This is a genomic window from Halopenitus sp. POP-27, from assembly GCF_029889855.1.
GTDB lineage: Archaea > Halobacteriota > Halobacteria > Halobacteriales > Haloferacaceae > Halopenitus > Halopenitus malekzadehii.
Map to the genome: position 1 here is coordinate 1 of NZ_JARANU010000022.1, position 46,491 is coordinate 46,491.

Here is a 46,491-nt window from a genome sequence, read left to right on the forward strand (position 1 = left end):
CCCGCCCCCTCTCTCATCCTCCCTCCCGCCCTCTTCCTCCATCCCTCCCCCTGCCGCGTCCCCCGTCGACAGCGCCAACACGTCCGAAAGCGTGAGCTCCCGCTCACGGAGCGTCGGAGCTGCCGCCTCGCCGCGGCGAACGTCCAGATCGTCCATCTTGGCGGGCGGATCGCGGACGGCAACGTCGACGTGCTCGAAGGCACGGTAGAACGACACCGCGTCCTCGACGGTCGTGTCGGCGACGACGCGGTCGAGCCCGTCAGGGGTGAGGTCTCCTCGGGCGGCGGCGGAGACGAGAGGAACGAGCAGCAGCAGGCAGCCGAACTGGGTGTTCCCGCCGGCCTGTCGGCTCATCCCGGCGACCGCACGTTCGAACGCGATGCCGATCCGAGCGCCGCGCTCGGCGCGACGAAGCCCCTCGCCGGCCCCGACCGTGCCCGCGAGGAAGTGTTCGAACCGAAGGTCCTCGAGATCTCGACGCCGATCGACGTTCCCGGGTTTGGGGGTCCCGGCGACTTCGAGCATCAGCGCCAACTGCGCGTTCTCGGCGGGCGTTCGCCGCGCGGCTCCGGAGTTCCGTCCAGTCACAGGGGCGCATCCTCCGGTATCGATCCGGTTTCAGAGTCCGATTCCCCTCCCGATCCAGGGGCAGATCTGGAGTCCGAACCCGGACCCAGATCGAGCGCAGCCGCCGCACTCGCGACGCGATCGAGGACGGTCGGGTCGTCGCTCGGTCGGCCGACGCTGACCGCGTCAGCCCCGTATTCGGCGTACTCGCGAACACTCTCGCGGTCCCGTACCTCGTTGTTCGCGATCACGAACAGGTCGGTCGCGGCAGTCACGTCGGCGACTGCGCGCTCGGTGTCCATCGCGTCCAGATGGAGGATGTGGCCACCCGCATCCTCGATCGTACGGGCAACCGCGGGGAGGTCGACACCGGATACACCGGCCCGAGCCTTCACGCTCACCGTCACGCCCGCAGTGGCCGCCGCCGCGACGTACTCCGAGAGCCGGTCCCGGTCGGCAAGGAGCGACTCGCCGCAGCCGACCGCACACAGTTCCGGCTGCCGGCAGTGTGCGTTCACCTCGAGGATCGCGTCGTGGGACGCACAGACCGCCGCAGCGCGCTCGATCGGCGGACGCGTCGTACTCCGAACGTTGACGGCCGGTCGCAGTGGCACGTCCTCGAGAGCCGCCACCTGGGAGTCGATGAACGCGAACGGATCGGCCGGAAGGAACTCCTCGCGACCGCGTTCAACGAGGTCGCGCGCGGCGGCCCGGCTCGCGGGATCGAGCGCGATCCCACCGAGGACGGCACAGCCGACGTATGGAGCCGCGGCACGGGCCCAGGCGGCGTCGGAACGACCGCTGAGGCTCGCGATCGCCACCGGCGGGACGAAGGGGACGACGGCGTCACTGCCGCCCGGATCCACCTCGCTGCGTTCGGGAACCATCTCGTCGTGTTCCTCGTGAGCCATCCATTTTACGCCATCGCTCACCGAACGGCGGCAAGCGCCGATCGGCAGGCACGTGCGACGCGTTCGGCGTCGGCGGCGTTCTCGATCCGGGTGTCGGTCCGGACGACCTCGCGATCGAGATCGGTCCCGTCGTCGGCGTCGAGAACGAACGCGTCGGCGAAAGGGTAGGCGGCCGCCACGCCCGCGGTGCTCGGATCGATCCCGACCCCCGCCATCAGTTCCGCTGCCGGCCCCGAGAAGACCGTGTCCTCAACGAACGGCGAGACGGCGACCACGGGCGTCTCCCGTAACGCGGCCTCGACGCCGGGGAGCGCGAGCATCGGACCGATGCTCGTGACCGGGTTCGAGGGACCGATCACGACCGGATCCGTGAGAGCCTCCTCAACCGCTCGCGTCGGCGTCGCCTGCGTCGTCGTGGTTTGCGTCGGCGGCGTCTGCGTCGGCGTCGTCTGCATCGTCGAGATCTGCGTCGATGGGTCCGGGTCGGTGCCGCGGAATTCGACGGCCTCGACGGCAGGATCCGCCCGGCGATCGACCCAGTACTCCTGGAAGTGAAGCGGACCGTCGTCGGTGTGAACGATCGTTGCGACCGGGTCATCCGACATCGGCACGACATCGACGGCGAGACCGAAGGCGTCCGCGAGCGTGCGCGTGACCTCGGTGAGTGACCGTCCCTCATCGAGTAGCCCCGTCCGCGTGATGTGAACTGCGCGGTCGCGGTCGCCGATCTCGAGGAACTCCGCGACGCCGGAGAATCGCCGCCAGTTCGCGATCCGCCGGCCCGCAGTCTGTGCGTCATCGGGGAGATAGCGTGGACCGGCCTCGAGGTCTGCCGCCGACGCGATCCGCGAGAGTTCCTCGTGGGTCGCCGTCGTGTCGTTGTCGATCCCCCACCACGTCTCGCGGTCGAGAACGTCACCGCCCCAAAAGAGGACCGTATCGATGTCCGGACAGACGAGGTGGCCCCCGATCTCGACGTCGTCCCCGGTGTTTCCGACGACCGTGATCGACGCCGCGTCCCAGACGGTCGTCGCTCCCTGCAACAGCTTCGGCGTCCCGGTGCCGCCGGCGAGAAACGTGACCATACGGTGGGGTTGAGCGGCGTCGGCTTGTAAGCTCCGCCCTCGGGCCGGACGGCGACCGACGGGGAACCGCTCGTCGGGAACGGCATCGACGGCGGAACGCCTATCTCGACGCGTCGATCAGGACTGTGTATGGACACGCGTCGCGCGCTGTTGGACGCGCTCGAATCGGGGCCCGTCTCCGGGCCCGAACTCGCCGATCGGCTCGGCGTCTCCCGTGCGGCGGTCTGGAAACACGTCGAGGCGCTCAGGGATCAGGGATTCGAGATCGAAAGCGGGAACGAGGGGTACCACATCACTGAAACGCCGAATTACGGTGCGGCCGCGATACAGTACGGATCGACTGCGCCCTACGGGATCGAGTTCCACGACACGATCGGCTCGACGAACGATCGGGCTCGCGAGCTCGCCGACGCGGGCGACACCGGTATCGCCGTGGTCGCGGACGAACAGACCGGCGGACGCGGGCGACTGGACCGCGACTGGGCGGCCCCCGCCGGCGGGATCTACGTCTCGGTGGCGATCAGCCCGGATCTCCCGCCGGCACAGGCGCCGATCGTCACGCTTGCGGCGGCCGTCGCGGTAACCGACGCCTGTCGGGACGTCGGCGCTGACGCACACATCAAGTGGCCAAACGACGTCCTCGTTCCCGATCCAACCGCCGAGCGGGGCGGCACCAAACTGGCCGGAATCCTCACCGAAATGCAGGGAGAGGCCGACCGCGTCTCGTGGATCGTCGTCGGAATCGGCATCAACGCGAACGTCGACCCCGACGCACTTCCGCCCGGAGCTACGAGCCTTCGCGCGGCGACGGACGACCGTATCGACCGCAGCCGAGTGACGCGAACGCTGCTCAAACGGTTCCACGAGTTGACGGCTGCCCCCGAATCGGTGCTCCCCGCGTGGCGTGACCGTGCTGTCACGATCGGACGGGACGTTCGGGTCGAAACCACGACCGGAGCCGTCGAGGGAACCGCCGTCGACGTCGAGTTTCCCGGTGCCCTCGTGCTTGAGACCGATGATGGGACCGAAACCGTCCTCTCCGGGGATTGTGAACATCTCCGACCGATCGACTGAGCGTCGAGTTCCCTAACCCGTCGTCCCGATAGTGGTCGTGTCCGCAGCTACCCACTTCCGGAGGCCTCCGATTCAGGTGTCCCGTCGGCGGAGTTCGCGTCGGCGTCCGCGGTCTCGGGCGTTTCCGTCGATCCGGCCACGCCGGCCGTCTCGGCCGCGTTGGACGCCGCCGTGTCACCCGCCTCGCCGAGACGAACGGTCAAAACCGGGATCGAGGATCCACGGACGACCTTTTCGGCGACACTACCGAGGAGGAGTCGGTCGATGCCGCCGCGGCCGTGTGTCCCCATTACGATGACGTCGCACCCTTGTCCTTCGGCGTAGTCGATGATCTCCCGGCTCGGTGACCCCTCGACGACTGCCGTCTCCACGGGAACGTCGACCCCGACGCCGTCGGCGATCGACTGCACCTCCTCGACGGCCGCGTCGGCATCCGACTTCAGGAGATCGTCGATGCCGTCCCAGGAGGACTCCATCGGCAGCCCGGCGTAACTCGAGACGTTGATCACGTAGAGTGCGTGCACCTCGGCGTCGTGGATCGCCGCCAACCGTAACGCGTGCTCGACGGCGCGTTCGCCCTCCGGTGACCCGTCAGTCGGAACCAAGATTCGGGCGTAGAGTGACATATGTTATCACAAAACTGTATCGGATGCGAGTGTATAACTGTTTGCACGTTTTGCCGGTTCTTGCACGTCGGTCTCCGGACCACTCGGCCCGTGGTTCCGGGCCCGGTTGAATCCAGCCGTCTACCGAACCGGTCACACCGGCTCGGAGCGGGCCCGGTCACGCACCCTTGTTCTGGTCGCTTTCGAACGTCGATGGCTCCGGCTCGATCGACCGATAGGCGACGACACGGTCGCCGAGGGTCTCGACGCGGTCGCGGAGATCGACGTCGGTGAACTGCCCGCTCTCGATCGCGGCGTCGGCGCGTGGGATGGCGGCCTGATACGGGAGTACCCAGGCGTTGAGTGCGCGACAGACCGACCGCAGATGCTCGAGGGCCGTGATCGGGAACGAGCCGCCGGCGACGGCGAGTAGCCCGACGGTGACGCCCTCGAACTCCTCGAACCCACAATGGTCGAGCGCGTTCTTCAGCACGCCCGAACAGGAGCCGTGATACACCGGCGTCCCGAGGACGATCGCGTCCGCCGTGCGGATCGTTGACCGGAAATCGGCGCCGTCCCCCTGGTCGTCGACGTCCGGATTCAACGGCGGCAGATCGTACGCACGGAGATCGACCAGTTGCGTCGACGCGCCGGCGGCTTCGGCACCCGCCAGGGCTGCTCGGACGGCGACGCGTGTGTGACTCCGGGATCGCAGGCTCCCCACGACGCCGGCCACGTGTGTGTCGCTCATACCACCTCCCTCGGCGGACGGTCTAAAAAATCGGATGGGTCCACCCCGTTCAGTGCTCCCCGACAGCAGTCCGCCGACTCGAGGGCGACGCGACCCGACTGGACGTTTATCCCGAATACCGACGCAGCGCCCCGTGTGACCTGAGGCTCGCTCGCGACGGTCGAGGCGGGTGTTCGGCGCCCCGTCGCGAGACCGGATCCGTCCCACGTTCCCGGATCCACGCTTCCGCGCCGACTGTTCGCCAGATCGCGTCGATGTGGTCGTCATCGTCACCGCTCCGCCGAGCGTTGGCTTCGTCAACCACCCCCTCCGCCCGCAGCTACCCGTCCACGACGTCGCTGTCCGCGCGGATGACCCGATACCGGCCACCACACTCCCCACAGCGGTATCGGTCGGGATCCGTGACGAGTTTCGATCGTCGATAGCGGGCGATCTCGGCGCCGCAGTCGCGACAGCGTACCCACCACGTCGGGGCGACGAACCGGTCACAGTGAACGTGCGTTTCGAGCGTCGCCGCCAGTCGTCGAAAGGTCGGCCCGTGGCTCGGGTCGTCACGTTCGTTCAGCAGGTGCACGTGGAGGAGCTCGTGCCGGATCGTCGCCGCCGTCGCCCGCCAGCCGCGATTGCGGAACTGCAGCCAGGCGAGAACGATCGCCGTCGGCTCGCCGTCACGGTATCGCACCGCTCCTGCACGCCGTTTTGCGCGGCGGCTGACCTCCCACTCGAGGCGGCTCACCGAGACGGAGAGATCGTGGACATCGACGACCGCCCGCGCATAGACCCGCGCGGTTGCGAGAAGCTCCGTCGGAGTCGCGTCCGGTCCGATGTGGTACCGATCGACCGGAACGGATGGCGCCGCCGCATCGTCGCCGTTTCGCTCGCGATCGGACACCCCGCCATCGCCGGACCCCGGCGATCGATCCGCCATCGATCACTCCCGGAGCCGAACCCGGACGCCGTCCTCCCCGTCGCGAACCGCCACGAGCCCGTCAGCGGACAGATCCGCAAGGAGCCCACGGAGCCACTCCCGTCCGTGGTCGCCGTCGGGCGTGTAGTCGACGCGGATCCGGTGGCCGAGGTCGTCGATCGGGAGTTCGTCGTACTCCCGGAGCGTCGCGACGATCCGGCCGCGGAACTGTCTGCGGCTCCCCTCAAAACTCGGCTGTGTGGGGACGTCGGGCGCGGTGAAGTCGCCGGTCTCGTAAGCGTGACACCACCGACGCCACGGACAGCCCGCTTCATCACACCGTGGGGTCGTGCCACAGGCGACCCCGCCGAGTTCCATAATCGCGTTGTTCCACACTCGGGATTGACCCTCGGGCAGCAGCGTCGAGGCGGCCTGCTCGAAGGCGTCATCCGAATCGGGGACGCCGAACGCGCGGTACAGCACGCGTTTGACGTTCGTGTCGACGACGGCGTCGCCGGCGTTGAACGCGAAGGAGGCGACCGCGTTGGCGGTGTAGGGACCGACGCCCATCAACTCCTCGAGGTCGACGGGCGTCCGCGGGAACTCCCCGTCGAACTCCTCGTGCACCTGCCGTGCGGCCTCGTGAAGGTACTTCGCACGGTTGTTGTACCCGAGCGAGTGGCTCGACCAGAACCCGACGACGTCGCTTCTGTCGGCCGCAGCCAACGCGGCGGCGGTCGGCCACTCCTCGAGAAACGCCTCGTAGGCCGGCCGAACTCGGTCGAGTTGGGTCTGCTGGCTCATCACCTCGCAGACGAGAATCGCGTAGGGGTCCTCAGTCTCCCGCCACGGGAACTCCCGATGGTTGGCCTCGTACCAGTCGATGAGCGACGATCGAACGTCCTCGAGGGCGGCAGGAAGCTCGACGGCCTCCGTCCCGTCCGCCGCTCCCGACGTTTCGTGCTCGTCCCCGGAAGGCGTCATACATCGTCGTTGTGCCGGCGAGCGTTTATAATCTGGCCGATTCGACAATCGTCCGTCGCCTGGCGTATTGCGACCGCGAGGACGCGACGCCGACGAGACGATCCGAAACCTGTTTCGGCGGCAGGACGCTGCGGGAAGCTATGACGCTCGAGGATCTGACGACCGCGGTTGAGGGAACGTACGGCGAACTCGGTGACTCGATCGACGTCGAGCTCGATCGGGAAACTCGGACCGAACTGGCGATGCTGATCGCTGCGACCGGTGCCGACGCGGATGAGCTCGTCCGGCGGGGGATCCACGCGCTGTTCCGGACGACGGTGGATACCGGCGATCTCGACTTCCAACTGCGAAACGAGTACGACGTGTCCTACGACGAGTACCTGATGGGGATGTCCGTCGACGAGATGACGGGGAACGCGCAGTATCCCCAGCGGGATGACGATCGCCGGTACCGGATGTAGGCGTTTCCGGCGAATAGCCGGGAGAGATCGGTGCGTCGATCGTCCCGTTTGGTGCCGCGGTCAGATATCGACGTACTGCGACTCCCACTCCTGGCGGGCGTCGATCTCACGCTGACCACGTCGTGTGAGGGTGTAGTAGTTCGTTCGGCGATCGCGTTGGCCCTTCTCGACGAGCCCCTTCTCGACGAGCGTATCGAGATTCGGGTAGAGGCGACCGTGGTGGATCTCCTTCTCGTAATAATCCTCGAGCTCATCCTTGATCGCGAGTCCGTGCGGCTCGTCGAGTCCAGCGATCACGTACAACAGATCCCGCTGGAATCCTGTCAGATCGTACATTTATGAATTCTATTCAATCATATACATCGATATCTGATAAATATACCGGATCCACGATCGATACTGGGTGGAGATACGGATGAAGCGGTGTTTGGATAATATTCAAACGAGACAACTCACTGAGTGTTTTTGACAGCAAATATGACATATAATTCTGTGAAGACACGTCACGGCCGAAGAATCGGCGTTTCGAAACGGCCCGCATCGCCGGCGTCGATTTTTATACTTCAACGACGTAGGTGAGGTATGCCTGAAGAGACGATTTTTGCCAGTGAATCCGTCGAATCTCGGGAATCGATCGCGACCTCCCTCCGGACCGTCGCCGACAAGCTTGAAGCCGGTGAGCCGGTTACCTTGGCCGCCGGCGAGGAATCGGTCACGCTGTCGGTGCCACCGCGGGCGACCTTCGAGGTCACGGCCGAACGTGAAACCGAAGGCGGTCACGAGGAGCTGAGCGTCGAACTCGAGATCGAATGGGACGTCGGGACCGATGCGGACGGAACGAACGCGACGCTATCGATCGAGTGAGGCCGCGCGAGCGACGTCGTTCATCTGGATCGATGGGTCGTGCTCAGATATGTTCCTCCTCGAGGACCCACCCGAGCGCCCGCTTGTAGTAGGTGAACATTTCCTTGACGCCCTCGTGACGCATCTCCTCGTCCTCAAGCTGTGCTTTCAGGAACTCGTACTGCTCGCGGATCTCGTCTTCCTCGCGCATACGGGATCGATCACGGCGGGACCGACATAGGTCCGACGACCGAACGGGGACTGACGACGGGAACCGACGATCGAACGAGGAGTCCCGAACGGAACGACTTTACGCCGACCGGTGTTACCGACCGAGAGCGATGGACGATCGGACGCGCGAGTACCTCCGGGGGCGCTTTGGCGACTACTACCGAGCGACGTCGCTGTCCCCGCCGTCCGAAGCGAACGAGCGCGAGTGGGGCCACATTCCGTGGACGCCGGGCAGCGGGACGACGATGGTCCGCCACCAGTCGCTTCTGGACCTCGGAAACCTCGATGCGTTCTTCCGGGAAACCGCACCGAGACACGCCTATTTTTCGGCGGCACAGTACGATGATCCGGGCGCGTCGACGATGGGGAAGAAGGGGTGGCGCCGGGCCGACCTCGTCTTCGATCTCGACGCCGACCACCTCCCGTCGATCGACCCGGAGTCGGCGACGTACGCCGAGATGCTGTCGGCCTGTAAGGACGCACTCGAACGGCTCCTCGCGTTTCTCGAGAACGATTTCGGGTTCGAGAACCTCCAGATAGTCTTCTCGGGCGGCCGCGGCTACCACGTCCACGTCCGTGACGAGGCCGTCCTCGAGTTGGATAGCGAGGCCCGACGGGAGATCGTTGACTACGTCCGGGCGATCGACCTCGACGTCGAGGGGCTGATCCGCACCGAACAGGAGCAGGGAACCACGAAACGCGTGCTCCGGACCGAGGGTGGCTGGGGAAAACGCGTTCACGAAGCGCTCGTCGAGTACGCCGACGATCTCCGGGAGATGGACGAGGAGGCGGCCGTGGCACGGCTCCAGGAGCTCGACGGAATCGGCGAGGGACGCGCAACGACGATCCTCGGCGCGTTCCGACGAAACCCGGACGCGGTTCGGGCCGGAAACGTCGAAGCGGGTGGTCCCGGAGTTCGCCGGCTCGTCGAGGCGCTCTGTGCACAGGTGACCGCATCACGAACGGCCCCCGTCGACGAGCCGGTGACGACCGATACCCACCGGCTCATCCGTGTTCCCGGAACCCTCCACGGCGGAAGCGGGCTCGAGGTGTGCCGGATTCCGCGGACGGAACTCGACGCGTTCGATCCGTTGGTCGATGCCGTCCCGAACCGGTTCACCGACCGCACGATCGAGATCGACTGTTCGGAGCCGGCGACGGTAGAGTTAAACGGCGAGACCGTGATGGTGGAGCCAGGAACGAACACGGTCCCCGAGTACGTCGGCGTGTTCCTGATGGCACGTGATAGTGCCAGTAAGGCCCCGGAACGATGATCTCGGGCGGGACCGTGACGGTGTTGCCGGACGAGTACCCCCTTCCCCCTAACGACACGCATACACGATGAATCTGGACGAACTCAGATCGGTGCAGGCCAAGGAACGTCGAAAGGACAGCCTGCAGCATCTTCGAGACACGTTCTACGAGGACGTCGCGTCCTACATCGCCGACCTCCGTGCCGCACGCGATCGGCGAGCCGAACGCGTCGACAACCCCTTCTCGGACGACGACGTGCGCCGAATGTCCGATGAGGTCGAAACGGCCGAGGAGGTCGCCGAGGCGCTGTATGAACGTCGCATCGGGAAGGTCGTCAAGCTCGCCTCCTTCGCGGCCGCAGATATGCCGGTCGAGCAGGAAGGGATGACGACCCAGGAACGCGAGCTGTTCGAGGACCTGGTGGCCCGCATCGAGACCAACAAGTCCGCCGTCCTCGACGTCCTCACGGGGACGGGATCGATCACGGACGCGGGAGCGACCACGGATCCGACGGCGAGCGCTGATGGGACCGACGGCGGTCCGACGGTCGAGTCCGAGACGACGAAAGCCGACACGGCGGCGATCGACACGGCAGGATCGGAACCGGACGCGGGGTCGGCGACCCGGTCACCCCCCGACGCTGATATGGAACCGGCGGGAGCGGATCGGTCGATTCCGCCGGAGGGGTCACCGACGGAACCGACACACGAAGGGTCGGCCGAGCCGTCGAACGACGCTCCAGAAACCGCGCCCGATTCCGGAACCGCGCCCGAGGACGCGGCTGACGGCGGAGCACTCGCGGAGGCGATGGGGGCGGATACGGCGGATCCGGTGAATACCGGTACCGCTCACGCAACCGACGCCTCCGCAACCGGGACGTCCACGACCACCGGTGCCACCCAGCCGGGTGACGCCGACTCCGACGGGGCTGACGACGCCCCGGAACTCGATCGAACCGTCGTCCGGATCACGCGTGACGTCGGGGAGATACTGGGTGTCGACGAGCGAGCGTACGACCTCGAACGCGAGGACGTCGTGACGCTGCCGGTCGCGAACGCCGACCCGCTTCTCGAGCGCGATGCCGCAGAACGGGTCGAATAGCGGACTTTTTACGGTCGGTCGGTGAGGGATCGAATATGCTTGATCCCGGAACCGACGCGCCCGCGTTCTCGCTGTCGAACCAGCACGGTGAGACGGTCTCTCTGGAATCGACCGACGCCGATTACACCGTCGTCTACTTCTACCCGCGGGCGGATACCCCAGGCTGTACGACCGAAGCCTGCGGATTCCGTGACGCGTGGGATCAGTACGCCGAGGCGGACGTCGCCGTCGTCGGGATCAGTGATGATCCGGTCGAGGACCTCGAAGCGTTTGCCGAGAAGTACGACCTGCCGTTCCACCTCCTGTCGGATGCGGACGGGTCCGTGGCCAGCGCCTACGACTCCTACGGCGAGAAGAACGTGTTCGGCAACGTCGTCGACGGCGTCTTCCGGAACACCTACGTCGTCGACGCGGCCGGCGAGATCGTCCTCGCCTACGAGGGGGTCGACCCCGAGGACCACGCTGAGACGATCCTCGCGGACGTCGAGAACGAACGGACGTGACCGACGTCGGGTATGGAGGCCGGTCAGGAGAGTACCGACGTCAGTAGCCGCGTGTGATCAGGTAGTCGGCAAGCTCGGCGAGCGTCCGGCGTGCCTCGTTGTCGGGAAGCACCTCGAGGTGCCGTTTCGACCGCTCGGTGAGCTCCTCGGCCTTCTCCCGGGCATAGGTGATGGAGCCGACGTCTCGGAGCTTCGACACCGCGGACTCGATCTCGGCGTCAGTCACGTCGGCCGGGGTCTCCGCGTCGACGAGTTCGTCGACGTCGACGCCCTGCTGGCGCGCGTGCAGCGTGATGAGCGTCTCCTTGTCCTCGACGAGGTCCGAGCCACGCTGTTTGCCCAACTCCTCGGAGGGAACCGTCAGATCGAGGACGTCGTCCTGGATCTGGAAAGCGCTGCCCGAGTCGATCCCGTACCGATAGAGAGCGTCGACGACCTCGTCGTCGGCGCCGAGCAGGATCGCCGGGGTCGCAGCGGCCGCGCCGTAGAGGACGGCGGTCTTCAACTCGATCATCTCGAGGTACTCGTCCGGGAGGATCTCTCCACGTGACTCGAAGGCCACGTCGAGCGCCTGCCCCTCACAGATCTTCGTACACGTCGAGGCGAGCATCCGCATCGCCTCGAGTCCGTTCGCCGGATCAGCGTCGGTGTCGGCCATCATCTCGAAGGCCGTCGAGTAGAGCGTGTCGCCGGCGAGGATCGCCGTCGACGTGTCGTAGGCCTCGTGGACCGCGGGAACGCCCCGGCGGAGGTCGTCCTCGTCCATGATGTCGTCGTGGATCAGCGTGAACGACTGAATGACCTCGATCGACACCGCCGCCCGCAGCAGGTCGACGGTCGATCCGGACACCGTCGGGAACGACCGATAGTCGACGGCGCCGGGATCGACGTCGGCGATCGACTCCCCCGCCAGGAGGACGACCGTCGGCCGGAGCCGTTTCCCGCCGGCCTCGAGGATGTACCGGGACGCTTCATAGAGGCGCTCGGGCTCCGCCAGCGGGAGCTCCTCGTCGATCGCGGCGTTGACGAGCTCGCGCCGCTGTCGAACCGCGTCCAGAACCCGTGCCTCCGTCGCGTCGTTCGTCATTCGACCAGCTGGATGACGTTCCCGTTTTCGGTGACGTGGAGGTCACGATCGAGTTTGTAGCCCTGCGAGCGGCACAGGTCGACGTACGGCGAGAACCCTTGCAGGTTCTGGTGGGCCGGGATGACGTTCTGGGGTTCGAGCGCGTCGAGCATAGTGTAGTGGCCCTCCTCACGCAGGTGACCCGAGACGTGGATGTCGTCGTAGATGCGTGCACCCTGCATCCGGAGAAGCTGTTCGGACTGGTAGCGCTGGCCCTCGTTGGTCGGCTCCGGGATGACCCGGGCGCTGAAGATGACCTTGTCGCCGTCGTCCAGCTCGTAGGGCGTCTCGCCGCGACCCATTCGGGTGAGCATCGCGCGCGGCTCACCCTGGTGGCCGGTGACGATGGGGAGGTAGTTCTCCTTGCCCTCCTTCATGATCCGCTTGAACGTTCGGTCGACCGACTTCCGGTGGCCGTACATCCCCAGGTCGCCGGGGAAGTCGACGAAGTCGAGCCGTTCGGCCGTGCCGGAGTACTTCTCCATCGAGCGACCGAGCAGAACCGGCTGTCGCCCGATCTCCTCGGCGAACTCCACGAGGCTCTTGACGCGGGCGATGTGGGAGGAGAACGTGGTGGCGACGATGCCGCCGTCGTAGTCCTCGACCGAGCGCATCACGTCGTGAAGGTGCTTGCGCGCGACCGATTCGGAGGGCGTTCGACCCTTCCGGCCGGCGTTGGTACAGTCCTCGATGTAACAGAGGACGCCGTTGTCCTCGCGACCGATCTCGCGGAACCGGTCCATATCGATCGGGTCGCCGATGACGGGCGAGTGGTCCATCCGCTTGTCGAGCCCGTAGACGACCGCCCCCTCGGGCGTGTGCAGCACGGGGTTGATGGCGTCGATCACCGAGTGGGTGACGTTGACGAACTCGAGTTCGACCTGCTCGGAGTCGCCGATCGCCATCGTGGCGCCCGCGTTCATCTTCACCAGGTCGTTGTCGACCTGGAACTTGCCCTCGTCCTGGATCTGCTGGCGGACGAGCTCGATCGTGAAGGGGGTGGCGACGATCGGTGCGTCGTACCGGTGGGCGAGCTTGGGGATCGCCGCGATGTGGTCGAGGTGGCCGTGCGTCGGGATGATGGCCTGCACGTCGCCCTCGAGTTCGGACATCACGCGGTCGTCCGGAATGGCACCCATATCGATCAGGTCGAGGCTATGCATCTTCTCGGTCTCCACGTTGTCGTGGATCAGGACCTTACTCAGGTTCAGGCCCATGTCGAAGATGACGATGTCCTCGCCCGCTCGGACCGCCGTCATCTGTCGACCGACCTCTTCGTATCCGCCGATTGTTGCGATTTCGATTTCCATAGTTGTGTTCCCAGAGCATCCAAAGCCGCGTTCGAACGGCGATACTGCTCACTGAAACCCGCATCTGGGGCCAATGCCCCGGCGTCTTACAGCACGTCGGCGAGGGCCCCGCTTCGGTCGAGCCGACGTCGGCTCACCGTGTCCCGCGGGATGATGGTATCTACGCGTACACGGGCCCCTCTTAAAAACTGTGTGGGTTACTCCTCGCCACGAGGGCGTGACCGAACAATCGACGGCCGAGCCACGGCGGCGCACCCGGCTAGAGGATCGCCATCGCGACCGCGAGCGTCCCCGAGCTGACGACGACGAGTGCCAACAGGACGACGACGACCGGCGCGATCCCCGCCTCTCGAAACTCCCGGACGTTCATCCGCATCCCCAACCCAGCGAAGGCGACCAGGAACAGCCAGCTCGAGGTGTTGCCGATCGCGGTCCGCTGTGCGGGGGTGAACACCCCGATCGTCGACAGGGCGATCAGGAGGAGGAACCCGAGCAGGAAGACGGGGACGCCCTCACGGAGCTGTCGGAGCCGGGCTCGAACCGCCGACCGGGCATCGTGTGCTCCATCATCGTGTGTTCCGTCGTCGTGCGGCTCCCGGTGTGGTCCACGGGTCGCCCCGCTCGCGTTCGCCCCGCCCGCGTAGTACATCGCGTAGCCGACGGCGACGACGCCGATCAGCGCGTTTCGCGCGAGCTTGACGAGGACCGCCCACTCGCCGGCGGCGGGCGAATACGCGAGACCCGCGGCGGTGACGGGGCCGGTGCTGAACATCGTTGACCCGGCCCAGACGCCGAAAACGACGTCGGACAGACCGAGCAGCCGACCCACGGCCGGATACGCGACGAGGGTGACCGCATCGAACAGGAGGACCGTCGCCGTGGCGTACGCGACCTGCCGACGATCGGGATCGATGGCGCCGGCAACGGCAGCGACGGCGGAGACGCCACAGATCCCCGAGCCCGCAGCCAACAGCGATCCGGCCTTCTCGTCGATCCCGATCACCCATCGCGAAAGGGCCTCCACGAGGAGAACCGTGGCGATCACGGCGCCGAGCACGATGGCGAGCACGCGACCGCCGGCCCCGATGACTCGCCCGACCGCGACGGTCGCACCCAACAGGACGATCCCCGCCTCGAGCCAGAGACCGTGCGTGTCGACGCCGGGAGTCGCCCAGTCCGGGACGCCGAAGACGTTCGCGACGAACGCCCCGATCCCGATCGCGACGAGCAGGTGGCTCCCGATGGGAACGACGGCCGTAACCACACGAGCCAGGAGTCCGACGAGGACCAGGACCGCGATACCCGGGAGCACGCGCCGGCCACCGGCCCACAACGTCGACGCCATCCTCACCACGGGATCGGGAGATCGATCCCGACGATCGCGGCAACGAGGACGAACGACACGCACATCGCCTGCCAGCCTCGGTCGAGCCCCGTCCACCACCGGATGGCGCGTTCGGTCGCCGACCCACGATCAGTCATTGGTTCCGGGTATCGGCGTGGGCGAGTAAAACTTGCTGATCCGTTCCGGTTCGTCACCGATATCGGCAATCCCGTCCGGTCCCGCGGACGCAGCCGAACCCGATCAGGCAGATCGGACCGGTCGGACCAAGCCGATCGGACCGATCGGGGAGATCGAGCGGCGGTATCCCGGTATGTTTATTATGACGACGGGAGGCGATCCGAACCATGAGTGGTCGACCCCTCGACGTGCTGGAGTCGTCGCTGAACGAGGCCGTCACCGTCCACCTCAAGGACGGAACGACGTATTACGGCCTGCTCGCCGGCTATGACCAGCATATGAACCTGGTCATCGACCCCGAGGAGGCCGCCGACGATCGCGTCGAGGGCGACGGGGAGTTCGCCGTCGCGGTCGAAGACACAACGATTATACGCGGCGATAACGTCGTCACCATCAAAGCATGACCGGAGCCGGAACGCCCTCCCAGGGGAAAAAGAACAAGACGGTTCACGTGAAGTGCCGCCGCTGTGGCGAGAACTCCTACCACCTCAAGAAGGAACGCTGCTCGGCGTGCGGGTTCGGAAAGTCCGCCAAGCGCCGCGAGTACGCCTGGCAGTCGAAGTCCGGCGACAACTGAGTCGACGGCACCGCGGATCGAATTGCCCCCGATCAACCGGGGCGACCGATCGATGCGACCCGAGACGACGACTCTTCCTCGGTTCCGCACCCCCACCACACTCAGCGACGGGTTCTCAACCACTTGACCGCCGTCTTGACCGTCCGGGTGCCGGTCTCACACGGTCGCGATCCGGCCGAGAAATTGACGAAGCAGGGCGTTGAACGCCGCCGGCTGTTCGATCATCGCCAGGTGTGCGGCGTCCTCGATGACGACCCGTTCGCAGTTCGGGATCTCCGCCGCGAGGAACTCGTGGTATCGCGGCGGCGTCAGCCGGTCGTGTTCGCCGGCAACCGCAAGGGCGGGGACGTCGATCGTCGAGATGCGGTCGCGGACGTCGAACCGGTGACACGTCAGGAAATCGCGTTCGACGATCGCGCGGCCGCTTTGCCGCATCGCGTCGATCGATAACGCGGTGTATTCGGAGGGCGCGTCGTGAAAGAGCCGGTTTTGCCCGTGGAGAAACTCGATCGCGTGTTCGAAGTCGTCGGCGAGCCAGTCCCGGAGGTCCCGAAGGACCGCGAGTTTCGCCCCGGTTCCCTGCAACACGAGCCCCTCCAACCGGTCCGCATATTCGCGTTCGAGCGCGACCCACTGTGCGACCGCGCCACCGAGTGAATTCCCGCAGATCACCGTTGCGCCCGTCTCCTCTGCGACCGCGACGACGTCGTCCGCGTAGGCGGCAAGCGTTTCGAGGCCGGGATCGGCGTCGACGTCCTCGCTGTCGCCGTGACCGGACAGATCGATCGAGACGACGGGAGCCGTGTCCGTGAGCCGTGCCTGGGCCTTCCAGACCGCGTGGGTGCCGCCGCTGCCGTGAACGAACAGGATCGTCGGCCCCTCGCCGTCCCCCTCGAAGACGCGATAGGCGGTTCGCCGACCGTGGTGTGTAACGTGTTCCATGGATCGAGCTATGATATGTGTTTCGCGCGTGGGAACAAAAACCGTCGTGTCCGGATCGATCCAATCGCGACCGAATCCATCGTGACCGAATCCATCACGACCAAGCCCGTCACGACCAAGCCCGTCACGGTCGAGTCCATCGCGTTCGACGAACCCAGCTCCGAACCGCAATCACACTCTCGATCGTGTCCCCGACGCCCTCTTGCGATCATTTGGCGACAGGTTTATATATTTACCCACCTAACTTGGAGTTAGGATACAATGAATCTCACCCAAATCACCGACGGCGAGCCCGTTCTTCGCCGCTATGAGTACCCGGACCGGTGGGTCGTCGCCGCCGACCTCGGCGTCGACGACGAACACGTCTCCGTCGACACCGTCGGGGAGACGGCGATCGTCGTCGTCCACCGCGACGACGGCGACGCGGAAACCGAACTCGACCTGCCCGGTCCGGCCGCCGACGCGGCCGTGAACAACGGCGTGTTGACCATCGAGGTGGCGAAATGAAGCTCACCGTCAAGCCGCTTAAACAGAAGGACGCTGGCCGACGTCTCGCCGCGATCGACCGCGTCGCCGCCGAGGAGCTCGACCTCTCCGGCGGCGACTTCGTCCGCATCGGCGGACAGTCGGGCAACGCCATCGCACGCGTCTGGCCCGGCTACCCCGAGGACGACGGCACCGGCGTGGTCCGCATCGACGGTCGTCTCCGACAGGAGGCCGACGTCGGGATCGACGACCACGTGACCGTCGAGAAGGTCGAAATCAAGCCGGCCGAACGGGTCACCGTCGCGCTACCCCAGCGGCTCGGTATCCGGGGCAACATCGATACGCTGATCCGCCGCGAACTCGGCGGTCAGCCCGTCACGCCCGGCCAGAACGTCCAGCTGCCGCTCGGATTCGGCTTCATGGGCGGCCAGTCACAGGCGGTTCCGCTGAAGATCGCCTCCACGACGCCCTCCGGAACGGTTGTCGTGACCGATAGCACCGAGATCGAGATCTCCGAAAAACCCGCCGAGGAGATCGTCGAGAGCGCCGGCGACGTCGGCGCGGGCGGCGACGCCACGCCGGACGTCGCCTACGAGGACATCGGCGGGCTCGACGAGGAGCTCGAGCAGGTCCGCGAGATGATCGAGCTGCCGATGCGTCACCCCGAGCTGTTCAAGCGGCTCGGCATCGACCCGCCCAAGGGCGTCCTGCTGCACGGTCCGCCCGGGACCGGCAAGACGCTGATCGCGAAGGCCGTCGCTAACGAGATCGACGCCAGCTTCCACACGGTCTCCGGCCCGGAGATCATGTCGAAGTACTACGGCGAGTCCGAAGAGCAGCTGCGCGACGTCTTCGAGGAGGCCTCCGAGGACGCGCCGGCGATCATCTTCATGGACGAGCTCGACTCGATCGCCCCCAAGCGCGAGGAGGCCGGCGGCGACGTCGAACGACGCGTCGTCGCACAGCTCCTGTCGCTGATGGACGGCCTCGAGGAGCGCGGCCAGGTCGTCGTCATCGGCGCCACCAACCGCGTGGACGCGATCGATCCCGCGCTCCGGCGCGGCGGCCGGTTCGACCGCGAGATAGAGATCGGCGTGCCCGACCGCGACGGCCGCAAGGAGATCCTGCAGGTCCACACCCGGAACATGCCGCTCGTGGACGGGATCGACCTCGACGAGTACGCGGAGAACACCCACGGCTTCGTCGGTGCCGACCTGGAGAGTCTCGCCAAGGAGTCCGCGATGCACGCGCTGCGGCGCATCCGTCCCCAGCTCGATCTGGAGTCCGACGAGATCGACGCGGACGTGCTCCAGTCGATCCAGGTCACCGAGCGCGACCTCAAGGAGGCGCTGAAGGGCATCGAACCCTCCGCACTTCGGGAAGTCTTCGTCGAGGTCCCCGACGTCACCTGGGAGGACGTCGGCGGGCTCGGGGAGACCAAAGAGCGGCTCCGCGAGACCGTGCAGTGGCCCCTCGAGTACCCCGAGGTCTTCGAGCAGCTCGACATGGAGGCCGCAAAGGGCATCCTGATGTACGGGCCGCCCGGCACCGGCAAGACGCTGCTGGCGAAGGCGGTCGCCAACGAGGCGGAGTCGAACTTCATCTCGATCAAGGGCCCCGAGCTGTTGAACAAGTTCGTCGGCGAGTCCGAGAAGGGCGTCCGTGAGGTCTTCTCGAAGGCCCGCGAGAACGCGCCGACGATCGTGTTCTTCGACGAGATCGACTCGATCGCGACCGAGCGCGGACAGAACACGGGCGATTCGGGGGTCGGCGAGCGCGTCGTCTCCCAGCTGCTGACCGAGCTCGACGGGCTCGAGTCGCTGGAGGACGTCGTCGTGATCGCCACGACGAACCGCCCCGACCTCATCGACTCGGCGCTGTTGCGCCCCGGTCGGCTCGACCGGCACGTCCACGTGCCCGTCCCCGACGAGGAGGGGCGCCGCCGGATCTTCGAGGTTCACACGCGCGACAAACCCCTGGCCGACGACGTCGACCTGGACGCCCTGGCTCGAAAGACCGAGGGCTACGTCGGCGCCGACATCGAGGCGGTCGCTCGCGAGGCCTCGATGAACGCCTCCCGCGAGTTCATCGACAGCGTCGACAGGGAGGAGGTCGGCGAGTCGGTGGGCAACGTCCGCGTGACGATGGCCCACTTCGAGGACGCCCTCAAGGAGGTCGTCCCGAGCGTGACCGCCGAGACCCGCGAGCGCTATGCGGAGATCGAAAAGCAGTTCAAACGCTCCGACGTGGAGACCGAGGCCGACGCGACTCCCGGCGGCGCGTTCCAGTGAGCGGTCGGGAGTCGAGCGCGACCGGCCAACCGGCCATCGGCTAACGGACGGGTCGCCGAATCCCGCAGCCGATCACGGCCCCAGGCGTGATCAGGGACGGTGTCGGGCCGTCCACCATCGAGACACAGAACGTAAATATTAGACGCGTCTAATTCGCGCCGAATGCGGATCGAACCCGCTCCCGGGGGCGTTGCTGAATGACGACCTGGATGGACGTCGTCGTGATCGCCTTTCTCGCTCAACTTGCCGTACTGCCCGGCGAGAAAGTGCAGTTCATCATCGCGGGCCTCTCGACGCGGTACAACCCCCTGTTGGTCGTGGCCGCCGCCGGCAGCGCCTTCGCCGGGTGGACGGTGATCGAGATCGCCTTCGGAAGCTACGTGCAGCGACTGCTGCCCGGAGTCTACCTCGATCTGCTTACCGGGGTGTTGTTCCTGTTCTTTGCGGTCGCGCTCCTTCGATCGGCGCCGCCACGCTCCCGAACCGATGGCGGGACGGACGGTCACTCCGGCCGGACGGACGACCCCTCCAGCGGGACAGCCGACGCTCCTGGTGGGGCAGCCGACGCCTCGATGCCCGACGACGATGGCGGAACGAGCATGCTCGACGGTGATCTCGACGTCCGCGTACCCTATCTCGGGTGGCGGATCCCCAACGTACTCGGCGGCTTTCTCCCGATCTTCGCGCTGATGGCCTTCGGCGAGTTCGGCGACAAGACGCAGCTCGTCACCATCGGACTCGCCGCCCAGTATCCCGCGTTCCCGACCGCCATCTGGGCGGGCGAGATGGCGGCCATCATCCCGGTGAGCCTGTTGAACGCGTTCGTCTTCTTCCGGTTCGCCAACCGGTTCGACCTTCGGAGGGCTCACCACCTCGCCGGGGCCGCCTTCACGTTCTTCGGGGTCGACACGCTCCAGGCGATCGTGACCGGCGTGTCGGTGTGGGATACCGCCGTCGAGACGGTCGCGGCGGCGCTCCTCGCGATCGTCGCCTGAATCGCGGCCGCTGGTCGCCCGAATCGCGCCGTCGGTGCGCCGTCGACTCACCGTTGATCGTCGGGTTCGGTCGTGATCCACGACTCAGTGCTCGAGATCAACACGAGCGTGTCCGTCACGTCCTCCATAGCGTCGAGAACCTCGTCGAACCGGAGTGCGACGGTTCGGTAGACGAACGGGCGGCCGATCGCGTCGTCGGCGAAGACGGTCCCGATCACGTCGTTGCGGAGCTCGTCGACGGCGCTTTCGGCACCCCGTACCGTGGCGATCTCGGCGGCGATCGAGTCGGACCGTGACGGGGATCGCAACAGTCGAACGTAACACGCGACGGCGTCCGCGAGCGCGTCCATCGCTCGCTCGGCACACCGCGCCATCTCGGCGAATCGGTCGAACGTCGCCGCCTCACGCGGCGGCTTGATCGTGACCAGCTCCTCGGCGAGCTGCTCGACCGCGTTCGGGATCGCATCGAGCCGTTGATACAGATCGACCACGCGCGGCGAGTTGAGGTGGATCCGGGCGTTCCGCAGTCCGATGTCCCGGGCATCAGCGTTCGTGATCTGTGCAGAGATGTCCCGCTTGAGGCGGTCGCAGTCGCTCTCGCGGCTCGTGATCGTGTCGACGAGGTCCCGAACCGTGGGGTCGTCGGCGCCGCCGTCGATGTACGCGGCGAGCAGGTCCGACAGCAGGCGGACACATTCGTCGATCCGGTCGAGATACGTCCCCGTCCGTGACACGATCCGGTCGTCGAACCGCGGCTCCGGTTGTACGGCCATCGATCGATCCCAGACCCGTCGATCCGAAGTAGGCTTATAAGTGACCTATATATCGGATCCCCTCGATCCATACCCATCGGTGCTGACGGTGATCCACCCGTGCCGCCGTCGAGCCGTTCCACCCGTGCCGATGTCGACTTACCGCTTCGACCGCTATGGCCGATCGATGGGTTACCCGGTCACGTACTACTGTCCGCACTGTGAGACGCTCGTGGCGGTCGATCGGGAGGGCTATCTCGACGACAAGGCCGTCACGCCGTACCCGCTCGAGGGGTGGCACTACGTCGCCCCCGATGTCGCGTTCGGTCCGACCGAACCGGCCGCCGACGGATCGATGGGGCCGGAGAAGCGTGAGACGGCCGATGCTGACCCCGATGTCGACGGCGTCCGGTTCGTGTGCGGGGAGAGCGATGGCGTGACCTGGGCGCCGGATACGGGCGGCACGACGTCCGAGAACGTCGACGGCGGTGCCGACGCGCCCACTTCCGACGCACCCACCGCCGACGGAGCTGAGGCTGCCGACGGGGCCGAGACCGGCGACGTCGGCTGCGGCGAGCCATTTTACCTCTCGTTCGTTCGCTTCGAGGACGGCCGGGAGGTCGATCCGCGAACCGACACCGACGCCGAGCGGATCTGGCTCAACCTCGGCCGGGAACCGGACCGCCCGCGTGGACCGGGCGGTCCGTCCGGTCCCGACGGCGGATCGGGCGGTTTCTGGGGCTAATACCGGCTATCCCTTGAACTACCCCTTGAACTACCCCTTGATGTTGCAGACCGGAAACGTCCGGGCGACCGTGTCGCCGATCCCCAGCGCGTCGCTGACGCCGACGACCTCGTCCACGTCCTTGTACACGCCGGGTGCCTCCTCGGCGATCGTCGCCCCGCTTTGAGCCTTCACGTAGATCCGGTCCTGTTCCTCGAGGTCGTCCTGCACGTCGCCGCCCCAGAAGTCGCGTTTGGCCTGCGTGCGACTCATCAGCCGCCCGGCGCCGTGGGCGGTCGAGCCGAACGAGACGTCGAGGGAGTTCTCGCCGCCGCGGAGGACGTAGGAACCGGTGCCCATACTTCCGGGAATGATGACCGGTTGGCCGACGTCGCGGTAGACCGCCGGCACCTCCTCGCGGCCGGCGGGAAAGGCCCGCGTCGCGCCCTTGCGGTGCACGTAGAGGTCGCGGTCCTCGCCGTCGACGACGTGGGTTTCCCGTTTGGCGATGTTGTGGGCCACGTCGTACAGCAACTCCATCCCGAGGTCGTCGATCGGATCGGCGTCGAACAGCTCGCCGAACACCGTTCGGGTGCGGTGGGTGATGAGCTGCCGGTTGACCCACGCGTAGTTGATCGCCGCGCACATCGCGCCGTAATACTCGTGAGCCAGTTCGGACCCTGCCGGGGCCGCCGCAAGCTCCTTGTCCGGCAGCTCCTCGAGGAGGTCCCCGTGGCGCTTCTCGATCCGCCGCAGGTAGTCGGTGCACGTCTGGTGACCGAGCCCCCGCGACCCACAGTGGATCAGGACGACGATCTGCCCCGGTTCGAGCCCGTACGCGTCGGCCACGCCCTCGCGGAAGACGTCCGTCACGCGCTGCACCTCGAGGAAGTGGTTGCCCGATCCGAGCGATCCGATCTGGTTGCGGCCGCGGTCCTTCGCCTTCTGCGGGACGAACTCCGGCCGCGCGTCGGGACGGCGGCCCTCGTCCTCACAGTGTTCGAGATCCGACTCGACGCCGTACCCTGCATCGACCGCCCACTCGACGCCACGCTCGAGGATCGCCTCGACCGTGTCGCTGTCGCCCTTGACGATCCCGCCGCCGCCGAGTCCGGAGGGGATGCGGTCGAAGAGGGCGTCGACGAGCTCCTCCTCGCGACCCCGAACGTCGTCGTATTCGAGGTTTGTTTTCACCATCCTTACTCCGCAATTTATGTCATATCCGATCGCTCCGGGCGAGATACATCCCTCCTCGGCGTCGATCGCGCCGACGCCGCCGACCGGGAAGCCGTACCCCTGATGGCCGTCGGGCATACAGAGCGCGTACTTCGTCATTCCCGGGAGGTGCGTCGCGTTCCGGAGTTGGGTGAGCGTGTCGTCCTCGCCGATCTCCTCGAGGAGGGATTCGGAAGCGAACACGCGTGCGGGAACGTTCATTCCGTCTTCCCGGGGGATCTCCCAGACGTGCTCGCGTACCTTCCGCAGGCGAACGTCGCCGAACTCGCGGGTGGTCATACCTCGAGGGAGGCCGGGCAGGTGGAATAGCGTTACGACGCACGGGCGACCGGCGGCGTGTGGCGGTCGCCGATGGTGGACCGTCTCGACCGTGAACGGCGGCTCACCCGTGAACGATGTCGGCGAGGCGATCGCGCAGCGAGTCGCGGCCGAGCTTGAGGTAATAGGCGTCGCCGCCGTCCTCGTAGTAGTCGTTGATCCGGCGTTTGACCTCGAACCCGAGGTGCTTGTAAAAGCCGATCGCGTTCTCGTTCGTCGATCGGGCGTGGCAGGTGACCGACCGATGTTCCTCCGCGATCTCGGCGACCAACCGCTGCGCGTAGCCGCGATCGCGGGCATCGGGTGCCACGCCGAGAAACAGGAGGTAGCCGTCACGTCGTACGCAGGCGAACGCGACGAGGTCGTCGTTCTCGAAGAGGAGGTGGGCCCGCGAGCGCCGATAGGCGTCCGTGAAGAACCCGTGTCGCTGCCGGAGTACGTCCTCCTCCTCGCGGATCGTCTCCTTGAGATCCCAGGCCGCCGAGACGTGCTCGACGTTCCCGGGCTGATCGATCCGTTTTTCGACGGTGACGCTCACTAAAAACGGCTAACGCGGGCGTCGAATATAATTCCTCCGTCCCGAACCATCGTTGCCAGCGTCGTCAGCCCGGTCCAGCGGCCGATACCGTGTCGTCGACGGCGACCAGTCCACGTCAGAACGATTATACTCTCCACCCTCCTGAACAGTGGCAATGGGAACGAACCGGCCGCTCGTCGAGGAGCTACGACGCGGGTTCCTCACCGGCGTCGCGGTCATCGTTCCGTTGATGATCACGATCATCGTGTTGACGATCGCGTTCAACTACGTCTACCAGTATCTGGACCTGTTCTCGGACGCGATCCTTCCGTTTTCCCCACGGGTCTCGGTGCCGATCGTCGGCGTAATCGGGCGGGAACCGCTCGTGGAGATCACCACTCCGTTCGTACTTCTATTGGTGATACTCGGGGTCGGGGTGACGGTGAACTCCTCGCGATACGGGGCGTTAGCGGTCGACTACTTCGATTACCTGATCGAGCGCGTCCCCGGGGTCGGGTCGGTCTACGAGAGCTTTCGGCGGATGTCCGACGTGATGCTCGACTCCGACGGGGAAAACTTCCAGGAGGTCGTCCTCGTGGAGTTTCCCACCGAGGAGACCTACACGCTGGCGTTCGTAACGAGCCACACCCCCGACCCGATCGCGGACGCGGCCGACCGCGGCGGGGAGGGGATGCGGACGCTGTTCATGCCGATGGCCCCGAACCCGGTGATGGGTGGGCACGTCCTGTTCGTTCCCGAATCGCGGATCGTCGACATCGATCTGACGGTCGAGGAGGGGATCCAGGCGCTCGTCACGAGCGGCGTCGCGATCGGGGACGACGACGTCGACGACGGGGGGATCGGACGAGCCGGGACGGCGGGTGTGTCGGCCGAGACGCTACAGGACCTCTCCCGACTGGGCCGCGTCGAACAGCGGCTGGACCCGACGGCGTCGGCACGGACGGCCACATCGGACGATCGAGTGATGGCGGGTCGTCGGGAACGATACGACGAGGCGATCAACCCACGGGAAGCCGAAACGCCGGATGCGATCGTTCGGCGGGAGCGCGACCGGGAGGACCACTCCGGCGACATCCGCCAAACGTCGCCCCCCGCGGAGCGCGCTGACCGCCGGAAATCGGCCCGGGCTCCGACCGAGACGCCGCCCTCCGAACGCGCCGAGCGGGACCTGGCGAACAGCGACTCGACGGACGTACCGCCCGAACGACACGACGAGCTTGACGGCGAGGCGGCCGACGAGGGGGGATCGACGTGACGTACCGACTTCGTGATCACACCGCCGACGTGGCGGTCGAGGCCACGGCGGATTCGATCGATACGGTCTTCGCCGACGTCGCATCGGGATTGACGGCAGCGATGTGCAGCGATCCGTCCGGCGGCGGCGATCGGTTCTCGATCGACGTCACCGCCGAATCCGGCGAGGCGGCGCTGTTCGATTACCTCGACGAACTCATATACGAACGGGACGTCCGCGGCGTGCTCCCGGTCGATCACGAGTGTCGGGTCCGCCATCCCGACGCCGACACGACTGACGCCGACGCCTGGGCCGTCACCGCAAGCGCCCGCGGCGTGCCGCTCAGCGAGGTCGCTGCCCGCGACGTGAAGGCCGTGACGTACTCGGAGATGGTGCTCGAGCGTCGGGAGAACGGCTGGTACGCCTACGTCGTCTTCGACGTTTGAACGGTCGACGCGTAACAGCCCACATCGTCGTGCCCGACCCGATACCCCATCTGGCCGGTTGCGGGCTGTGCGAACCGCTCGCGTGCCCGACGCCGAAGAACAACCGTTAAAAGTCGCGGTCGGGTTCGTACGCGTATGGCTGGAACCATCGAAGTGCTCGTTCCGGGCGGGGAGGCCAATCCCGGCCCGCCGCTCGGTCCCGAGCTCGGACCGACGCCCGTGGACGTGCAGGACGTCGTCAGCGATATCAACGAGGAGACCGCCGCATTCGACGGGATGGAGGTCCCCGTCACCGTCGAGTATGAGGACGACGGTTCCTTCAGCATCGAGGTCGGCGTCCCGCCGACCGCCGAGCTGATCAAGGACGAGGCCGGCTTCGACACCGGCTCCGGCGAGCCGCAGTCGGAGTTCGTCGCCGACCTCAACGTCGAACAGGTCAAGACGATCGCCGAGCAGAAATCCTCCGACCTGCTGGCGTACGACACGAAGAACGCCGCCAAGGAGATCGGCGGCACCTGTGCCTCCCTGGGCGTCACGATCGACGGCGAGGACGCACGGACCTTCGACGACCGCGTCGAGGCCGGCGAGTACGACGACGTCCTCGCCGAGTAGTCGACGTCTCCTCTCCGTCGCGAGCCAGTCTCTTCGAGGGCGTCGGCATCGCCGACCACTTCACCGCTTGAGTCGTGCGACCGTCACCCCGGAAAGTACAGCACGAACAGCAGGAAGAACGTCACAGCGGCCGCGATCGAGAGGACGATCGCGTACCAGAGCGCGGCGGCGGCGAGCACGATCCGCCCATCGAGACCCTCCACAGCTGGATCCCACCGACCCGCAGCCGGCAGCATACCCGCGAGTGCGATCCAGACGAGAGTGGGATAGCCGACCGCCACGAGGAGCGTCCAGCGGATCAGCTCGATCCCGCCGATCCCACCACGAACCACGACGCCGCCGAGAAAGGCCGCGACGTTGCCGAGCACGACCATACCGACGAGGAGGAGGTAGTTCACGGCGTACCGGTCGGTGGGCCAGTCGTCGATCGCCGCGCGTATGCTCCCGGCCGCAAGGACCGGAAGACACGCGACGCTGACGAGGAGCCAGACGAACACGGTCGCCGCGATCGGCGCGGTCCAGCCGGACGCCACGGATCGACTAGCGGGGGTCGGCGCATCAGTCTTTTCCCGGTCGTGGATCCGATCGTCGGAAACACCCCCAACGGAGACCACTTCCGACGGAGATTCATCCCAAACGAACACCACCCCGCCGGCGCAGTCCCTGTGCCCGGATCCCACGCCCATCACGGCTTCGACGGGTTTAAACGCCGGCTGGGGCAAATCCCGGTGAGACAGGCTTCGCCTGTTTCACTGACCCGTAGGAGCGTTCCTGCGTACTACGGAGGTGAAAAATGGCAGACACAATAGAGGAGGCAGTTTCTCGCGCACTCGAGGAGGCACCCGAGCGGAACTTCCGCGAAACGGTGGACCTCGCGATCAATCTGCGCGATCTAGACCTCAACGATCCGTCGAATCGCGTCGACGAGTCGATCGTGCTGCCGGCTGGAACGGGACAGGAGACGCAGATCATCGTCTTCGCGGAGGGCGAAACCGCCGTCCGCGCCGAGGAGGTTGCCGACGAGGTTCTCGACGGCGAGGACCTCGAGGACCTCGGCGACGACGATGACGCCGCAAAGGACCTCGCCGATGAAACGGACTTCTTCATCGCCGAGGCAAGCCTGATGCAGGACATCGGTCGGTACCTCGGTACCGTCCTCGGTCCGCGCGGCAAGATGCCGACTCCACTCCAGCCGGACGACGACGTCGTCGAAACGGTTAACAGAATGAAAAACACGGTGCAGCTGCGTTCGGGTGACCGACGCACCTTCCACACCCGCGTGGGTGCGGAGGACATGGGCGCCGAGGAGATCGCGGACAACGTCGACGTCATCATCCGTCGTCTCGAGGCCGACCTCGAGAAGGGTCCGCTCAACATCGACGGGATCTTCGTCAAGACGACGATGGGTCCCGCCGAGGAGGTGCCCGTATGAGCTCCGCACGACGAACCGAAACCATCCCCGAGTGGAAAAAGGAGGAGGTCGACGAGCTCGTCGAGTTCATCGACTCCTTCGCCTCGGTCGGGGTCGTCGGCGTGGCCGGCATCCCGAGCCGCCAGCTGCAGCTGATGCGGCGCGAGCTCCACGGCTCCGCGGACCTGCGGATGAGCCGGAACACGCTCGTCGTCCGCGCGCTCGAGGAAGTCGACGACGGCGTCGAGCAGCTCGTCGGCGACGTCAGCGGCCAGGTCGCGCTCGTCGGGACGAACGACAACCCCTTCGGGCTCTACAAGCAGCTCGAGGCCTCGAAGACGCCGGCGCCGATCAACGCCGGCGAGGTCGCCCCGAACGACATCGTCATCCCCGAGGGTGACACCGGGGTCGACCCGGGACCGTTCGTCGGCGAACTCCAGACGGTCGGCGCCGCCGCCCGGATCCAGGAGGGCTCGATCCAGGTCACCGAGGACTCGACCGTGCTCGAGGAGGGTGAGGTTGTCTCGGATGACCTCGCGAACGTCCTCACCGAGCTCGGCATCGAGCCCAAGGAGGTCGGACTCGACCTGAAGTCCGTCTACTCCGAGGGCGTGCTCTTCGAGCCCGAGGAACTCGCGATCGACGTCGAGGAATACCAGGCGGACATCGAGTCCGCCGCCGCCGCCGCGCGCAACCTCTCGGTCAACGCCAACTACCCGACGGCTCGCACCGCCGGCACCCTTCTCGCGAAGGCGTCCGGCGAGGCCAAGTCCGTCGCGCTGCACGCCGAAATCGAGAGCCCGGACGTCGTGCCCGACCTGATCGGGAAGGCCGACGCCCAGCTGCGCGCGCTCGCGGCGCAGATCGACGACGAGGAGGCGCTCCCCGAGGAGCTGCAGGGCGTCGATGCCCAGGCAGCCACGGCGGACGCCGATGCGGACGAGGAGGAACAGGCTGACGAAGGATCGGACGCCGAGGAGACGCCCGAAGATGCTGCCGACGCCGACGCCGATGAAGACGACGGCGACGACGGCGACGCGGGCGACGGTCTCGGCGCGATGTTCGGATAACACACGGAGATTACACCAATGGAATACGTTTACGCTGCGCTCATCCTGAACGAGACGGGCGAAGAGATCAACGAAGACAACATCACGTCGGTGCTCGACGCTGCAGGCGTCGACGTCGAGGAGTCCCGCGTCAAGGCCCTCGTCGCCGCCCTCGAGGACGTCGACATCGAGGACGCCATCGAGACGGCCGCCGCCGCGCCGGCAGCCGGTGCCGCCGCAGGTGGGTCCGCCGATGCCGGCGGGGACGCCGACGAGAGCGAGGACGAGGCCGAGGACGAGGCCGAGGACGCCGACGAGGCTGACGAGGACGACGAGGAAGACGGCGACGGCGGCGAAGGCCTCGGCGAGCTGTTCGGCTAACGCTCCGTATCCGGAGTTCGCGCCCCCACGGGCGCCCGACCACCAGCTCGTTCCTCACGAGACACTTTTTATGCGACGACGCGATGGAGAGCGACGGCGATCCGCAGGGCGGACGAGACGGAGGGCCTCATCGGTCTCCCGAACGGCCGACCTCGTCCGTGTTCCCATCGGGCGAAAAGCGACGAGAAGGCCCGGTGGAAGTGGACCTCCGAACGACCCGTCTCGCGCTACTCCGGCGGTTTCCAGGAGCCGTCAAGAACGACCGTACACTGCTCGATCATCCGATCGGTGAATTCCGGCGTGACGCGTCCCTGTGGACCCGCTACTGCACGGTGTTTGACGGTTCCGATGACCCACGGGGAGCAGTACGATGTTTTCTCGGGATTTCGCCCCGTGATCCACGCATCTTCGACTTCGTAATTCCCTGGAAGATCGCTCGTCGTGAGTACAGCACACACGTATTCCTCGCCAGGGTACGGTAACTGCTCTGCAACCAGAACCAGCCAGAGTCTGGGATTCGAGCCCCGTCTGAATGGATCGGGGGCCCAGAAGACATCCCCCTTGCGATAGGCTTCACTCACGGTGTTCACGCGGATCTTCCGCGTACTCCTGCCACTCGTCGTATTCGAACGACGTCTCTTCGTGGCTCGCCGCGACGGTACCCGCGTGTGCAGTCGCTGCGTCGATACTCTCAACGTGGTCGCTAATCCGCCAGTACCGTCCTCTGTGATCGACCCGTCCACGTTCTCGAAGCCGAACGAGCGTCGGTCCGATGGATCCACGCTTGACATCGGTCGCTTCTGCGATTTCGGTCTGAGTGAACGCCTGATCGGCGTGTGCTTCGAGGAACGAGAGGACTTCATCCGCGTTCGTTCCGGGCGTCGGATCGTCTCCGTCGTCATCGATCTCCTCGAAGCGATCCGCGTTGATCGGCATATGTACTATGTTGTATCGAATGTACTAAAGGCTTCTCTACAGTTTGCTCATCGCTGGGTGGACGCCTTCCGAGGAGTTCCGGGGCTAACGAGTCACTGACGGGTGAGATATACGCCCGGAACACCACCGGGCGAGAAGCTACTTGTGGGCTCGCCGGAAGCGTCCCGACGTCGCCCTCAGAGGACGTACTCGTCGGCGGTGATCTGCGTGTAGTTCCCGCGAAGCTGCCGCTTGGTCCATTTATACCGCAACAGCAGCTTCGTCGCGCCCCAGCCGGCGGAGTAGGTCCGCTTCAGGAGGTCGCCGCCGGTCTCGGCCGCGAGCATCACGTCGGCGGTCTCGATCACGCGGTCCCAGTCGGCGGGGCCGTACTCGCTCACCATCTCGGCCATCGCCACGCTGCGCAACACCTCGTCCCCGATCGCCTCCTTCCAGCGGCGGTTGTAGGACGCCAGCTCGCCGGTCGCGGCCAGCTCGCCGGCGATCGATCCGGTCCGGACCGCGACGTGGTCGCCGCCCTCGTGGAACGCGGAGGTGGTGCCCATCGCCCCGCCGGCGACGGCGATCCCCGCGTCGGTGGGCGAGTCGATCGGCTTCGTCGAGGAGATCGCATACGTCTCGGTGCCGTTCCGCTTGCCGGCGTCCTCGACGACCGGGAAATCCTCGAGGTCGTACTCGTCGCCGTACTGCCACTCGAGGAGCCGCTCGATGTAGGTGGCGCCGTTCGGGATGGTGTCGTCCTCGGGGTGCAACAGCTCGTACGACTCGCGGTCCGCGACGTCGTCGATCTCGAGCCCGATCGGCATCGTGAGGCCGACCCGGCAGACCCGGTCCTGGTTGGGAAACACCCACGGATAGGCGGTCTCGCCGGGCATCACGCCCCACCAGAAGACGATGGCGTCCCGGACCTCCTCGTAGAGCTCCTCGGGGAATCGCCGATATTCCTGATAGGCGATGTGGTTGGCCTCCCGCGAGGCGATCCGTTCGGACGCCTTCGAGCCGTCCGGGAGGTATCGATCGAGCACCTTGTTGGTGACCGTCCGCTGGGGCCCGTCCGCCAGCACGAGGGCGTCGGCGCCGACGGTCTCGCCGTCCGCGAGCTGGAGGACGTGCCGCGGATCGTCGTCGCGGTCCGGATCGATCGATGGATCGGTCTCGACGTCACGGACCGACGCCTGCACGCGGTAACGCGCGCCCGCGTCCTCGGCGCGCTCCCGGAGGAAGTCGTCGAACCGTGCCCGGTGGAAGGTGTAGCCGAAGGCGTCGTAGGAGGAGTCGATCCCGGTGTGATAGAGCGTACACCCCGTGTTCGGGCCGCGGAACTCCGCCCGGTCGAGCTCGTTCTGTACGACCCCCTCCGGGAACTCGTCGGGATGGATGCCCATAATGTCCACCCAGTAGTCGAGGATGCCGGCGGCGTCCGTCGAATCGGGACCGATATCCTCCCGGTCGGCGCGCGGGACGCCCTTCTCGAACACGATCGCGTCGGCTCCGGCGCTCGCGGCGGCGTGCGCCGCCGAGGATCCGGCGGGACCGCCGCCGACGATCGCAACGTCTACGCGTTCCATACTCGTGAGGGACGCGCTCGGGCTATTAAACCCACGGAGCCCGGATCGGTCGTAGCGGGGATCGGTCACAGGTGGTCCGGATATCGTCAACCCCGTCGCGTTCCCGGGACATCGGACCGAACCGCCGGGTTAAATGCCGGGAGACGAATACCGTTGGACAATGGTCACGATGCAGCTCGAGCGGGCCGAGATCGAGGAGATCCTTCGAACCACCGGGTCCGGGGTGTTGTCGCTGTGTGACGGCGCGGAGACCTACGCCGTGCCGGAATCGTTCGGCTACGACGGGGAGCGACTGTACTTCCAGCTCGTCCACGACGAGGACAGCCGGAAGATGGCGTTCATCGAGACGACGGGAACCGCGACGGTCACCGTCTACAGCGAGTCGCCCGCCGAGAGCGTCGTCGTCCGTGGCTCGATCGAGCCCGTTCCCGACGCCGACCACGCGGTCGCGATGAACGCGATCGCAGAGAACGCCGCCATTCCCACGCTGAACGTCTCTCCGACCGCTGCGCTCGACGATCTCGCGATCGACCTGTACCAGATTCGGCCCGAGAGCGTGTCCGGTCGAGCTTTCGGCGACCGACACAGGGCCACCGAGGGCGACTATCGGCTCACCCTGAGTGACGGGCAGGCGTCACCCTGACGGGACCGGCAGCCCCGCCTTCACGGTACGCTGTGAGCTTGCGTCGATCAACCGTCGACCGGAACGGCCGCACCGCTCGTCACGCTCGTGGCGTCCGAACAGAGCGCACACATCACGCGGGCGACCTCGACCGGATCGACCCACTCTTCGGAGGGCGTCATCATCTCGCGGTTCGTCGGCGTGTCGAGCACGCTCGGTAGCACGGCGTTGGCCCGAACGACGCCACGATTCTCCGCGGCGATCGTCTCGGTGAGCAGCCGAACGCCGGCCTTGCTGGCCCGGTAGATCCCGTCACCCTCGCCGCCCTCCAGGCTGGATCGGGCGGAGACGGAGACGATCGATCCCTCGGTCTCCCGGAGGTGCGGGATCGCGTGTTTCGAGACGAGGAACATCGTCTTCAGGTTCACGTCGAGGAGGAACTCGAAGACGTCCTGCCCGGTCTCGTGAATCGGGGTGCCCCCTCGCCAGGTGCCGGCAACGTTCAGCACGTGGTCGATCCGACCGTAGTCGGCGACGATCGACTCGACCGTCGCGGCGACTTCGTCCTCCTCCGTGCAGTCGGTTCGGTAGAACCGATCGATCGCGTCGGGGTCAACGAGGGCGTCCTCGTGGTCCGGTGCGCGGCGGTTGACCGCGACGACGTCGGCCCCGGCCTCGTCGAACGTCTCGGCCGCAGCGCTGCCGAGCGCCCCGGACGCGCCGGTCACCAGCGTCACGTCGTCCTCGAAGTCGAACTCGACGTCCATACAGTGTGGTATGTCCACACGACACTTCAACGACGGGGTGCTCGTCGGTTCGGTATGGTCAGCGTGGCGGGTGTGGTCGTCGTGGTCGGCTCAGCCTGCGTGGTCGGCGGTATGTATGGCGTCGGCGGCGTGGATCGCGTCGGCGGCGTCACGCCTCGGTCTCGAGCTCGCCGTCCCAGTCCCGATAGCCGCCGGCCATACTCGCGATGCAGGCGTCGTCGGCGACCGCCTCGAAGCTGCTGATGAGCTTGGCCGCCTGGATCGACGACTGTCCGATGGGACAGGCGACCACGATCTCCTCGCCCCACTCGTACTCGTCGATGCGGCTCGGGAGGTCGCTCATCGGGATGTTGATCGCGCCCGGGATGTGCCCGCGTGCGAACTGGCCCGGCTGGCGGATGTCGACGATCTGTACGTCCTCGTCGTCGAGCTTCGCCTCGACGTCCTCCGTGGTGATTTCCTCGACCATACACCCACGTGGGATCCTCACGCCCTAACCCGTTTCGGACGCTCTAACCCGTTTCGGGGACGATCGCGACCGTCTCCCGTCGAAAGCCGTCGTCGTCCCCCTCCCAGCGCCAGGAGCCGACGAAGGGCTGCCCGTCGAGCGCGCAGATGACGTACGACCGGCCGGACCAGGTGGCGTCCGCAGCGTCCGTCCTGCTGGGGTGTGGCGGCCCGGTCGGGTGTGAGTGGTAGAACCCGACCACATCGTCCCCGGCCGCCTCGATCGACTCGAGGATCGTGAACTGCTCCTCGGGATCGATCAGATAGCGGGTGCGGGGCGTCTCGGCGGCGTTGCTCGCGCGGTGAGTGCTCGTGACGACGTGTCGATCGTCGTCCGCCTCGATGCGACCCGCGAGGACGCCGCAGACCTCGACGGGATCGGTCGCCTCGCAACCCTCGAACGCGTGCGTCACGATCTCGTCGTAGGCCCCGCGCGTGAACTCGATCATCCCGACCCGGATCTGGGTGGCGACAGGTATATGCTTCGCGGCGGAGAGGACTCAGCAACCGCGCCCGAGGAGGGGCGTCACAGCACCGATGAAGGTATCCGTCCGCTCACACACGCTCGAGATCGACGCGACACACGTCGCGGAACCCGCCGCCGAGATCCGCGACCGGATCCACGCCTACGAGCGCGGGGACCGCCGTACGTTCGATCTGACCGTGACGATGCCGGACGGACTGACCGGCGACGTGATGGCCGCGATGGCCGAGATCCCCTTCGGCGAGACGCGAACGTACGGGGAGATCGCGTCGAGGGTCGGATCCGCCCCCGTCGCGGTCGGCGGGGCCTGCGGACGGAATCCCGTTCCGATCGTCGTCCCCTGTCACCGCGTGGTCAGGAGCGACGGGAGCCTCGGCGGCTACTCCGCGGCCGGCGGCGTCGCGACGAAGCGGCGGCTCCTCGAGTTCGAGTCACGGCAGACGGGGGACGGCACCGTCCAGACGCGCCTTCCAACCGACTGATACGGGGTGGTCGGATCCGAAACTCAGTCGTCGCCGAGGATGCCGCGATGGGTCATCCGCTCGGGGTCGAGCACCTCGTCGGCCTCGTCCTCGGTGAGGTAGTCCTCTTCGATGGCGACCTCGCGGACGGTCTTGTCCTCGGCGAGCGCCCGTTTGGCGACCTTCGAGGCCTTGTCGTAGCCGATCGCCGGGTTGAGCGCCGTCGCCAGCGCCATCGAGCGGTCGACCTGCTCGGCGCAGTACTCCTCGTTGGCTTCGAGTTTGGCGACGAACTTCTCGCCGAACGCCTCGGCGGCGTTGGCAAGCAGCGCGGCGGACTCGAGGAAGCTGTGCGCCAGGACCGGCTTGTAGAGGTTCAGATCGATCTCGCCGCGGGCGGCGCCGGCGCTGATCGTCGCGTCGTTGCCGACCACGCGCTTGTGGACCTGGTTGACCGACTCGGCGACGACCGGGTTGATCTTGCCGGGCATAATCGACGACCCGGGCTGGTTCTCGGGCTGTTCGATCTCACCGAGGCCGTTGCGCGGGCCGGAGGCCAGCAGGCGCAGGTCGTTGGCGATCTTGTTCATCGAGCCCGCAACGGTCCGAAGGGCGCCGTGTGCTTCGGCCATCGCGTCGTGGGCCGCCTGCGCCTCGAAGTGGTTGTCGGCCTCGCGGAAGGTCGTGTTCGTCTCCTCGGAGATGTACTCGGCCGCGAGCTCCGGGAACTCGGGGTGGGTATTGAGACCGGTCCCGACCGCGGTGCCGCCGAGCGCGAGCTCGCGGAGGTGCAGCCGGACGTCGCCGACGCGCTTGATGCCCTTCTCGACCTGGGTCCGGTAGCCGCCGAACTCCTGACCGAGCCGGATCGGGGTCGCGTCCTGGAGGTGGGTCCGACCCGTCTTGACGACGCCGTCGAACTCGGTTTCGGCGTCCTCGAGGGCCGTTCGGAGGGTCTCAAGCCCGGGGATGAGGTCCTTCTCGACCGCCTCGAGGGCGGCGACGTGCATCGCCGTCGGGATCACGTCGTTGCTCGACTGGCCGTAGTTGACGTGGTCGTTGGGGTGGACGACGCGATCGCCGATCTCCGCGCCGGCGATCTCGGCGGCCCGGTTGGCGATGACCTCGTTGGCGTTCATGTTCGAGGAGGTCCCCGAGCCGGTCTGAAACACGTCGACGGGGAACTGGTCGTCGTGCTCGCCGGCGATGACCTCGTCGGCGGCGTCGACGATCGCCGCGGCCGTCTCCTCCTCGAGCAGTCCGAGGTCACGGTTGGCCTGTGCCGCCGATTTCTTGACGATCCCGAGCGCGCGGATGAACCGCCGGCCGAAGGAGCTCCCCGAGATCGGGAAGTTCTCGACGGCACGCTGGGTCTGGGCGCCCCAGTAGGCGTCCGCCGGGACCTGCATCTCTCCGAGACTGTCCGATTCGATCCGATAATCGTCTCCCATACGCGCCCGTGGTCGGTCGAGCGTGTAAACCCTACTGAATCGCGCTTGGTCGCCTCGTGGCCGGAGTCTCCTCCGCCCCCGCCGAGATCACTCCCGGCGAGGGGCGCCCTGGCTGCGGTCACTCCTCAGCCGGCAACAGACCGGCGTCGCGGACCGCGTCGTCGAGGCTCCCGTCTCCGTGCTCGGCGTACGCGCCCGGAGTGTACGTCTGCAGCTCCATCGCGTGGATGTCCGTCGTCATGTGTTCCCCGAGCGCGTCGTAGACGCGCTGGTGCTGTTCGACCAGCGAGAGCCCCTCGAAGGCCGGCGAGACGATCGTCGCCGCGTAGTGGTCGTCCTCGTCCTCGTCGTTGTGGACGCGCGGTCGCGTCACGTTCGCGACGGCGTCGGGGATCTCCGTCTCTATCAGCTCCTCGATCGCATCCAGTTCCATACGCAGCGATGGCGCCGGCGTCCTAAAAGCGACGCGGGACGTCGAAGCCGGGGACGTGGGACGTCAAAGCCACCGGCGCGATCGAGGCGGCCGAGGGTTTTTGACCGATCTCGCCGTCGATCCGGTATGGAGATCGTCACCGAGGCCGACGTCGAAGCGGTCGAGGCCGTCCCCGGCGTCTTCCTCACTGCGGAGGCCGCGGGGGAGCAGACCAGCGTGCAGGGATTCACGGTCGAGCCGGGCGCCGAGATCCCCGAGCATCGCCACGACCACGAACAGGCCGGCGTGGTCACCGCCGGCACGTTGACGTTCCTGATCGACGGCGAGGAACGACCCGTCAGTGCGGGCGAGTCGTACGTGATCCCCGGCGACGAGCCGCACGCGGCGGTCAATCGCGGCGACGTGCCGGTGGAGGGCTACGACGTCTTCTCTCCCCCGCGTCTGGATCCGGACTGGATGCCAGAGTGACCAGTCGGAGTCGTGACCGATCGCGTGCCGATCGCGTGTCGATCCGCTACGGGTACCCAACGACGAGTCGCTACAGGTTCCCAACGACGAATATGTTCGGTGGGGTCCCCAGTCGATGGGAAGCAACCGCTCCCCCTATACAGATGGCGACGATAGGATCACCTGTTTATGAGCGATCGAACACGGAACGCAGGACGGAGCCTCGATCGGCGAACGTATCTCTCGGCGACTGCAGCGGCCGGCGCAACGCTGCTTGCGGGCTGTTCGGGCGGCGGAAACGGTGGCGGAAACGGAAACGGCGGCGGGAACGGCGGCGGCAACGGGAACGGTGGCGGCAATGGCGACGGTAACGGCGGAGGCGGCGACGAGTACCTCTCCGAGGAGCCGAACTACGACGGCTGGTTCGACGACGTGAGCAACTACGAGGGGCAGACGCTCGACCGTCGCGACGCCGACAGCGTCACGGTCGACGTCGGTTCCGGTGACGGGTTACAGTTCTCCCCGCCCGCGGTGGCCGTCTCGACCGGCACCACGGTCGTCTGGGAGTGGACGGGCCAGGGCGGCCAGCACAACGTTTCCGCCGACGACGGCTCCTTCGAGTCCGAACGGACCGACGAGGAGGGCCACACCTTCGAGTACACCTTCGAGAGCGCGGGAACGTATCCATACGTCTGCACGCCCCACGAGAGCGTCGGGATGAAGGGCGCGATCGTCGTCGAGTAACGCCCACAGCGACGACCGTCGATCCGACGCCGATCCGACGGATACATACTTACGACCCGGGGACGATCGGTTCGGATACGGGTCGTCACGGGAGCGAACCGGCGGCGACGCTCGAACACACGACAGGACGGCGGCGACGCTCGAACACACGACAGGACACGACACCGATGACACAAGCACGCCTCGTCGTCGAGATGCCCGATGGACCGTGGGTCGCGGACATCTCCCGCGCGCATCCCGACGCAACGTTTCAGGTACTCGCGGCGCTGCCGGGTGACGGACCGGGATTCGCGCTGGTGTGGGTCTCGGCGTCAGACCTCGACGACGTCCTCGAGGACATGCGCGACCACGCGGTGTTGACGGATATGTCCGTGATGCAGCGCACCGACACGGAGGCGACCGTGCAGTTCGAGACGACCGCGCCGATGCTGCTGGTCGCGGCCAAACGGTCGGGGATCCCGATCGAGATGCCCATCGAGATCCGGGACGGGGAGGCGACGATCGACGTCACCGGCGCACACGACCGGCTCTCCGAGTTGGGTCGACAGTTCCAGGAGCTGGAGATGGACTTCCGCGTCGAGTACATTCAGGAGCGACTCCAGCCCAGCCAGGTGCTTACGGAGACACAACAGCGACTCCTGTTGACCGCCGTCGAACTCGGGTACTACGATACGCCCCGGGAGTGTTCACTGACCGATCTGGCCGAGCACGTCGGGATCGCCAAATCGACCTGCAGCGAGACGCTCCACCGCGCCGAAGAGGAGATCATCAAACGCTTCATCGACGATCTCCCGCCCCGAGTGGACGCCGATCCCGAGATGGCCGGGGACGGGCCCGGGTCGAAAGGTCAGGGGACCGCTACCGGAACGGTCGACACACCGGAGTAGCCCGCGAGACTAGCCGTCGGACCGGCCAACACGGTTTTCACCGACGAGTTTCACCCTCGCCGGCGTCGTCGAGATCCTCGAGGTCCTCCTCGACGTAACTGTGCTCGTCGGCCGGGAACGATCCGTCCGTCACCGCATCGCGGTAGGCGGCGACGGCCCGGCGGGTCTCCGCGCCGACGTCGCCGAACTGCTCGGAGAAGGACGGCGACCAGTCGTTGAGCCCGAGTACGTCCGTTATCACGAGGACCTGCCCGTCACACTCGGGGCCGGCGCCGATCCCGATCGTCGGGATCTCGAGACGCTCGGTGATGGCCGCAGCGAGGTTCGCGGGGACGTGTTCGAGTACGAGCGCGAACGCGCCGGCCGCCTCGTGGGCCTCCGCCAGCTCGATGATCGACTCGGCAGCCTCGCGGTCGGTGCCCTGTCGGGCATACCCGAGTTCGTTGACGTGCTGGGGCGTCAAGCCGAGATGGCCCATCACCGGGATCCCGACATCGACGAGCGCCTCGGTCAGCGCGACCGTGTGGTCGCCGCTCTCGATCTTCACGGCGTCGGCACCCTCCTCCTTCAGGAGTCGTCCGGCGTTGTGGATCGACTCCGCTTCGTCGGCGCCGAACGAGAGGAACGGGAGGTCGGCGACGACCAGCGTCTCCTCCGTGGCGCGAGCGACCGCTCCGGTTCGGCTGGCGATGTCGTCCATCGTGACCGGGATCGTCGAGTCGTATCCGAGCACGGCGTTTCCCATACTGTCGCCCACGAGGATGACGTCGATGCCCGCGTCCTCGATGATCGACGCCGTGGGTGCGTCGTAGGCGGTCAACATCGTGATCGGCTCCTCGCCGGTCTGCTTCCGGAGCCCCCGCGTCGTGGTCATATCGGAGGATGCCACGGCCGCCGCTTAAATCGCTCGTGTCCGGCGAGCGAGGGACGTTCCTCAGGCCGAGCGCGTCCGGCGCGGCTGCGCTGCCCGGCGAGACGAGGACGTGGTCACCGGTCCGCCCACTCGATCATCCGTGCGTAGAAGGGGTCCGAGCCGAGCGCCTCGTGGTCACCGACCAGCACGAGCGCCTGCTTCGCCCGCGTGAGTGCGACGTTGATGCGGCGATGGTCCTCGAAGATCGGACCATCGAGATCGCCGGCGGCGACGAGCGAGACCACGATCACCGGCTTGCTGGAGCCCTGAAACCGGTCGACGGTGTCGACGGTCACGTCGGTCCGGCGCCCGATCTCGGCCACCTGCGCGCGGAACGGCGCGATGACGCCGATGTCGTCCGGATCGACGCCGGCATCGACGTACGCGTCGACGATCGCGGCGACGCGCTTTGCCTCACGAACGTTCCGGTTGCCCTCGCGGGTTCCATCGGGATCGATGAGGGTGACGTCGTCGCGAAGCTCCGGCGAGAGATCGTCCGGGTCGTCCACGAGGTCGGCCACCGACTGGGCCGCGACCGTGCCGGTCGCGGGGCGGAGCGCGCCGTCGTAGAACTCTCGAGAGGCGAACGCCTGGATCCGCTGGCTCATCCGGTACTGGCGGTCGAGCATCACGCTCGCCTCGGGATACGTCTCGACGAGCCGCTCGAACAGCGATCGCTGGAGGTCGTTCTCCGCCCGGACCACCGGCGGAAGCTGTTCGTGGTCGCCGACGAGGACGAACCGGTCGGCAAGCGAGATCGCCGCGAGGGTACTCGGCTCGGTGAGCTGTGAGGCCTCGTCGACGAGCGCCACGTCGAAGGACTGTTCGCGCAGCACGCGGGAGCCGCAGGCAGCGGTCGTAGCTGCGACGACGTCGGCTGACTCCAGTTCGCGCGCCCGATCGGTCGGATCGCCCCGTTCACGGAGGCGGACGTCCTGCATGTCCCCACGGACGCCGGTCTCGGTCCCGACGCGGACGATGTCCGCATCGAGTTCCTCGTCGTTCCCCGAACGCACCGCTTCGAGCGCGTTGTCGACCGCCCGGTTCGTGAACGCCGCGAGCAGCACCCGGTCGCCGTCGCCCACGAGCGCCTCGATCGCCCGGGCGATCGTGTACGTCTTTCCCGTCCCGGGTGGGCCGTGGATCAGCGCGAGGTCCTCGGCGGTGGTCGCCAGGTTCACGGCCGCGTTTTGCGCCTCGTTGTTCCCGCTCCAGTCGCGTTCAGGGCCCGAAAACGTCGGATCGCGCCGGTCGAACAGCACGTCCTTGCGCCGTTCGTCGCCCTTCAGGATCGCGTCGTGGACCGCGGTGAGCATCCGGTCGACGGAGATCTCCGAGGGATAGACGTCGAGTCGCCGGAGGGGGACCGGCTCGTCGGTCTCGACGACCACCGTCTCACCGATCGACCGAATCCGTCCGAGTTCGGCGTCGCCGGCGACCGGGTCCCCGTCGGAGGCAAGCGCGATATCGCCCTCTCGGAGCTTCGAGACGGCGTCTCCGGGCTTTCGCGCTTCGAGCCGCCAGCGGCCCCCATCAAGTTCGACCTCGTCGACGGGATCGAGGTCGATCAGCGCCCGATCGTCGTCGGCCCGCTCCGCCGGTGACTGCTCCCAGAGTTTCCGGTACTCCGCGTGCGTCTCGCGCCGTTCGGCCTCGATCGCGCGGTAGAAGCGGTCGACGTACTCGCGCTCCTCGGTCGGCAGCGGAGCGCCGATCGTTCCGGCCTTCGACTCCTGGTCCAGCCGGCCGGAGACGACCATACAGGTGTCCTGTTCGAAACAGTACTGGCAGGTCGCGTCCGCCTCGTAGCCGGTCGGGATCCCGGGCTGATCGCCGGTCCCGTTAAGTGCGTGCCACTCCATCGCGGCGAGCTCGTTGCGGGTTCGAACCACGAACTCGAGCAGCCCGTCGCCGATTGAGAACTCCTTGGCCGGCGAGAGGTCGCCGGTGGCCTCGCTCCGGTCGAGGGCGGTGTTCTTCGTGTACAACAGCGTGCCGGTGTCGGGCTGCTCGCCGTGTTCGGCGAGCAGCAGCGCGTAGCAGGCCGCCTGGATCTTGTCCTGGAACCGGGGATCGCGGTTCGTGTTCTTGCCGGTCTTCAGCTCGACCGGCATCCCGCGCCGGAGCGCGTCTGCACGCCCCTTCAGTCCGTACGTCGGGGAGATCAACGTGTACTCCGAGCGCCAGTCATCGCCGTCGGTTAAGGTCCCCTGCGCCAGCCAGCCGTCGATCGCGGCGGCGTTGCGCCGAACCTCCTCGACGACCTCTGTGGCGTCGTACCCGAGGATCCCGAGTTCGAGGCCGGCCTCCGCGACGCGGTCGGCGATCGATTCCTCGAGGTCGACCCCGCGAAGGAGATCGCCGAAGACCTCGTGGACGATCGTCCCCTTGACCACCGGATAGTTCAGCGGGATCCCCGAGAGCTTGTTGAGGTAGTACATCCGGGGACACTGGATCCACGACCGGATCCCGGTCACGTCGACGAGGAAGTCGGGCTCGAGCACTACGGCAGAGTCACCGGTCGTGGAGTAGGTCGTCTCCCCCCGGTACTCGTCCGCCTCGGCGTCGGTGACGAGCAGCTCCATTCCGATCTCGGCGTGCTCTGCCGTCTCCGTCCACGATCCCCACAGCGTGACCGAAACAGGGTCAGCAGCGCCGTCCTCGGGGCGGATCGTCACCGAACAGCAGTCGCGATCGCCGTACTGGGTCGAGACTGTTCGGACGTCACCGACGTCGACGATCGGCCCCCGAAGGTTCACGCACACGTGTGGGAGATGGGCGCGAAAAACGCTGTCGGTCGGGATGATCCGATCACGATGAGCGATCCCACCGACGCCTATTTCCGGGGCACGACCATACGGGCGGGCGGAGTTCTCCCGATGGACGCACTCGGCCTGACGCTCGTGGTGTCCGTGCTGTTGCGGCTCGTGGGCGTCGGGCTGTCGATCGTGTTGTTGTACCACGTTCGCGACCGTCGGTTCGCGTTCCTCACGCTGTTGCTGTCGCTGATGGCCGTCAGGCAGCTGTTCACGCTCACCGGCTCCCCCTCGGGTCTTGCCGAGATCCCCGGGTTGCTCGTGAGCGTGCTCGTGCTCGTCGTCATCTACTACCTCCACGGCTACGTTCGTGAGGAACAGGCCACGAAGGCCGAGCTCACCGAGACGAATCGGACCCTCCGGGCGAGCCGGAGTCGGCTCGCAGCGACGGTATCCGCCTCGCCCGAGGACGTGGTGGTCTTCGACGACGAGGGCCGGTGCGTCGAAGTCATCTCCGGAAACGACGAGGACGTCACTCCGGATCTCGTCGGTCGATCGGTCACGGACCTGTTTCCGTCGGAGCCGGCCGAGCGAATGCTCAAGGCGATCGAGACGACGCGACGGACCGGCTCGGTCGAACGGCTCGAGTACACGACCGACCGAGACGGGACACAACGGTGGTACGACGTGCGGACCGCTCGCGTGGACGATCCCGACTCGTCCGCGGCGGCGGAGGGCCGGGTACTGGCGAGCCGTCGCGAGATAACCGAGCGGAAGGAGCGCGAACGCGACCGTCGTCGGTTTCGCCGCGCCGTCGACGCCGCGGGGGCGGCGGTGTACATCACCGACCGGGATGCCACGATCACGTACGTCAACCCGGCCTTCGAGGAGATCACCGGGTACACCGCCGAGGAGACGATCGGTCGGACGCCACGGCTGCTCTCCTCGGGAGCCCACGACGACGAGTACTACGAGCGGCTCTGGGAGACGATCGAGTCGGGCCGGACGTGGCGTGAGGAGATCACGAACGAACGGAAATCGGGGGAGCGATACCACGCGAGCCAGACGATCGCGCCGGTGTTCGACGAGGACGGCGAGATCCTCGAGTACGTCGCCATCCAGGTCGAGGTGACCGACCGGAAGCTCCGGGAGAGACAGCTCGCGGTCCTCGACCGAATGCTCCGGCACAACCTCCGCAACGATCTGAGCCTCGTCCTCGGCCACGCGGAGACGCTCGAGGACGCCACCGAGGGTGACCTCCGGGAGAGCGCGAGGCTCATCCAGGAGACCGGAACGGGATTGCTTGAGAAGGCCGAAACCGAGCGGCGCGTCGTCCAACTCATCACCGAGAACCCGACCCCACGCCCGCTCGACGTCCGGCCGATGGTCGACGCCGCCGTCGAGTCCGTCCGCACCATGGGCCCGGCGGCGACGATCGAGGTCGAGGCGCCCGAGTCGGTCTCCGCGGTCACCCTTCCGGCCCTCGAGACGGCTCTCGAGGAGGTGATCGAAAACGCGATCATCCACGGGGACGCGGAGCCACGCGTGTGGGTGACCGTCGAGACGGCCGACGAGACCGTGACCGTCCGGATCGCCGACGACGGGCCGGGGATCCCCGAACAGGAGCGGGCGATCCTGACGGAGACGCAGGACATCGACGCCCTCAACCACGGCTCGGGGATCGGACTCTGGTACGTGTACTGGGTGACGAAGCTGTCGGGTGGCCGGCTCTTCTTCGAGGATCGATCCCCCCGCGGCAGCGTCGTCGTCATCACGCTCGATCGGGCGGATCGATAGGACGCACGCAGGGTCGACGGGACGCACGGAGGAGCGACGGAAACGGGAACGAGGGGCGGCGCAGCGATCCCGGGCATCGACACGCTAATGCGGCGCAAGCGGCAACGGTGTCGCATGCGCGTTCGCGACTGGCAGGACATCTTACAGGAGGTGACCGAGGAGTCGACCGACCCCGATGGATGGCGCGCGGTCGCCGGCAGCCGCCGCGACGGCGTCGGCGAGGACCTGTTCATCGGCCACCCGAGCGTCGGCGTCTACCAGCTCAAGACGTACGCGAAGAACCCACGGGAGCTTCGCGGCGTCGGCACCCGGGTCGCGCGCCGAGTCGATGACGGTCTCGATCCGCTGTTGCCCGCCGAGGGCGCCGCCGGACGCTTCGCGGTCCGAACGCCGCCCGAGGACGAGGACCACGCCGAGGAGATGGCGACCCGCCTCGAGGAGACGCTGAAGGTCCACGCCGAGGCACCCACGGAGCCGGATCACCTCTTCGAGGACGTGATGGACGCGATGGATGCGCCAGCGTTCGGCCCGATGGACTACGAGTTCGACGGTCGTCCCGACGAGCTCGACGAGCTGACCGACGAGTTCGAGGAGGCCGAACGGCTGCTGTCGGCGGAGCTCGACGAGCTCATCGAGGCGGACGACGTCGGTCGCGGCTTCCACTGACGGATCTCGGGGAGCTCCACCGACGGATCCACGCCGTCCGCTGGGTGAGGCGTGGATTTCCAGGAACGTTTTACCTGCTCGGCGGAAAGAGCCGATATGCTCGACGTCGCCTTACACACCGGCAGCGAACACCCCGACCTGTGGTGGGTCGTCGTCCCGACGCTGCTCGCGTTCCTCGTGGGAGCCGGGATCAGCCGCTGTGGGGACCACGTTCGATCGACGTTCGGTTTCCTCGACGATCCCGCCGAATAACGGGGTGTGATGGAGTTTTCCGGACGAACTCCCGCTCGTCGTGAGCGACGGCGTTCGTCGATGTCGGCGTGACCCAGGAGCGCCCACTGTGGGCGAACCCACGTTTTAGGCCGCACGAAAATTATTTATTATTTGATGGGTTTGAAGTGGGTGGAGACCCATACTACACTCGTGATGAACACCCAACGGACCGTTCGGCAGGAAGCGGGCACCGTCGAGGAGAACGCGCTCAGACTCGAGACGGCCAAGGCCGAACAGATCGTCGACGCGCTGAACGCCGATCTCGCGAACGCGTACGTCCTCTACCACCAACTGCACAAACACCACTGGAACGTCGAGGGGGCGGAGTTCCTCGACATCCACGTGTTCCTCCAGGAGGTTTACGAGGACGTCGAGGACGCAGCCGACGGTCTCGCGGAGCGGCTCCAGGCGCTCGGCGGCGTCCCGCACGCGAGTATGACGACGCTTGCGGACCACGCGACCGTCGAAACCGAGGACGAGGACGTCTACGACGTTCGGACGTCACTTGCGAACGACCTCGAGATGATGGGCGACATCATCGAGAGCTACCGTGAACACGTCGAGCTGACCGAGAACCTCGGCGACTATGCGACCGCCGAGATGCTGCGTGAACAGCTCGAGACGCTCGAGGAACACGCCCACCACATCGAGCACTACCTCGAGGACGACACTCTCGTCGTCGAGTCCGCGACGAAGTAGGCCGTCGGAAGAACGCACCCGAAAGAACGTATCCGGAAGAAGGACGCGACTGCACGAACGTTACCGCACGGGCGTTACCGGATCTCGAGGCTGCGTTCGTCGGTCCGCCCCGGGAGTTCGATCTCGATCTCGAGTTCCGGGTCGTCGACGCCCTCGTACTCGACCTCCAGCTGGACCGGCTCTCCGAACGCGAACGGGAGCTCCCAGTCGTCGCCCAGTATCGTCACTTCGTCGTCGTCGCGAAGCCGTTCACCCAACGCGATCAGGACCTCGCCAGCCGCCGCAGCGTCGAGCCGGAAGGTGTCCTCGAAGTTCCGTCCCGGCCGGATCGTCGATCGCTGGTCGGCGTCCGCCATCTACCGGGTCACCTCGACCGCCCCGTCGATCGCGATCCAGCCGTCGCTGTTCCCCGATTCGGCGAACACCGTCGTTCCGGGGGCACCCTCACAGACGGATAGCTCCGGTCGCTCCCCGGCGGATGGTTCGACGGCGTCGTCCGCCTCCGACCGCGTACCGGTTGGCATATCCTATTTAGGGAGACCTAAAATAAAACGGTTCTGATCCACTCGGGGTCGGGATCGGTGACGGTTTGACATCCTCCCCGCCCTGAAGGGGCGGGGATTCCTCGCGCTGGGGGTCTCGGCTCATGCCGAACCCCCACGGAGGCAACTTTCTCCTACGCCGACCGTAGGATACTCTGGTCTGTGCGCGCTTCTTTGGAACTTTCGTGAGAGTGTGGTAACTCCGACCAGTGGTGGTCGTCCCACTCGAATCGCACGGGCCGTGCCATCGGCCGTGGTACGTCTGTCTGCCGTCTCAGGAACGTCTCCGACGCCGTGAGGTCCGCGTGCCC

Annotated in this window: 56 protein-coding genes and 1 pseudogene; 27 read left to right on the forward strand and 30 right to left on the reverse strand. The window is 66.7% G+C overall.

Features of this window, described 5'->3' with window-relative positions; all coding sequences use genetic code 11:
* From OQF70_RS12185 to OQF70_RS12195, 3 genes are all read right to left on the reverse strand, one after another.
* The coding region (locus tag OQF70_RS12185) for a triphosphoribosyl-dephospho-CoA synthase (RefSeq protein ID WP_280537895.1) at positions 1 to 588 on the reverse strand (588 nt) is incomplete at its 3' end.
* Entirely contained in the window at positions 585 to 1,454 is an 870-nt protein-coding gene (locus OQF70_RS12190; protein WP_280537949.1) for a tRNA-dihydrouridine synthase, read from the reverse strand. The genes OQF70_RS12185 and OQF70_RS12190, both read right to left, overlap by 4 nt.
* A gap of 41 nt (positions 1,455 to 1,495) precedes the next feature.
* A complete protein-coding gene (locus tag OQF70_RS12195) occupies positions 1,496 to 2,563 on the reverse strand; it encodes a 2-phospho-L-lactate transferase CofD family protein (protein ID WP_280537896.1) in 1,068 nt (355 codons plus the stop codon).
* Between the two features lie 129 nt (positions 2,564 to 2,692).
* On the opposite strand from OQF70_RS12195, the gene OQF70_RS12200 reads away from it, so the two are divergent.
* Entirely contained in the window at positions 2,693 to 3,637 is a 945-nt protein-coding gene (locus OQF70_RS12200; protein WP_280537898.1) for a biotin--[acetyl-CoA-carboxylase] ligase, read from the forward strand.
* A 47-nt stretch (positions 3,638 to 3,684) separates the two neighbouring features.
* Here OQF70_RS12200 and OQF70_RS12205 read toward each other — a convergent pair whose 3' ends face one another.
* The 4 genes from OQF70_RS12205 to OQF70_RS12220 all read right to left on the reverse strand — a co-directional run bounded on the left by OQF70_RS12205 (position 3,685) and on the right by OQF70_RS12220 (position 6,884).
* Positions 3,685 to 4,263, reverse strand: coding sequence for a universal stress protein (locus tag OQF70_RS12205; RefSeq protein WP_280537900.1), 579 nt, complete (start codon positions 4,261 to 4,263; stop codon positions 3,685 to 3,687).
* Positions 4,264 to 4,420: 157 nt separating this feature from the next.
* Entirely contained in the window at positions 4,421 to 4,993 is a 573-nt protein-coding gene (locus OQF70_RS12210) for an NADPH-dependent FMN reductase (protein ID WP_280537902.1), read from the reverse strand.
* 319 nt (positions 4,994 to 5,312) lie between these two features.
* A complete protein-coding gene (locus OQF70_RS12215) occupies positions 5,313 to 5,921 on the reverse strand; it encodes a SprT-like domain-containing protein (protein ID WP_280537903.1) in 609 nt (202 codons plus the stop codon).
* 3 nt (positions 5,922 to 5,924) lie between these two features.
* Positions 5,925 to 6,884: an A/G-specific adenine glycosylase gene (locus OQF70_RS12220; protein WP_280537904.1), complete on the reverse strand. Its 960-nt coding sequence runs from the start codon at positions 6,882 to 6,884 to the stop codon at positions 5,925 to 5,927.
* A gap of 140 nt (positions 6,885 to 7,024) precedes the next feature.
* Here OQF70_RS12220 and OQF70_RS12225 point away from each other — a divergent pair, with 140 nt between their 5' ends.
* Positions 7,025 to 7,345, forward strand: coding sequence for a hypothetical protein (locus tag OQF70_RS12225; RefSeq protein ID WP_280537905.1), 321 nt, complete (start codon positions 7,025 to 7,027; stop codon positions 7,343 to 7,345).
* A gap of 60 nt (positions 7,346 to 7,405) precedes the next feature.
* Here OQF70_RS12225 and OQF70_RS12230 read toward each other — a convergent pair whose 3' ends face one another.
* Positions 7,406 to 7,681 (reverse strand): PadR family transcriptional regulator, encoded by a 276-nt coding sequence (locus OQF70_RS12230; RefSeq protein WP_092816367.1) that lies wholly within the window; start codon positions 7,679 to 7,681, stop codon positions 7,406 to 7,408.
* Positions 7,682 to 7,927: 246 nt separating this feature from the next.
* Here OQF70_RS12230 and OQF70_RS12235 point away from each other — a divergent pair, with 246 nt between their 5' ends.
* A complete protein-coding gene (locus OQF70_RS12235) occupies positions 7,928 to 8,209 on the forward strand; it encodes an amphi-Trp domain-containing protein (protein ID WP_280537906.1) in 282 nt (93 codons plus the stop codon).
* 43 nt (positions 8,210 to 8,252) lie between these two features.
* Here OQF70_RS12235 and OQF70_RS12240 read toward each other — a convergent pair whose 3' ends face one another.
* Entirely contained in the window at positions 8,253 to 8,399 is a 147-nt protein-coding gene (locus OQF70_RS12240; protein WP_177167456.1) for a hypothetical protein, read from the reverse strand.
* A gap of 130 nt (positions 8,400 to 8,529) precedes the next feature.
* Between OQF70_RS12240 and priS the strand changes: the two genes are divergently transcribed.
* From priS to bcp, 3 genes are all read left to right on the forward strand, one after another.
* Positions 8,530 to 9,693 (forward strand): DNA primase small subunit PriS, encoded by a 1,164-nt coding sequence (gene priS / locus OQF70_RS12245; protein WP_092816372.1) that lies wholly within the window; start codon positions 8,530 to 8,532, stop codon positions 9,691 to 9,693.
* Between the two features lie 67 nt (positions 9,694 to 9,760).
* Positions 9,761 to 10,774 carry a hypothetical protein gene (locus tag OQF70_RS12250; RefSeq protein ID WP_280537908.1) on the forward strand — a complete coding sequence of 338 codons (1,014 nt, stop codon included), beginning with the start codon at positions 9,761 to 9,763 and terminating at the stop codon, positions 10,772 to 10,774.
* 35 nt (positions 10,775 to 10,809) lie between these two features.
* Positions 10,810 to 11,277, forward strand: coding sequence for a thioredoxin-dependent thiol peroxidase (gene bcp / locus OQF70_RS12255; protein ID WP_280537910.1), 468 nt, complete (start codon positions 10,810 to 10,812; stop codon positions 11,275 to 11,277).
* A gap of 40 nt (positions 11,278 to 11,317) precedes the next feature.
* Here bcp and OQF70_RS12260 read toward each other — a convergent pair whose 3' ends face one another.
* The 4 genes from OQF70_RS12260 to OQF70_RS12275 form a co-directional block, all read right to left on the reverse strand.
* Positions 11,318 to 12,364, reverse strand: a complete 1,047-nt coding sequence (locus OQF70_RS12260) for a polyprenyl synthetase family protein (protein WP_280537911.1) — start codon at positions 12,362 to 12,364, stop codon at positions 11,318 to 11,320.
* Positions 12,361 to 13,713: a ribonuclease J gene (locus tag OQF70_RS12265; protein WP_092816380.1), complete on the reverse strand. Its 1,353-nt coding sequence runs from the start codon at positions 13,711 to 13,713 to the stop codon at positions 12,361 to 12,363. The genes OQF70_RS12260 and OQF70_RS12265 overlap by 4 nt, the downstream gene beginning before the upstream one ends.
* A 259-nt stretch (positions 13,714 to 13,972) precedes the next feature.
* Positions 13,973 to 15,058 (reverse strand): putative sulfate exporter family transporter, encoded by a 1,086-nt coding sequence (locus OQF70_RS12270; protein ID WP_280537912.1) that lies wholly within the window; start codon positions 15,056 to 15,058, stop codon positions 13,973 to 13,975.
* A gap of 2 nt (positions 15,059 to 15,060) precedes the next feature.
* On the reverse strand, positions 15,061 to 15,195 hold the full coding sequence (locus tag OQF70_RS12275) for a hypothetical protein (protein ID WP_280537913.1): 135 nt from the start codon (positions 15,193 to 15,195) through the stop codon (positions 15,061 to 15,063).
* A gap of 207 nt (positions 15,196 to 15,402) precedes the next feature.
* Here OQF70_RS12275 and OQF70_RS12280 point away from each other — a divergent pair, with 207 nt between their 5' ends.
* Together OQF70_RS12280 and OQF70_RS12285 are read left to right on the forward strand one after the other, a co-directional pair.
* The gene (locus tag OQF70_RS12280) at positions 15,403 to 15,639 is read left to right on the forward strand and encodes an LSM domain-containing protein (RefSeq protein WP_092816384.1); all 237 of its coding nucleotides are present in this window, start codon (positions 15,403 to 15,405) and stop codon (positions 15,637 to 15,639) included.
* Positions 15,636 to 15,812 carry a 50S ribosomal protein L37e gene (locus OQF70_RS12285; protein ID WP_092816386.1) on the forward strand — a complete coding sequence of 59 codons (177 nt, stop codon included), beginning with the start codon at positions 15,636 to 15,638 and terminating at the stop codon, positions 15,810 to 15,812. Before OQF70_RS12280 ends, OQF70_RS12285 begins: the two co-directional genes overlap by 4 nt.
* A 156-nt stretch (positions 15,813 to 15,968) precedes the next feature.
* Here OQF70_RS12285 and OQF70_RS12290 read toward each other — a convergent pair whose 3' ends face one another.
* Positions 15,969 to 16,754 (reverse strand): alpha/beta fold hydrolase, encoded by a 786-nt coding sequence (locus OQF70_RS12290; protein WP_280537914.1) that lies wholly within the window; start codon positions 16,752 to 16,754, stop codon positions 15,969 to 15,971.
* A gap of 261 nt (positions 16,755 to 17,015) precedes the next feature.
* Here OQF70_RS12290 and OQF70_RS12295 point away from each other — a divergent pair, with 261 nt between their 5' ends.
* The 3 genes from OQF70_RS12295 to OQF70_RS12305 all read left to right on the forward strand — a co-directional run bounded on the left by OQF70_RS12295 (position 17,016) and on the right by OQF70_RS12305 (position 20,526).
* A complete protein-coding gene (locus OQF70_RS12295; protein WP_280537915.1) occupies positions 17,016 to 17,261 on the forward strand; it encodes an Hsp20/alpha crystallin family protein in 246 nt (81 codons plus the stop codon).
* On the forward strand, positions 17,258 to 19,531 hold the full coding sequence (locus tag OQF70_RS12300) for a CDC48 family AAA ATPase (protein WP_280537916.1): 2,274 nt from the start codon (positions 17,258 to 17,260) through the stop codon (positions 19,529 to 19,531). The genes OQF70_RS12295 and OQF70_RS12300 overlap by 4 nt, the downstream gene beginning before the upstream one ends.
* 197 nt (positions 19,532 to 19,728) lie before the next feature.
* Entirely contained in the window at positions 19,729 to 20,526 is a 798-nt protein-coding gene (locus OQF70_RS12305; protein ID WP_280537917.1) for a TMEM165/GDT1 family protein, read from the forward strand.
* A gap of 47 nt (positions 20,527 to 20,573) precedes the next feature.
* Here OQF70_RS12305 and OQF70_RS12310 read toward each other — a convergent pair whose 3' ends face one another.
* Positions 20,574 to 21,299, reverse strand: coding sequence for a DUF47 family protein (locus tag OQF70_RS12310; protein WP_280537918.1), 726 nt, complete (start codon positions 21,297 to 21,299; stop codon positions 20,574 to 20,576).
* 166 nt (positions 21,300 to 21,465) lie between these two features.
* Here OQF70_RS12310 and OQF70_RS12315 point away from each other — a divergent pair, with 166 nt between their 5' ends.
* Positions 21,466 to 22,023 carry a hypothetical protein gene (locus OQF70_RS12315; protein ID WP_280537919.1) on the forward strand — a complete coding sequence of 186 codons (558 nt, stop codon included), beginning with the start codon at positions 21,466 to 21,468 and terminating at the stop codon, positions 22,021 to 22,023.
* Positions 22,024 to 22,053: 30 nt separating this feature from the next.
* Here the strand turns inward: OQF70_RS12315 and OQF70_RS12320 are convergent, their stop codons facing one another.
* Together OQF70_RS12320 and OQF70_RS12325 are read right to left on the reverse strand one after the other, a co-directional pair.
* The gene (locus OQF70_RS12320; RefSeq protein WP_280537920.1) at positions 22,054 to 23,517 is read right to left on the reverse strand and encodes an RtcB family protein; all 1,464 of its coding nucleotides are present in this window, start codon (positions 23,515 to 23,517) and stop codon (positions 22,054 to 22,056) included.
* A 103-nt stretch (positions 23,518 to 23,620) separates the two neighbouring features.
* Entirely contained in the window at positions 23,621 to 24,094 is a 474-nt protein-coding gene (locus OQF70_RS12325) for an N-acetyltransferase (RefSeq protein ID WP_280537921.1), read from the reverse strand.
* A gap of 154 nt (positions 24,095 to 24,248) precedes the next feature.
* Here OQF70_RS12325 and OQF70_RS13455 point away from each other — a divergent pair, with 154 nt between their 5' ends.
* The 3 genes from OQF70_RS13455 (at position 24,249) to OQF70_RS12340 (ending at position 26,386) form a co-directional block, all read left to right on the forward strand.
* Entirely contained in the window at positions 24,249 to 25,349 is a 1,101-nt protein-coding gene (locus tag OQF70_RS13455) for a DUF502 domain-containing protein (protein ID WP_321169497.1), read from the forward strand.
* Positions 25,346 to 25,774: an archease gene (locus OQF70_RS12335; protein ID WP_280537922.1), complete on the forward strand. Its 429-nt coding sequence runs from the start codon at positions 25,346 to 25,348 to the stop codon at positions 25,772 to 25,774. Before OQF70_RS13455 ends, OQF70_RS12335 begins: the two co-directional genes overlap by 4 nt.
* Before the next feature lie 135 nt (positions 25,775 to 25,909).
* On the forward strand, positions 25,910 to 26,386 hold the full coding sequence (locus OQF70_RS12340) for a 50S ribosomal protein L11 (RefSeq protein WP_280537924.1): 477 nt from the start codon (positions 25,910 to 25,912) through the stop codon (positions 26,384 to 26,386).
* Between the two features lie 83 nt (positions 26,387 to 26,469).
* Here OQF70_RS12340 and OQF70_RS12345 read toward each other — a convergent pair whose 3' ends face one another.
* Positions 26,470 to 26,919 (reverse strand): hypothetical protein, encoded by a 450-nt coding sequence (locus OQF70_RS12345; RefSeq protein WP_280537926.1) that lies wholly within the window; start codon positions 26,917 to 26,919, stop codon positions 26,470 to 26,472.
* Between the two features lie 260 nt (positions 26,920 to 27,179).
* Here OQF70_RS12345 and OQF70_RS12350 point away from each other — a divergent pair, with 260 nt between their 5' ends.
* From OQF70_RS12350 to rpl12p, 3 genes are read left to right on the forward strand one after another with little or no spacing between them, the layout of a single operon-like run.
* Positions 27,180 to 27,818 carry a 50S ribosomal protein L1 gene (locus tag OQF70_RS12350; protein ID WP_280537927.1) on the forward strand — a complete coding sequence of 213 codons (639 nt, stop codon included), beginning with the start codon at positions 27,180 to 27,182 and terminating at the stop codon, positions 27,816 to 27,818.
* The gene (locus tag OQF70_RS12355; RefSeq protein WP_280537928.1) at positions 27,815 to 28,867 is read left to right on the forward strand and encodes a 50S ribosomal protein L10; all 1,053 of its coding nucleotides are present in this window, start codon (positions 27,815 to 27,817) and stop codon (positions 28,865 to 28,867) included. Before OQF70_RS12350 ends, OQF70_RS12355 begins: the two co-directional genes overlap by 4 nt.
* Positions 28,868 to 28,885: 18 nt before the next feature.
* The gene (gene rpl12p, locus OQF70_RS12360; protein ID WP_280537929.1) at positions 28,886 to 29,227 is read left to right on the forward strand and encodes a 50S ribosomal protein P1; all 342 of its coding nucleotides are present in this window, start codon (positions 28,886 to 28,888) and stop codon (positions 29,225 to 29,227) included.
* A gap of 573 nt (positions 29,228 to 29,800) precedes the next feature.
* On the opposite strand, the gene OQF70_RS12365 is transcribed toward rpl12p, so the two are convergent.
* Together OQF70_RS12365 and OQF70_RS12370 are read right to left on the reverse strand one after the other, a co-directional pair.
* Complete coding sequence (locus OQF70_RS12365; RefSeq protein ID WP_280537930.1) at positions 29,801 to 30,163, reverse strand: MarR family transcriptional regulator; 363 nt, start codon at positions 30,161 to 30,163, stop codon at positions 29,801 to 29,803.
* A gap of 176 nt (positions 30,164 to 30,339) precedes the next feature.
* Entirely contained in the window at positions 30,340 to 31,731 is a 1,392-nt protein-coding gene (locus OQF70_RS12370) for an NAD(P)/FAD-dependent oxidoreductase (protein ID WP_280537932.1), read from the reverse strand.
* A 160-nt stretch (positions 31,732 to 31,891) separates the two neighbouring features.
* Here OQF70_RS12370 and OQF70_RS12375 point away from each other — a divergent pair, with 160 nt between their 5' ends.
* Positions 31,892 to 32,374, forward strand: coding sequence for a pyridoxamine 5'-phosphate oxidase family protein (locus tag OQF70_RS12375; RefSeq protein ID WP_280537933.1), 483 nt, complete (start codon positions 31,892 to 31,894; stop codon positions 32,372 to 32,374).
* Positions 32,375 to 32,421: 47 nt separating this feature from the next.
* Here OQF70_RS12375 and OQF70_RS12380 read toward each other — a convergent pair whose 3' ends face one another.
* The 3 genes from OQF70_RS12380 to OQF70_RS12390 form a co-directional block, all read right to left on the reverse strand.
* A complete protein-coding gene (locus tag OQF70_RS12380; RefSeq protein WP_280537935.1) occupies positions 32,422 to 33,120 on the reverse strand; it encodes an SDR family oxidoreductase in 699 nt (232 codons plus the stop codon).
* A gap of 148 nt (positions 33,121 to 33,268) precedes the next feature.
* Positions 33,269 to 33,589 (reverse strand): rhodanese-like domain-containing protein, encoded by a 321-nt coding sequence (locus OQF70_RS12385; protein WP_092817961.1) that lies wholly within the window; start codon positions 33,587 to 33,589, stop codon positions 33,269 to 33,271.
* A gap of 43 nt (positions 33,590 to 33,632) precedes the next feature.
* Positions 33,633 to 34,076, reverse strand: coding sequence for a desampylase (locus OQF70_RS12390; protein ID WP_280537936.1), 444 nt, complete (start codon positions 34,074 to 34,076; stop codon positions 33,633 to 33,635).
* Between the two features lie 88 nt (positions 34,077 to 34,164).
* Here OQF70_RS12390 and OQF70_RS12395 point away from each other — a divergent pair, with 88 nt between their 5' ends.
* Positions 34,165 to 34,593, forward strand: a complete 429-nt coding sequence (locus tag OQF70_RS12395) for a methylated-DNA--[protein]-cysteine S-methyltransferase (protein WP_280537937.1) — start codon at positions 34,165 to 34,167, stop codon at positions 34,591 to 34,593.
* Positions 34,594 to 34,616: 23 nt separating this feature from the next.
* On the opposite strand, the gene OQF70_RS12400 is transcribed toward OQF70_RS12395, so the two are convergent.
* The gene (locus OQF70_RS12400) at positions 34,617 to 36,023 is read right to left on the reverse strand and encodes a class II fumarate hydratase (RefSeq protein ID WP_280537938.1); all 1,407 of its coding nucleotides are present in this window, start codon (positions 36,021 to 36,023) and stop codon (positions 34,617 to 34,619) included.
* Positions 36,024 to 36,141: 118 nt separating this feature from the next.
* On the reverse strand, positions 36,142 to 36,462 hold the full coding sequence (locus tag OQF70_RS12405; RefSeq protein ID WP_280537950.1) for a BolA/IbaG family iron-sulfur metabolism protein: 321 nt from the start codon (positions 36,460 to 36,462) through the stop codon (positions 36,142 to 36,144).
* Positions 36,463 to 36,582: 120 nt separating this feature from the next.
* On the opposite strand from OQF70_RS12405, the gene OQF70_RS12410 reads away from it, so the two are divergent.
* The 3 genes from OQF70_RS12410 to OQF70_RS12420 all read left to right on the forward strand — a co-directional run bounded on the left by OQF70_RS12410 (position 36,583) and on the right by OQF70_RS12420 (position 38,534).
* A complete protein-coding gene (locus OQF70_RS12410) occupies positions 36,583 to 36,924 on the forward strand; it encodes a cupin domain-containing protein (RefSeq protein WP_280537939.1) in 342 nt (113 codons plus the stop codon).
* 168 nt (positions 36,925 to 37,092) lie between these two features.
* Positions 37,093 to 37,647, forward strand: coding sequence for a halocyanin domain-containing protein (locus tag OQF70_RS12415; RefSeq protein ID WP_280537940.1), 555 nt, complete (start codon positions 37,093 to 37,095; stop codon positions 37,645 to 37,647).
* Between the two features lie 167 nt (positions 37,648 to 37,814).
* Positions 37,815 to 38,534 (forward strand): helix-turn-helix domain-containing protein, encoded by a 720-nt coding sequence (locus tag OQF70_RS12420; protein WP_280537941.1) that lies wholly within the window; start codon positions 37,815 to 37,817, stop codon positions 38,532 to 38,534.
* Positions 38,535 to 38,571: 37 nt separating this feature from the next.
* On the opposite strand, the gene panB is transcribed toward OQF70_RS12420, so the two are convergent.
* Together panB and OQF70_RS12430 are read right to left on the reverse strand one after the other, a co-directional pair.
* On the reverse strand, positions 38,572 to 39,408 hold the full coding sequence (gene panB / locus OQF70_RS12425; protein WP_280537942.1) for a 3-methyl-2-oxobutanoate hydroxymethyltransferase: 837 nt from the start codon (positions 39,406 to 39,408) through the stop codon (positions 38,572 to 38,574).
* Positions 39,409 to 39,521: 113 nt separating this feature from the next.
* A complete protein-coding gene (locus OQF70_RS12430) occupies positions 39,522 to 42,206 on the reverse strand; it encodes an AAA domain-containing protein (protein WP_280537943.1) in 2,685 nt (894 codons plus the stop codon).
* A gap of 57 nt (positions 42,207 to 42,263) precedes the next feature.
* On the opposite strand from OQF70_RS12430, the gene OQF70_RS12435 reads away from it, so the two are divergent.
* The 4 genes from OQF70_RS12435 to dpsA all read left to right on the forward strand — a co-directional run bounded on the left by OQF70_RS12435 (position 42,264) and on the right by dpsA (position 45,638).
* Positions 42,264 to 44,000, forward strand: coding sequence for a PAS domain S-box protein (locus tag OQF70_RS12435; RefSeq protein ID WP_280537944.1), 1,737 nt, complete (start codon positions 42,264 to 42,266; stop codon positions 43,998 to 44,000).
* A 114-nt stretch (positions 44,001 to 44,114) separates the two neighbouring features.
* A complete protein-coding gene (locus OQF70_RS12440; RefSeq protein WP_280537945.1) occupies positions 44,115 to 44,666 on the forward strand; it encodes a hypothetical protein in 552 nt (183 codons plus the stop codon).
* 96 nt (positions 44,667 to 44,762) lie between these two features.
* Positions 44,763 to 44,918 carry a hypothetical protein gene (locus tag OQF70_RS12445; protein WP_280537946.1) on the forward strand — a complete coding sequence of 52 codons (156 nt, stop codon included), beginning with the start codon at positions 44,763 to 44,765 and terminating at the stop codon, positions 44,916 to 44,918.
* A 174-nt stretch (positions 44,919 to 45,092) separates the two neighbouring features.
* Positions 45,093 to 45,638: a DNA starvation/stationary phase protection protein DpsA gene (gene dpsA / locus OQF70_RS12450; RefSeq protein WP_280537951.1), complete on the forward strand. Its 546-nt coding sequence runs from the start codon at positions 45,093 to 45,095 to the stop codon at positions 45,636 to 45,638.
* 74 nt (positions 45,639 to 45,712) lie between these two features.
* Here the strand turns inward: dpsA and OQF70_RS12455 are convergent, their stop codons facing one another.
* The 3 genes and pseudogenes from OQF70_RS12455 to OQF70_RS12465 all read right to left on the reverse strand — a co-directional run.
* Entirely contained in the window at positions 45,713 to 45,994 is a 282-nt protein-coding gene (locus OQF70_RS12455) for an amphi-Trp domain-containing protein (RefSeq protein WP_280537947.1), read from the reverse strand.
* Positions 45,995 to 46,162, reverse strand: coding sequence for a hypothetical protein (locus OQF70_RS12460; protein WP_280537948.1), 168 nt, complete (start codon positions 46,160 to 46,162; stop codon positions 45,995 to 45,997).
* Between the two features lie 152 nt (positions 46,163 to 46,314).
* Positions 46,315 to 46,491 (reverse strand): annotated as a pseudogene (locus OQF70_RS12465) (IS200/IS605 family transposon protein TnpB); the annotation flags it as partial.

Excerpts from the sequence above, each read along its gene's own strand:
- OQF70_RS12190 (WP_280537949.1), bottom strand. The coding sequence starts at position 1,454 with ATGGTTCCCGAACGCAGCGAGGTGGATCCGGGCGGCAGTGACGCCGTC.
- OQF70_RS12195 (WP_280537896.1), bottom strand. The coding sequence starts at position 2,563 with ATGGTCACGTTTCTCGCCGGCGGCACCGGGACGCCGAAGCTGTTGCAG.
- OQF70_RS12200 (WP_280537898.1), top strand. The coding sequence starts at position 2,693 with ATGGACACGCGTCGCGCGCTGTTGGACGCGCTCGAATCGGGGCCCGTC.
- OQF70_RS12205 (WP_280537900.1), bottom strand. The coding sequence starts at position 4,263 with ATGTCACTCTACGCCCGAATCTTGGTTCCGACTGACGGGTCACCGGAG.
- OQF70_RS12210 (WP_280537902.1), bottom strand. The coding sequence starts at position 4,993 with ATGAGCGACACACACGTGGCCGGCGTCGTGGGGAGCCTGCGATCCCGG.
- OQF70_RS12215 (WP_280537903.1), bottom strand. The coding sequence starts at position 5,921 with ATGGCGGATCGATCGCCGGGGTCCGGCGATGGCGGGGTGTCCGATCGC.
- OQF70_RS12220 (WP_280537904.1), bottom strand. The coding sequence starts at position 6,884 with ATGACGCCTTCCGGGGACGAGCACGAAACGTCGGGAGCGGCGGACGGG.
- OQF70_RS12225 (WP_280537905.1), top strand. The coding sequence starts at position 7,025 with ATGACGCTCGAGGATCTGACGACCGCGGTTGAGGGAACGTACGGCGAA.
- OQF70_RS12230 (WP_092816367.1), bottom strand. The coding sequence starts at position 7,681 with ATGTACGATCTGACAGGATTCCAGCGGGATCTGTTGTACGTGATCGCT.
- OQF70_RS12235 (WP_280537906.1), top strand. The coding sequence starts at position 7,928 with ATGCCTGAAGAGACGATTTTTGCCAGTGAATCCGTCGAATCTCGGGAA.
- OQF70_RS12240 (WP_177167456.1), bottom strand. The coding sequence starts at position 8,399 with ATGCGCGAGGAAGACGAGATCCGCGAGCAGTACGAGTTCCTGAAAGCA.
- priS (WP_092816372.1), top strand. The coding sequence starts at position 8,530 with ATGGACGATCGGACGCGCGAGTACCTCCGGGGGCGCTTTGGCGACTAC.
- OQF70_RS12250 (WP_280537908.1), top strand. The coding sequence starts at position 9,761 with ATGAATCTGGACGAACTCAGATCGGTGCAGGCCAAGGAACGTCGAAAG.
- bcp (WP_280537910.1), top strand. The coding sequence starts at position 10,810 with ATGCTTGATCCCGGAACCGACGCGCCCGCGTTCTCGCTGTCGAACCAG.
- OQF70_RS12260 (WP_280537911.1), bottom strand. The coding sequence starts at position 12,364 with ATGACGAACGACGCGACGGAGGCACGGGTTCTGGACGCGGTTCGACAG.
- OQF70_RS12265 (WP_092816380.1), bottom strand. The coding sequence starts at position 13,713 with ATGGAAATCGAAATCGCAACAATCGGCGGATACGAAGAGGTCGGTCGA.
- OQF70_RS12270 (WP_280537912.1), bottom strand. The coding sequence starts at position 15,058 with ATGGCGTCGACGTTGTGGGCCGGTGGCCGGCGCGTGCTCCCGGGTATC.
- OQF70_RS12275 (WP_280537913.1), bottom strand. The coding sequence starts at position 15,195 with ATGACTGATCGTGGGTCGGCGACCGAACGCGCCATCCGGTGGTGGACG.
- OQF70_RS12280 (WP_092816384.1), top strand. The coding sequence starts at position 15,403 with ATGAGTGGTCGACCCCTCGACGTGCTGGAGTCGTCGCTGAACGAGGCC.
- OQF70_RS12285 (WP_092816386.1), top strand. The coding sequence starts at position 15,636 with ATGACCGGAGCCGGAACGCCCTCCCAGGGGAAAAAGAACAAGACGGTT.
- OQF70_RS12290 (WP_280537914.1), bottom strand. The coding sequence starts at position 16,754 with ATGGAACACGTTACACACCACGGTCGGCGAACCGCCTATCGCGTCTTC.
- OQF70_RS12295 (WP_280537915.1), top strand. The coding sequence starts at position 17,016 with ATGAATCTCACCCAAATCACCGACGGCGAGCCCGTTCTTCGCCGCTAT.
- OQF70_RS12300 (WP_280537916.1), top strand. The coding sequence starts at position 17,258 with ATGAAGCTCACCGTCAAGCCGCTTAAACAGAAGGACGCTGGCCGACGT.
- OQF70_RS12305 (WP_280537917.1), top strand. The coding sequence starts at position 19,729 with ATGACGACCTGGATGGACGTCGTCGTGATCGCCTTTCTCGCTCAACTT.
- OQF70_RS12310 (WP_280537918.1), bottom strand. The coding sequence starts at position 21,299 with ATGGCCGTACAACCGGAGCCGCGGTTCGACGACCGGATCGTGTCACGG.
- OQF70_RS12315 (WP_280537919.1), top strand. The coding sequence starts at position 21,466 with ATGGGTTACCCGGTCACGTACTACTGTCCGCACTGTGAGACGCTCGTG.
- OQF70_RS12320 (WP_280537920.1), bottom strand. The coding sequence starts at position 23,517 with ATGACCACCCGCGAGTTCGGCGACGTTCGCCTGCGGAAGGTACGCGAG.
- OQF70_RS13455 (WP_321169497.1), top strand. The coding sequence starts at position 24,249 with ATGGGAACGAACCGGCCGCTCGTCGAGGAGCTACGACGCGGGTTCCTC.
- OQF70_RS12340 (WP_280537924.1), top strand. The coding sequence starts at position 25,910 with ATGGCTGGAACCATCGAAGTGCTCGTTCCGGGCGGGGAGGCCAATCCC.
- OQF70_RS12350 (WP_280537927.1), top strand. The coding sequence starts at position 27,180 with ATGGCAGACACAATAGAGGAGGCAGTTTCTCGCGCACTCGAGGAGGCA.
- OQF70_RS12355 (WP_280537928.1), top strand. The coding sequence starts at position 27,815 with ATGAGCTCCGCACGACGAACCGAAACCATCCCCGAGTGGAAAAAGGAG.
- rpl12p (WP_280537929.1), top strand. The coding sequence starts at position 28,886 with ATGGAATACGTTTACGCTGCGCTCATCCTGAACGAGACGGGCGAAGAG.
- OQF70_RS12365 (WP_280537930.1), bottom strand. The coding sequence starts at position 30,163 with ATGCCGATCAACGCGGATCGCTTCGAGGAGATCGATGACGACGGAGAC.
- OQF70_RS12370 (WP_280537932.1), bottom strand. The coding sequence starts at position 31,731 with ATGGAACGCGTAGACGTTGCGATCGTCGGCGGCGGTCCCGCCGGATCC.
- OQF70_RS12375 (WP_280537933.1), top strand. The coding sequence starts at position 31,892 with ATGGTCACGATGCAGCTCGAGCGGGCCGAGATCGAGGAGATCCTTCGA.
- OQF70_RS12380 (WP_280537935.1), bottom strand. The coding sequence starts at position 33,120 with ATGGACGTCGAGTTCGACTTCGAGGACGACGTGACGCTGGTGACCGGC.
- OQF70_RS12385 (WP_092817961.1), bottom strand. The coding sequence starts at position 33,589 with ATGGTCGAGGAAATCACCACGGAGGACGTCGAGGCGAAGCTCGACGAC.
- OQF70_RS12390 (WP_280537936.1), bottom strand. The coding sequence starts at position 34,076 with ATGATCGAGTTCACGCGCGGGGCCTACGACGAGATCGTGACGCACGCG.
- OQF70_RS12395 (WP_280537937.1), top strand. The coding sequence starts at position 34,165 with ATGAAGGTATCCGTCCGCTCACACACGCTCGAGATCGACGCGACACAC.
- OQF70_RS12400 (WP_280537938.1), bottom strand. The coding sequence starts at position 36,023 with ATGGGAGACGATTATCGGATCGAATCGGACAGTCTCGGAGAGATGCAG.
- OQF70_RS12410 (WP_280537939.1), top strand. The coding sequence starts at position 36,583 with ATGGAGATCGTCACCGAGGCCGACGTCGAAGCGGTCGAGGCCGTCCCC.
- OQF70_RS12415 (WP_280537940.1), top strand. The coding sequence starts at position 37,093 with ATGAGCGATCGAACACGGAACGCAGGACGGAGCCTCGATCGGCGAACG.
- OQF70_RS12420 (WP_280537941.1), top strand. The coding sequence starts at position 37,815 with ATGACACAAGCACGCCTCGTCGTCGAGATGCCCGATGGACCGTGGGTC.
- panB (WP_280537942.1), bottom strand. The coding sequence starts at position 39,408 with ATGACCACGACGCGGGGGCTCCGGAAGCAGACCGGCGAGGAGCCGATC.
- OQF70_RS12435 (WP_280537944.1), top strand. The coding sequence starts at position 42,264 with ATGAGCGATCCCACCGACGCCTATTTCCGGGGCACGACCATACGGGCG.
- OQF70_RS12440 (WP_280537945.1), top strand. The coding sequence starts at position 44,115 with ATGCGCGTTCGCGACTGGCAGGACATCTTACAGGAGGTGACCGAGGAG.
- OQF70_RS12445 (WP_280537946.1), top strand. The coding sequence starts at position 44,763 with ATGCTCGACGTCGCCTTACACACCGGCAGCGAACACCCCGACCTGTGG.
- dpsA (WP_280537951.1), top strand. The coding sequence starts at position 45,093 with ATGAACACCCAACGGACCGTTCGGCAGGAAGCGGGCACCGTCGAGGAG.
- OQF70_RS12455 (WP_280537947.1), bottom strand. The coding sequence starts at position 45,994 with ATGGCGGACGCCGACCAGCGATCGACGATCCGGCCGGGACGGAACTTC.
- OQF70_RS12460 (WP_280537948.1), bottom strand. The coding sequence starts at position 46,162 with ATGCCAACCGGTACGCGGTCGGAGGCGGACGACGCCGTCGAACCATCC.